Source organism: Limosilactobacillus urinaemulieris (assembly GCF_932750685.1).
GTDB classification, from domain to species: domain Bacteria; phylum Bacillota; class Bacilli; order Lactobacillales; family Lactobacillaceae; genus Limosilactobacillus; species Limosilactobacillus urinaemulieris.
On record NZ_CAKOBX010000006.1, the window covers coordinates 1 to 57,671 of the forward strand.

Sequence of the window (57,671 nt, forward strand, 5' to 3'; positions counted from 1 at the left end):
ACTATGCGGAAAAGGTAACAATCAATGATATTGCGACTGCGGTTAATGTTAGTCCCAAAGAATGTATTCGGTCATTTTCGTAATCTTCTTTCACAAGCCTTGTTGACACTGATCGCTGAAATTAAGCTTCAAGAACAACATCAGCAATTGACGGTTAGCCCACGTGAACGCAGCAAAAATATTTTAGCGTATTTACACAAACACTATGCGGAAAAGGTAACAATCAATGATATTGCGACTGCGGTTAATGTTAGTCCCAAAGAATGTATTCGGTCATTTAAGAAAAACATTCATCAAACGCCAATTGAATATTTATTAAATTACCGGGTTGAGCAGGCAAAGAAATTATTGCGTCAGTCGGAACCTTCGATTACAGATGTTGCTTTGCAGGCGGGATTCAGTACGAGTGCCTATTTTAGTAAAGTATTTAAGGAACGAGTAGGACAGACGCCACGAGAATATCGGCAACAGCAGGATAAGACTATCAATAGTTAGTTTGCTTGACTAGTGATTAAGTAGTAATTAAGGATATAAAGCTAAGGTTTTAATGAAGAGATTAGTGCTGAAGGTTAAAATAATATTATTGACATATCGAAAAATGACGATATAATGAAATCATGAAATTAAATGAAAAACTATTTAAAGCGTTAGCAAATAAAACGCGTCTTGAGATCCTACAGTGGTTGAAAGATCCTGAGAATGAGATTTGTGTACCAACCTGTCTGCCAATCAGAGAAGAAATCAAGAACTATGGTGGTGTTTGTGTTGGTGACCTAGTTAATCAGTCTGGGTTAGCTCAATCGACAATTTCATCTTACCTGACTATGCTGGAGGAGGCGGAACTTGTTATTTCTGAGCGTCATGGTAAGTGGACATACTATCGTCGAAATGAGCAAGCAATCCAGAAACTTAGCGATTTGATAAAGGAAGAATTATAGTGGTTCTTCTTTTATTTTTAGAATAATATATCGTTAAATAGCGATATGTGAATCAGAAGAGGAATATTGGAGGAAGAAAAAATGTTAATCAATCAATTAATTGCAATTGGTGTACTATCACTAATTATTTTTACCCTTGCTGGTGGGAGTACTCCAAAGAGAAAATAATTTAAGATAGTTTCTTTGCATAGTCAATTATTCAATTTAAGTCTTTTATTTTTTCTTGGCAACTAATTACAATGAAAATAGAAAAGGAGCGATTCAAATGAAGAAGATTGTCGTTTTAACCGGTAGTCCCCACCATCCTGGAACATCAGAAAGATTAGCAGATGCATTTGTTAAAGGAGCAACCGAAGCGGGTAATGAGGTATACCGTTTCGATGCTGGTCGCCGGATTAATGAGTTTTCGATGATTCAATTGGAAGATAATCATCCAGGGCAAGAAATCGAAGTAGAACCGGACGACATCATTAAGCAAGAAGTGATGCCCAAGTTATTAGATGCCGATATTGTGGTCCTTGTGAGTTCACTTTATTATTACGGTGTTAATGCTGCTCTTAAAGCAGTAATCGATCGCTTTTATAATTACAATCACGAATTGTATGGCGATAAGAAGGCAATTACGCTGGTTTCTGGTTATGGTCAAGAAGATGCTTTTGCTTCACTAAAGCTATACTTTAAGCAATTACTTAATTACATGCGTTGGGAGCAGGTTGGAAGTGTCCTGGCTGCGGATTCTTGGAATGAAAAGAAGTTAGCAAAGCACGTTCAAGAAGCATACGAATTAGGTGAAGCAATCAAATAATTGTGAATCAGCTGAAGAGGGGTGCCTTAAATGAAGTACAGTCATATTCCGGGAACAGATATTAAGATTTCAAAGTTAGCAATTGGTGGGATGAGTTTTGGGATTCCAGCGGTTAAAACTTATCGGTGGATTTTAGATGAAGACCAGACCGATAAGATGGTACAACATGCCCTCGATTTAGGGATCAACTTTTTTGATACAGCAAATGTCTATGGTGCAGGGACTAGTGAAGAATTTATTGGAAAATCACTAAAGAAGCACCAAATCCCGCGGGAGCAAGTAGCAATTGCCAGCAAGGTGTATTTTAATGATGGACGATTGTCAAAGAAGCAATCAATCGTGAAATTGATGGAACTTTGAAGCGTTTAGGCACTGACTACCTTGACCTATATATCATTCACCGATTTGATTATGATCACCCAATTGAAGAAACAATGGCAGCACTTAATAAGCTTATTGAAGAAGGAAAAGTTCGTGCGATTGGGGCGTCCGCAATGTATGGCTACCAGTTCCAGAACATGCAGCACATTGCGGAGAAAAACGGCTGGCACCAATTTGTGGCAATGGAGAACCACTATAACTTACTTTACCGCGAAGATAAACGTGAGCTAATTCCGATTTGTAAACAAGATGGGGTAATGTTAATGCCATATAGTCCACTGGCTGGTGGTCACCTTGCCCGACCAACTTGAGATAGTTCATCAAAACGGAGTCAAGTGGACACTTCTGCCCGTTCTAAATACGATCATGCTAAGCAACAGGATTTACCGATTATCAGACGGGTGGCAGAATTAGCGGAAAAGTATAACGCCAAGATGTCACAAATCGCCCTTGCCTGGCAATGGGCAAAGGGTGTTACCGCACCTATTATTGGTGCAACTAAGGAGCAGAACCTTGACGATGCTGCCCAGGCAGTTAACATCGAATTAACGCCAGAAGAAGTAGCATATTTGGAAGAGCCATACACGGCTCATGAAATCGTCGGTGCTCTTGATCAAAATCCAGCTGGTCTGTTGCCAAAGGATGTAAAGTAAAGTCTCGCATATAATTATGCTATAATTATATGTGAGGTGAATGTAATGAAATATAAAACTGTTAAGGCACGAAGGCAGGGGACTTCACTAACTTTAACTGTTCCCGCTCAGTTTAAGGTATGTGAAAATGCATTATTTGAACCACAACTATTAGACGATGGGACAATTCAGTATAGTCCTGTTGCAAGTTCGGCTGATATAGAACATGATCGAAAAATGATTGAACGATCATTTGAGTCTGATAAGCTACTTACTGAAGAAGATATGAAGCAGCGCTTTGGAAAATATGGTTGGGGAAAAGATGAAGATTAAATATACCAGTCACTTTGCAGCTTCATTAGATCAAATTATTTCATACTGGCAAACCCAGCTAAAATTATCACCAGAAAAGATCGATCAATTTACGTTTCATATTGATAAAAAGATTAGATTGTTGAAAAATTTTCCAAAACTTGGTCAAGATGTTACTAATTTGTATGGCTTTACTGAACAGACATATCGCCTTTTAATTGGCAGCAGTTATGGAATCTTTTATCGAATTAATTCAAAGAAAAATATAATTATCGTTGGTGCTATTTTTGGCACATCAGAAATGAAAGTCAAATTTTAATTATTTTCTATATCGAGCAAATAAGGTTCGTAGCAGTTAATGCTACGAACCCTATTTTGTTAGCTTGTTAATAATTTGCTGTTGAACTATCTCAAGATCATTATCAACTGCAAGGATATTAAAGAGCTTTGTCTGGAAAATATAAGCTATCACAGGACCAACAATCGACCTCAGTAGCTGGACCGGAGTATTTATATTGTTATTCTAGTCTAATGATGCCAATAAATGTTGGGTAAATAACTTAGCCACTTTAGACTGGGTGACATTCTTTTTCCAAATAATGTTTGTTGATTCAGAAATAGATGGTGAAAGCGGCCGGAAGGTGAGTTCGCTGTTGTTTGAAGTGTTGAGGAGGTTATCGAAAGTAAGAATGTAGGCACTCCCTTGTTTAACCATTAACTCCGCATTAAAAACTAACGTGTAAGTACCGATAATGTTAATTTCTTTTCCTACGTTACCCCACCAATCCTGGAAGCGGTGTTCATCAAGAGCTTGCTCGGATACCAGAAGCGGAAGACCAATAAGATCAGCGGGTCCAATAACATTTTTTTGAGCAAGGGGATCGTCTTTTTGCATGGCTAATCCCCACCGATCAGTTTCCGGTAATTGAAGATGATGGTAGCTGTCAAGACTACGGTGAGCCATTAAGACCGCAAAATCAATGGTACCGTGTTTTAATGCAGTTTCCATTTCATCAGCATTTCCGCTAACTAGCCGAATTTTAACATCAGGATAGTCCTGAATAATCCCGCTTAGTACTTCCATGATTCGCTGCATTCCAATACTTTCGCCAGCACCAATTGAGAGCGTCCCAGTAACAACTTGTTCCTTTTGGATATTAGTGGCTGTTTGATCCGCAAGTTGAATAATTTCTTTTGCACGAGCTTGGAGATACTCGCCTTCGTCTGTTAAAGTAATTTGCCGATGCCCACGGATAAATAATTTGACACCAAGTTCACTTTCTAAATCTGCTAGTTGCTTTGATAATGTCGGTTGAGATACTAGTAGTTCTCGAGCAGCTTTGGTGATATTTCGTTGTTGGGCAACAGCGAGAAAGTAACGTAAAACCCGAAGTTCCATATGATCCTCTCCCATAACTAAAAGCTATTTTTAATCATATTATATAAGCATTTCACATCATAGCAAAGGGAAAATATAATAAAGACAGTTAATTAAAAGAGGTGAGTGATAATTACAAAGCAGTTAAAAGTGGATCAACGATTATTAGAGCAGAATCAACGGCTGTTACGTCATCTGAATACCTCTTGCTTGAATGACCGCCAAATCAAGTAGTTATTAAATGAGATTTTTGGTTATCAGATAGAAGATAGTAATCAGTTTTTATTACCGTTTTACAGTGACTATGGTCGAAATATTAAGCTTGGCAAAAATATTTCAGTCAGTTGCAATGTCACGATAGCAGATAAGGCCGGAATTAGGATTGGTGATAACGTTGAGATTGGCTCTTCGACCTCATTATTAACCGTTGATGGTAATCAAAGCGGACCGATTGTCATCGATTCAGGTGTGAAAATTGGTGGAAACGTAATTATTTTGCCGAATGTTCATATTGGAACTGATGCAGTAATTAGTGCTGGGTCAATTATTACTCACGATATTCCAGCAAGAGAAAATATTTCATACGTATACGAGGAGAGATAACAATGCAAGAATTACATTTAACTCAAGAATGGGATAAGGTATTTCCTAAAAGCGATAAAGTTGATCACAAAAAAGTAACTTTTACTAACCACTTTGGTATTACTTTAGCAGCAGACCAATACACACCGAAGAACTACGAAGGCAAGTTACCGGCATTGGCAGTGGCTGGACCTTTCGGGGCAGTGAAGGAACAGTCTAGTGGCTTGTATGCTCAAACGATGGCGGAACGGGGCTACTTGACAATTGCCTTTGATCCATCCTTTACTGGCGAAAGTGGTGGCGATGTCCGCGATGTTTTTTCATTGGATATTAATACTGAAGATTACCAAGCTGCAGTGGACTATTTAAGTAACCTAGATAATGTTGAGCCAGAGGAAATCGGCATTATCGGTATCTGTGGTTGGGGCGGAATTTCTCTCAATGCTGCCGCAATTGATCCGCGGATTAAGGCCACCGCTGCTGTAACAATGTACGATATGCCACGGATTGGTGTGAATGGCTATTTTGATCAAGGAACCGCTGATGACCGTTATGAAAGTAAAAAACAAATTGCTGAGCAGCGAACTAAAGAATATGGTCAAAAGAATTTAGCTAAAGCTGGTGGCTGCTACGATTACCCCGCTCCTGATGATCAACCAGACTTTGTCAAGCAGTACAGTGCTTATTACAAGACCAAGCGTGGTTACCACAAGCGTTCAGTTAACTCCAATGAAGGTTGGGTATTGCAGAGTCAGCCAGCTTGGATGAACGCTAAGATTTTGGTTCACCCCGAAGACCTTAAGAATGCAGTTTTGATTGTTCATGGTGAGAAGGCCCACTCACGTTATATGGGTGAAGATACCTTTAAGAAATTAAAGGGTGATAATAAGGAATTAGTAATTGTCCCTGGTGCAACGCATACTGACTTATACGATGGTGGCGACCATGATTATATTCCGTTTGACAAGATTGATAGTTTCTTTAAGAAGAACCTGTAGTAATAATTAGCAAAAACCGAAGCATCCTAGAATTGCGAATATTTCTAGGGTACTTCGGTTAATTTAAAATGATCAAAATTATTAATACGTTGAAGTAAGTAACTTACTAATCGTTTCTTCCATTTTGGTTGGCTGGATTACTTGCTCAGCTCGGATTGACTGATTGAATAAGGCTTGAACATTATTACTGAAAGGCTGCTGGATAATATTTTGCAAATCTTGAACGGCTGCTAAGCCTGAACTTGATACTGATTTTCCGGTAATAGCCTTGTAAACTGTTTCAGGGAACTTATACGGACTAGCCGTTGATACAATAACCGTTGGTGTCTTGTCATTATGGCTGGCTTGGTATTGCTTAGTAACAAATGAAGCAACAGCCGTATGGGGATCAATCAGGTAACCATCTGCTTCATAAATCCGCTGGATCTCTTGGATGACCTGATCCTGAGTAGCAAATCCGGCAGCAAACTGATGATCTAACTGTTCTTTAATGGCAGAATTGATTTGGTAATGACCCTCTTGTGCTAATTGGTTCATATACCTACTAATTAGTTCAGCATTATTACCAGCTAAATCAAATAATAGTCGCTCTAAATTGCTGGATACTAAGATATCCATTGCGGGAGAATTAGTTAAGTAAAACTGACGCTGACGGTTGTATTCTCCGGTTTTGAAAAAGTCAGTCAGAACATTATTTTCATCAGAAGCACAAATCAATTTATTAACTGGCAATCCTAACTTCTTAGCGTAATAGCCAGCTAGGATATCACCAAAATTACCAGTAGGGACGGCAAAGTTCAGGGCATCGCCAACCTTAATTTTACCCTTATCTACCAGTTGACCATAGGCACTAAAGTAGTAAGCAATCTGTGGAATTAAGCGCCCGATATTCATTGAATTAGCTGAGGAGAATTGATAGCCGTTTTGTTGGAGTTGATGATTAAATGTGGTATCGTTAAAAATTCGTTTGACTTCAGTCTGGGCATCGTCAAAGTTACCTTCGATTGCAATAGCAGTAAGGTTATTCCCCCGTTGGCCCAACATTTGTTTCAATTGAACGGGACTAACTCCTCCATGGGGATAAAAGACAATTACTTGTGTACCGGACTGATTACTAAATCCCCGCATAGCAGCTGTTCCCGTATCGCCGGAAGTAGCAGTTAAAATAATAATTTTATTACTGATTTGTTCAATAGTAACTGCTGAGGTCATTAGATAGGGAAGAATTTGCAGTGCAACATCTTTAAAAGCTAAAGTCGGTCCATGAAAAAGTTCTAGGTAGTAATTATTTGAATGACTATTAGAAATAGGGGTAATTTGTTGACTATCCCATTGGTCGCCATAAGCCTGCTCGATACTTTTTTGTAGCTGATCAGGGGTAAAATCGTCGAAAAACAGGGTTAGGATCAGGTGTACAATTTGCTGATAAGTCATCTTAGGTAAGTTTTCGATCGGTAAAGATAAAGAAGGAAATTTGGTGGGGACTAGCAAACCACCGTCATCTGCTAGCCCCTTAATAATGGCTTGGGGTGCGTTTAAGTTTTTATCTAGTGGACCGCGTGTACTACGGTATTGCATATCATTACCTCCAATTATGACTAAAATCGTAACTCTTTGTTTGATATTGTACCTGTCTTAACGGTATGTTACAATCGGAAAATGAAAAAATAATGAGAAAATGAGGTGGCATTATGGAAACCGTTCAGATAGGAATGCTAGGTCTTGGAACAGTTGGATCTGGCGTACTACAAATGATTCAGAATAATGAAGATAAGGTGGCTAATGTCACCGGACGACAACTTAATGTTAAAAAAGTATTAGTAAAACATCCCGAGCGTCATCAGAAAGTCCAGGGAGGAATCGAGTTAACGACTGATATTCAGGAAATTATCAATGATCAAGAAATTCAAATTGTGGTAGAGCTGATTGGTGGAATCCACCCTGCAAAAGAATATATTGAAATGGCATTACGCTCCCGAAAAAACGTTGTGACGGCAAATAAGGACTTGATTGCAACATATGGACCAGAATTAAGCCGACTAGCCCATGATAATGATTGCGATCTAATGTATGAAGCAAGTGTCGCTGGGGGAATTCCAATTTTACGGACAATTAATAATAGTTTCTCTGCTGACAAAATAACGGAGGTCAAGGGAATTGTTAACGGAACCACTAACTACATTTTGACACAGATGAGTCAGCAAGGGTGGTCGTACGAAAAAGCATTACGCGAAGCACAAAAATTAGGTTTTGCTGAGGCAGATCCAACGAATGACGTTACTGGAAAAGATGCTGCATTTAAAATGGTAATCCTTAGTCAGTTTGCATTCGGTATTCAATTAACGATTAATGATTTTAACGTAACTGGAATTGACCGATTGAGTGCCTTCGATGTTCAACAAGCGGGGAAATTTGGTTATGTAATTAAACTAGTAGGGATTTCGCGGGTAATTAATGATGGCGTCTTTGTCGAAGTAGCTCCGGTTTTGGTCCCAGTAGATCATCCGTTAGCTACCATCAATAATGAATACAATGCAGTAATGGTCACTGGTCAAGCAGTAGGAGACACCCTGTTTTATGGGCGTGGTGCAGGTGGATTGCCAACCGCAAATAGTGTTTTAAGTGATATCACTTCAGTTACTAAGAATCTTGTGTTAAAAACTAACGGTAACTTCTTTAATAATTATCAGCAGCGTTATATCCCAGCTACTACTGATCAAGTTGCATATCCATACTTTTTATCCATTACGATGCCGGATATAACTGGTCAAATGCTTAAGTTAACGCAAATTATGACAGAGATTAATGCCAGTTTTAGCCAAATTACCCAAACAGAAGCAAATGGAATAGCTCGGATAGTAATTATTACTCATGCAATGAGCGGGTCGCAGTTACATGAATTTAAGGCACAGATTGCTAGTGAGCCAACCATTAATCTTGATGCTGCTTATAAGGTTTTAAAATAATGGGGGATGAGTAAATGAAAATTAAGGTTCCTGCTTCCAGTGCCAATCTTGGCCCGGGTTTTGATTCAATTGGACTTGCGGTTTCACTATATTTAAATGTAACGGTTAAGGGATCCGCTAAAAAATGGCAAGTTGATCACCAGTTAGGAGATTTACCGCATGATGAGGATAATATGATCGTTCAAACCGCTCTCCAAGTTGCGCCTCAACTCTCGCCCCAACATCTTGAAGTCAGCAGTGATATTCCGGTTACTCATGGGTTAGGAAGCAGTTCTAGCGCAATTGTTGCTGGGATTGAATTAGCAAACCAACTAGCAAATCTCAAATTAACCAAGGCAGCCAAGGTAGAAATTGCCAGTCAAATAGAGGGCCATCCTGATAATGTTGCTCCAGCGATCCTTGGTGGCTTAGTGGTGGGGACTAACGTTGCTCAACATTTCGATGCAGTGGAAGCTCCTCTACCACCATATGATTTTGTGGCTTATATTCCGACATATTGCTTAGCAACCAAGAAGGCTCGTGCAGTTCTACCACGTCAGTTAGACTATCATGCTGCTACCCATGCCAGTGCGGTTGCTAACACATTAGTAGCAGCATTATTTAAACAGAATTACTCATTAGTAAAAGAGCTTATGGAGGCTGATGACTTTCATGAACAATATCGGGCACAACTGGTACCAGAATTAATGACTATTCGACAATTAGGTCATATTTATGATGCAGCAACCTATTTAAGCGGCGCCGGTCCCACGATTATGACAATGATTACCCCAGAAAAAACGGCAGCATTTATTGAGGCACTTCGTAAAAATGGATTATCTGATCGCATTGAAGTTTTACATCCAGATCGGAATGGTGTGGTCGTCGATGATCAGTAAATTGTGGATTTTAAAGCCGTAAAGTGAATGATAAGTGATAAAAAAAGAGCGGACAGTAATTTACCTCAAGGGTATACACCATGAGCTAATTGTTACTGTCTGCTCTCTTTTATTATTTTTCATAAACTGATCGTTTTAACACACCAACATAGGGAAGGTTACGATAGAGTCCATTATAATCAAGACCATAGCCAACGATAAATTCATTAGGTACTGTAAAACCAAGATAATCAATTTTTACGGGTGTTTCGCGACGTTCCGGTTTATCCAAAAGTGAACAAATTTCAACGCTTTTTGCACCGCGACTAGCAAATAATTTATTCAAAAATTCTAAAGTATGCCCCGTATCAATAATATCTTCAATCATTAAAACGGGTCTACCACTAACGTCATGGGAAAGGTCACGTAATAAACGGACTTTACCTGATGATTTAGAACTATCTTCATAGCTGGAAACATCGACATAATCAATGTTTAATTTGAAGTCAAGCCTCTTCATTAATTCGGATGCAAACATCATTGCTCCTGTCATCACTGGGACAACAACTGGAAGTTCATCATGATATTTTGCGGAAAGAATAGTCGCTAGTTCATCGGCTCGTTGACTAATTTGTTCCTGAGTGTATAAAACCTTTTCAATGTCGTTATTCATTTTCATTCTCCCTCATAATGTTCGATATTTACGAACAATATAACTGGTTAGTATTTATTAACGTTAGAATTCTATCATAAGTTGTGATGATTTAAAGACTTTTTAAAAGAAAATTATGATAATCTAACCGGGAAACATTTAAATTTCATGATTAGCTCTTGATCGCTTAAATTATTAACTAAAATCTTTTATAATGGCTAAATGAAAACTTACCAAATTATAAAAGGAGGGGAGCGTTTTGCAAAAAATTATCGCTAAACGGGTTTCAATGTTGGAACTATTTTATGACCTGATTTTTGTCTATGCAATTTCTAAAATCACCGCAATGATTCATCATCCCGTTGCCGGTGGGATTCCGCTATTTAATTACATTGAATTTGTTTTTGTTGTTATTATGGTAATGCAGATATGGCTTTATCAGGCATTATATATTAATCGCTTCGGTAAAAGTCGCATCATTGATACAATTGGTTTGCTAATCAGTATGTATGCAATGACGTATCTTGCTAATAACATCAACACTGAATGGTCGGTCACATTTAGAACTTTTAATTCGGCAGTGGTACTAATAGTTGCTGGTTTAATTTGGCAGTACCTCTGTGGTTCAGGAAAACACCCGATGCGCGATCATGATGTCCGGGCCTTTGTAGTAACTTTAATATTAGAATTAATTGCTGTATTAAGCGGCTTACTAATCGGGTATCACTATGGCATTTTCCTGTGTGTATTAGGTGGTTTAATTGGCTTTTTAATGCCATTAGCTGTATATCAACAATTTGTTCCAAAGAACGTGAACTTTCCGCATTTATTGGAACGACTCGGCTTGATTATTATCATTACTTTTGGTGAATCGTTAGTTAATATTACGCGTTACTTCAATGGTTCGATAATTCAGCCGTTTCCTGCATTAATTTTTATACTACTGGTGACAATGTTTGGTGCATATATTATCCAAGACGAACTGCTTATTAATCACCACCAGCGTTCACGCGGATTTGTCTTAATGTATTCGCACGTATTTATGGTAATTGCCCTTCTTTCGATGACGGCAGGGCTTGATTATCTTGCTGAATCAGGGGTATCACGGATGAATTTATGGCTATTATTGTCGATCAGCATTTTGGGATACTATCTATGTCTTGTGGCAAATGGCGTTTATAACCATCGTGATGTTAAATTACAGTTAAAAGATTATTGTGTGATGTTGATGATCTTCCTAATTGGTACGGGAATTTCATTTTATGGGATGCAAAGTAACTTTGGCTTAATTACCGGTTTTGCTCTTTGTGGCATTAGTGAATTTCTATGGTTATTAAAGATAAGCTGAGTAAGGAAATAGTTAAAGATTGAAGAACGGGATAGAGAATTTGGTAGAAGCGAATTCTCTATCCCGTTTTCGGTAAAAAAGATCTACTTATTTCAAGACATAAATATGAAATTGAAATAACTACTTTTTAGCTAATTGTTTTAATTATTTCTTGATATACCTGCTTGTCTGTATCGCCTTCGGTATTAATGACTAGTACTCGCGCTTTGGCGTCTAATCCTATTTTTTTACGGAGGTGTTGATCCTGGAGAACGGCATTAACATAGGCAAAGGCTGCAACTCCAGATTCACCGGAAATAATTTTTGAATCAGTTCCAACGGGGGTTGATAGGGTGCGCATTCCAATTCGTGCAATGTTATCTGTCAGTGTTCCATAAAAACTGGCAGTATCACGAATTACTGGAAATGAAATTAAACTTGGTGTCTGACAATTTAGCCCAGCCATAATCGTGCGAGGTGATCCAGGAACGGTGTGCAAGTTATTATCCGCTACCTGTGCGGATAGATAGTAACAGGCAACAGTTGCTGGTTCAACAATTGTAATTACTGGCATTTATCTTTTTGCAATAAACTATATAAGACATCGATAATTTCAGATGATAATTGACCAACTCCTGCTTGTAAGAAGATATGTGTAGGATAATTGTCGGTGTCTATTTGTCTAAGAATTTCGGTGACGATAATAGAATATCCTGCAGAAATCGCTTGTGGAATTTCTGTATAGCCTTCCCAAGCCATATCTTGAATTAAAATCCCGTTTGGATCTTTGTCAGCAAGCTGTTTAACAAGCTGAACAGTATCGTCGTAGTTTTTATCTGTTATTTCTACATTCACATTATTAAACGCAGCAATATGTTCTGCACGTATCTTAGTTGAACCTGCAGGCATCTTAACTATTGCGTGAGTACTTAATTTTTCGGCCGCCCAAGCCACACCGCGACCATGATTACCATCAGTAGCAGTATAAAAAGTGATTTGGTCAGCGACTTTTCTTATCAACGGTGTCATTAATTGAGAATATTTCAAATTCTTTGTTGATAATCCGGCTTGTTTAGCAATACAATATGCCATTGCGTATAAACCACCGGTAGCTTTAAAGGCTTTTAGGGCTTTGCTGAATCGTTGAGATTCATCTTTTACATAAAGACTACCGATATTATTCTTTTTAGCATACTGCTTCAAATTAATTAATGGTGTTGGTTGATAAAATGGTACTGATTGATAAAAGTTTGCAACTTGTTTCACAATTTTAGCATCGTTAAAAGGATGATTGCCAATTTTAAATGGTGATTTAATAAGTTGGATTTCTGTCATAATTAGTTTCTTCCTTAATATTCAAGCTAACAAAGTCTGATGATCTATGTCAAATACGCTTAAGATACGTAATTGCGTAGTAGCTAAACAAGTGGAATATAATTTCAATATTATGGTTAATTAGTTGCTTGAAGAAAAAATATGCTTACTTAGAAAGTAGTAGCACTACTAATCTTGCTTTTTTACCGAAAGGAATCAAAAAGTAGCTAGTCTAGTTAGACTATCAGCTTTAAATAACAAAGAATAAGGTTCCGTCTACACAAACAGTGTAAATGGAACCTTATTTTTAGCGATCACAATAGTTTAATATCATATTTGACTTAATGAGCACTCAATGAAATATTAAAAATATATTAGAAAAATATTGACATTTTATAATTAATCATGTAAAGTATTTAGCAAATAAACGGTATGAATAACCACTGAGAATAGGAAATTAGCTTTTCTTTAACTAGTCAGCGAACCCAAATTAGTGAGAGTGGGAATAGTAAAGGATAGTGAAAGTAGCCTAGGAGTGGCTCAGGTGAGAGCAATCGTAGCCTTAGCCGGGTGCGCCCGTTATAGCGTCAACGTATCTAGTTTCTTTACTATGTACGGGGTAAGGGAGTAGTAGTGATATTACTCTGAAGATAAGGTGGTAACACGCGTGATAGCGTCCTTGTAAGCAGTTAGCTTATGAGGACGTTTTTTTATACCAGTTTAATTAATTTTTACTGAGAGGGATGTTTAAAATGAAAACAACCAAAGCGAGTATTAGACAGTCGATAATTATTGCATCATTGATTTTTGGAATGTTATTTGGAGCAGGGAATCTAATTTTCCCAGTCCACTTGGGCCAGTTAGCTGGTAGTCACTGGTTAATAGCGAGTAGTGGCTTTCTTATTTCTGGAGTATTAATTCCCTTGATGGCGTTGTTAGCAATTAGCATTACCAAGTCAAACGGAATTTATGACCTTGCACTGCCGAACGGTCGGACTTATGCACTAATCTTTTTAATTCTCGTTCATGCAACACTGGGACCATTATTTGCAACGCCCCGGACGGCCACCGTTCCTTATGAAATCGGGATTGCTCCTTATTTATCTAAGGCAGCTAATTCTTGGGGGTTATTAATCTACTCAGCAATTTTCTTTGGTTTGGTTTACCTTTTTTCAAATCATGAGGGAAAGATCACTACTTTAATCGGGAAGATCCTAAACCCCTTATTCCTAGGATTACTATTTCTGATTTTCTTACTAGCATTCATTAATCCCTTAGGCGCTGGAAGTACTGCTAATATAACCGCAGCCTATACAAATCATGCTTTTTCTAACGGCTTTTTGCAAGGATATAATACTATGGATGGGTTAGCCGCATTAGCCTTTGGAATTACAATTATTACTGCAATTAAAGAATTAGGAATTAAAAAATCGCGACAAATTTCGCTTGCAACGGCTAAAAGTGGCTTCTTGGGAATCAGTGGAGTTGCAATTATCTACTTAGCTTTAATTTGGTTAGGAGCAACTAGTTTACACCAATTTAAACCTGCACTAAATGGTGGGATTACGCTTGCCCAAATTTCTCATTATTACCTAGGAACGGCTGGAGATGCGATCTTAGCAACATTAGCTACCGTTACCTGCATGACTTCTGCAATGGGGCTCGTAATTGCCTTCTCACAAGACTTCCACCGTCGCTTTCCGCAAATTTCATACCGAACATTTTTACGGTTTAACTGTGGGTTGTCATTCTTATTCGCTAATCTAGGTCTTAATCAAATTATCGCATGGTCAACACCAATCCTAATGTTCCTTTACCCGTTAGCAATTACTTTAATTATTTTAGGTTTGCTTTCGCCACTCTTTAAAAAGGATCCGTTAGTTTACCGAATTACAACTGGATTAACTCTGATTCCAGCATTCTTTGATATGTTAAATGCGTTACCTGCTAATTTGCATGAAAGTCAATTATTACAAACCCTACTTGGATTTGCTCAACGATTCTTCCCATTCTTCGGTTTGGGCTTTGGCTGGCTGAGTTTTGGAATTGTGGGACTAATTTTAGGCCTTGCTAGTTATGCATTAAAAGAAAGGAAGAAAACAGCATTAGCAAATGATTAATTGTTAATTTTAGGTCACAAAAAGGTGAAGGCGTAAATTAGTTGACGCTTTCACCTTACTTTATGATTAATTTTTGTTTGCTCCTGGCCGACCACCGTTGACAATCGTTTTTATTGCTTCAGGATCGTGAGGATCAAAGAACTCACTGTGATTTTGATTAAGTTGCTGAATCATGGTCATTCCTAAGTCTGTTCACCAGAACCAGATGGCTGAAAATATTGATGTCTTTGACTTTGAACTTTCTGATGATGATATGAAGAAGATGGCTAACCTTGATAAGAACGAAAGTCAATTCTTTGATCGCCGTGATCCAGTGACGATTGAACAAATTTTTGGTTCCAGTTTGAAGCAAGTGCAAGATAGTGAAAAATAAGGAGGAGCTTAATTATGGCTAATATTCCAACATTTAAACTCAATGACGGTAATGAAATCCCTTCATTCGGTTTCGGAACTTTTCAAATCCCTGCTGATGGCACAACCTACCAAGCAGTTAAGAATGCTTTAGCTGCTGGCTACCGGCATATTGATACTGCGACAGCCTACTTTAACGAACAGGAAGTCGGTAAGGCGATTAAGGATAGTGGCATTCCTCGTAATCAAATCTGGGTAACTTCTAAGCTGTGGCTCCAAGATTACGCTTACGAAGATGCTAAGAAGGCTATTGATCTTTCATTGCAGAAGCTTGGCTTGGACCACATGGATATGTACTTGATTCACCAACCATACGGCAAGGTCGATGAAGCTTGGAAAGCACTGGAAGAAGCACAAAAGGCTGGTAAGATTCGTTCAATTGGTGTTTCTAACATGACACCAAAATTATGGAAGAAGTTTGTTCCAAACTTTGATGTAATGCCTGCAGTTAACCAAGTTGAATTTAACCCATACTTCCAACAAAAAGAATTACGGCAAATCATGGCTAAAAATGGGGTTGCTCTTGAAGCTTGGGCACCACTAGGTCAAGGTAACGCTGACCTCTTTAAGGAACCAGTCATTACTAAAATGGCGGAAAAGTATGGTAAGGACGCCGGTCAAATTATCCTCCGCTTTGAACACCAAGAAGGGGTAACCGTCTTTCCAAAGTCCGTTCATGAAGCACGAATCAAGAGCAACATGGAGATCTTTGACTTTGAATTGAACTCCGCTGAAATGGATCAAATGCGGGCTTTAGATAAAGGTAAAGGGATGCACGATCCAGATGCACCGGGCGTTGAAGAAATGCTCAGTCAATATGATGTGCATGCTAATGATTAATAGCTAAGAGTAGGCTGTGATGCCTGCTTTTTTATTTAAGAATATCAATTATGGTACGTAACACCGCTTGCTCATCATTAGTTCCAATCGTATGAGTAGCTGCTTCCTTAACATTTGTCGGTGCGTTTCCCATGGCATAGCTCGTACCGGCAAGGTCAAACATCTCAAGATCATTTTCACCATCACCAAAAGCTACTAAGTCGGTTGGTGAAATTTGCCAACGATTGAGTAACTTTTTTAGCCCGTATGATTTGTCCATTTCTGGAATGATTAAGTCAATTGCGCCATTACCACTAGCAGTTGCACGGATAATTCCTGCAAATCTAGTGTTAATATTATGTGCGATTGTCCGCATGTTTGCTGGCGGGACGACTAGGGCAAATTTAAAAATCTTATCATTGAGGTTCGTAAAATCTTTAACAACTTTGGTGCGCGTATAGAAACGGTGAAGGCCCTGCTTGAATTTTACAGGCATAGTATCTTTAACATAGGCAAATTGGCGACCGCAAACAACGTAGTAAGTATCAGAAATCGCATCAACATAGGCAATAATGTCTTCAACATCATTCATTTTTAACTGACCACAGGCAATTTCTTCTCCTTGATCAACCGTTAAAACACCATTTTCAGCGACAAAGGCAATCTGATTAGCAATGTCTGGGAAAAGTGACCGGAGAAAGTAATATTGGTCACCGCTAGCAACAATAAACTTAACGTTTCGTTGCTGCATTAGCTGAAAGGCAGTATTGAATAGCTGGTGGTCATACGTCCGGTTAGTTGTCAGAAATGTGCCGTCAATATCGGTAGCGATTGCACGAATCATAAAGTATCCTCCATATAAGTATTTTGAGTTTATTTTAAAATTAGCCCTGTAAAAAAAGCAAGGCGGTAAATAGTTGAAACCCGGAATTAGCGCGATAAAAAATCAAAGTTAATTAAGGTGTCATATTTATGATCTTGCCATTCTTTTTGATTATAGTTAGTTATAAAATATAAGTATTTAACATTCTTACCGCAAGTAGTTATGATGAATATAACAAATCAATAAGGTAAGGGATGTTAATGCAACGCGCAAATCTTAAAGAGATAAAGGAAATTACTAAAACCGCTTTAAAAGACCAAGACCTTCTTCAACAATTGAATAGCAGAGCGGCAAGTCAAAGAGAAATTCGCTAAGTGATCGGTGATATTACTGGTCAACAAATTGATGATTCGGTTGAAATCCGATTACCAATCCGAAGTGACTATGGTGCTAATTTAAGAATTAGGCGTCTTTATCAATAGCGGTGTAATGTTTACTGATCTTGGCGGGATTACATTAGCTGATAATGTTTTAGTTGGCCCGAATGCAACGATTATTTCAGTAAATCACCCGCTAGATCCGCAGAGAAGGCATGAGGTTGAGATGAAGCCGGTGCTGATTGATGAAAATGCCTGGTTAGGTGCTAATTCAACGATCTTACCTGATGTAACAGTTGGCAAGAATGCTGTTGTCGCAGCAGGTGCGGTTGTGACGAAAGATGTTCCAGCTAATACAGTTGTGGCTGGCGTACCAGCAAAAATAATTAAGGAAATTGGAGAGAAATAAATGCAAAAAAGTTTGAAATTAGTTTTTACTTTAGTAGTAGCACTGTTAGGGGTAGGAGGATTCACCGCTAGTGTCCATGCAGTCACCCACTATGTTCAATCATCAACCCCAACAATCTTTGTCCATGGCTGGGGTAGTAGTTCCCACGCGGAAGAAAAGATGGCGAATGCTGCTCGTGACGCAGGAGTTACTAAAACAATTGTTCGAGCAAATGTTGATAAGAAAGGGAATGTTACCTTTAATCGCCAAATTCCAGCTAATGCAGTCAACCCGATTGTCGAAGTGAATTTAGAAGACAATAAATTGGCTGGTTACCAGGATGATTATACTCAAGGGTATCGTCACGGTGCGACTTATGTAAAAAATGTAGTAGTTGCTTTGCAAAAACAACATCATTATAAGCAGATTAACCTAGTTGGTCATTCAATGGGAAACTTAGAGATTATTAACTACATTAATGATAATGTGAATAATAAAAAGTTGCCTAAAGTCGCTCACTTGGTCGCAATTGCCGGTCATTATAATGGATTAGTTGGGGAGCGTGAAGCTGAGGCTAAAGTAGATGCGCAAACCGGTGAACCGGAGCAACAGGATTCCGCATATCGTGGATTATTAGGATTGCGCCAAACTTTTCCGAAGAATACTGCAATTCTAAATATTTATGGTGATGTTGGTGATGGCAGTCATTCTGATGAAGATGTGCCAGTCAATTCTGCTAAATCATTGAAATACCTTGTTGCTGGCCGGGCTAAATCTTATCAGGAGATTGAAATCCATGGTAAGAATGCTCAACATAGCAAGCTTCATAATAATAGTCAAGTTAATCGTTTATTAATTAATTTTCTCTGGGAAAAATAATATTTTTGATTATCAATTAGATTGTCCCGTAGTTAAATACTAGCGGGACAATTTTTTAATTATTGAGAAGTGAAAAATATTTAGTTTACATAATTATCATTCAGTGTTAACGGATCATTTTCTTGTCGCTCTTTGAAACTAAGCATATAATTAAAACGAGAAATAATTGGAGGAGGGGTGCCTAATGAATAAAATCTTCATGAATGGTTATTACCAAGGCGTTATTGAAGTTGCTCCAGCGTCACTTTCAGCAGCCAAGGTAGAAGAACTAGCAATTGCGATGACTATTCAGCATCTTCGTCATGCAGGGATTAAAGTTTCAACAATTCATGATTTCCTAATATTTGATATTCAAGCTAATGAGCGACTTGTTAATAATTACATTAATGATGGTGCGGCCGAACTTGAAGAGGTTCAAGCCAAAATTTTAAGCTTAGCATTTACAAAGAAAGGTAGTATTGACTAATGAAGAAAAGTACAATTGGTACTACAATTGCAATTCTTATCGTTTTAGCGGCAATTATTGGTGGTGCAGTATACCATACCCAGAAGAATAATCGATTTGTTCATTCAACAACGGCAACGCTCTTTTTCCATGGTGGTGGGAGTAGTTATCGTGCAGAAACAGGGATGGTTAATGCCGCGAAAAAAGCTGGAGTAACTAATACAGTTATTAGGGCCGATGTTACCAATAACGGAAAAGTCACCCTCCATGGCAATATGCATCGTGGTGCAATTAATCCAATTGTTGAAGTTAACTACGAAAACAATCGCCAGCTTGATTTTAATAAACACGGTGAATATGCGACTAATGTAGTTAAGATGCTCAAGAAGCGATATGGAATTAATAAAATCAATATGGTTGGTCACTCTCTTGGGAATATTTCGATTATCTACTACATGCTTCGTAACGGCCAAAACAAAGATATGCCAAAATTAGAGAAGCAGGTAGATATTGCAGGGCATTTCGGTGGTTTAACGTTTGATGGTATTCCAGATGACCTTAAGCAACCCGCTGGTATGAAACTAGATTCTAACGGGAAGCCTAATTACATGAACGCCACTTATAAGCAAATGACGGCAGCGCGTAAGGCTTATCCTAAGGGTCAGGTAGCCGTCTTAAATATTTATGGTGATATTGGTAACCATACTGACGGACGGGTCGATAACATTTCATCACGTTCACTTCAGTATTTAGTTGCATCGCGGGCAAAATCTTATACTGAATTAAAGGTAACCGGAAAGAATGCTCAACACTCAAAACTTCATGATAATAAACAAGTTGATCAAGCATTAATTAAGTTTCTCTGGCAAAGAAAAAAGTAAATAAGACAAAAAACTCCTCAGCTAGGTTAATATTCCTAGCGAGGAGTTTTCTTGATCTTATTTATCTTCTTGTTTAGGTTTATTTTTCTTTGGTTTAATGTAGATTACCTTAAACTTATTTACGTAAGCATTCTGTAAATCGAGTGGGATAAATGAGAAGCTGTCGACTCTAATTGGCTGGCCTACCTTTAAGTCATATTGCCGTTCAAGGAAGAATCCTGTAAGAGTTGTTACTTCAGAGTTTTCGAACTGGTCAATCTTAGTATTAAAGTACCGTTCAAAATCATCGAGCGGCATTTTACCAGAAACTTCATAAGTAGGATTACCCTTGCTATCCGGTTCCTTCTTTTCAATCATATCAGATGTTGCGTGATCAATTTCCTCACCGACAGTTCCAAAGAGTTCTTCGTAAATATCCTTATCGGTAATAATCCCTGATGTTCCACCATATTCGTCTTGAACAACAACAATTGGGACCTGCTTCTTAATCATTTCTTGGAGAACCTTAGTAATTGGCTCATTTTCATAAACGATTGGAATCTTTCGCATAATTGTCCGAATTGATTGTTGAGGATTAATTTGGTTTTGCCGCATAATATCGTAGGCAAAGATATAACCAAGGATATGATCCTTATCGTTATTAGCAACAACCGGGAATCGGGTAAACTTCTTCTCAAAGTATAACTGTGCTGCATCAGCAATTGAGGCAGTAATATCGATTACCGCTAACTGGGTCCGGTCAATCATGATATCTTCAGCGACTTTATCGTTCATTTCGAATGCGCGTTGCATAAAGATAACGTCTTCTTTATCCATTTCACCAGCTTTTTCAGACTGTTGGGAAAGGGTCATAATTTCATTTTGCGAGTAAGTATCTTCTTCAGGTTGGACATTATAACCCAGAAGCTTAGTTACCCATGCAGCAACGACAGCGAATAACCATACAAATGGGTAGAAGATTGTATGGAAGAACTGAATCGGGTGGACAATTGCCAGAAGGATTGGAACTGGTTTATCGATTGCCATATTCTTTGGTACTAAATCAGTAAAGACAGCGTGAAAGAACGTGAAGATTAGAACACCACAGATAGGGGAAATAACTTCTCGCACGTCAGCTGGAACAACCGTGATCTTTAACAGTAAGTTGGTAATAAATTGATCACCAATCCACCCTAAAATCAAGGAAGTCATCGTAACCCCGACCTGTGCTGTCGATAGGTACTCATTAAGGTTATTAACCATGTGTTCGGCACGTTGAACTTTCTTGGTTTGACGCAATTCCTTTAACTCACTTGGTCGAACCTTAACAACAGAATATTCAAGCAAAGTAAACAGTGCTGCTAGCAGCAAAATCAAAATGATAACAATCAGTTGAAACCAATATGAATCCATTAATCCATTCATCTTTTAAATCTCACCTAAGCCTTTAGTTTATTATATTCAAATTCTATTTTAACAGTCTTTTCAAGGAGCGCCAATAACTTCATTCTTTTTCTGGATGATTACTGATCTCATCAAGCGCCTCACGCTGTTTTCGCTGATCAACGTGAGTATAGAGATCGGTTGCGGAAGTTCCTTTCTGGCCTAACTGCTGGGCAACTAACACCTGATCTTTGGTAATGTTATACATTTCAGAAGCAAGGGTGTGACGAAGCTTGTGTGGGGTAAGCGGATGACCAAAGGCAGTTGAATATTTTTTAACCATTTTTTCAATTGCATTAGCTGTCATTCGCCTGGTTTCACCATGATAGACGGTAAGGAATAGGGCAGTATCCTTTTTTAAGGCGTGATATCGTTTAGCGCGAATTTCCAAATATGCTTTGATGTACTGCATCGCCCATGGTGCAATTGGCACAGAATCCTTCTGCCCACCTTTCCGTACGACATCAAGTAAGTTCTGCTTCAAATTTAGGTCAGCCAAGTTAACGTTAGCAGCTTCTGAGACACGAACTCCAGTACCAAGGATCAGCGTGATAATTGCAATATCGCGTTCTTTATTAATTTTATATGCCGGTAACGCGCGCTTATCACACATTTGCGGATACTGGTTACTGATAAAATCAATAAAGTCGAATTTCATTTCGCCACGATACATGTGAGACGCTAGAGTATGTGCACGGTAGTTCAATGTTTTTGTATCATTTAATGAATCGATCTTGAGCATCACATTTCGGTAAAAATACGGCTCGCCATCATTAACATCAGCTGTCACCGTTAAATACTTAAATAGTGAACGTAAGGCATTAATTGAGCGATTGATAGAAGTAGGAGAGTTTAAATGTCCCTGTGCATTAGTGGTATGACCAAGATGATCAATGTACAGCATAATGTCATTTCGCCGTAGTTTAGCAAGTTCATCAGTTTGGATTTCGGTATTGCTCTTTGCACCAGATATGCCACTGATTCGAAGCCAATCAAAGAAGCGCCGGATCTCCGTTAAATACTGGTAAGTAGTGGTAACTGCATGATTAGTTCCCAGATAGTATTCATTTACATAATCAGGAAGCCGTGTAAGTTCCTGTTGAATTAAACTTAGGTATTTATCTGATTCCATTATTTTACATTCCACCTGATATATAATTTTATCTACTATTATAATAAAAAAAGCCATCCCAGAGAGGAATGACTCTTAGATTAATCGGGAAAACAGGATTCGAACCTGCGACCCCCTGGTCCCAAACCAGGTGCTCTACCAAGCTGAGCTATTTCCCGTTGACGGGTTGTGTCGCACAACATGAATTATATTACCAGAAGCATAACTATTTGGCAAGAAAATTAAGAAAGAAAATCAAGAATAAAGATGATAACCTATACTTAAAGACTAGTAGGGAGGGACCAAACTATGCTAACGGTATATGATCTTAAAAATCAACGAATGCTAACTCAGCCGAATTTTTGGAAATTAGTATCAGGCTATGAACAATTTTCTGGAGTTACGTTTGTCGGGAGTTTTCAGATCATTGAAAAGCATCTTCTTCCACAATTTAAGCAGGTTAATTTAATCTTGGGGATGGAAGATCAGCGAACAGGGCAAAATTTGAATTAGTTTTTTGATCTTACGCGTCGGGTAAGAGAAATTACATCGGCTAATGAACAATTCATTTCCCGAGTTGCTGACGAAAGCTTAAAATTACGGTTCACTAAGGAGCAGCTTTTTCATAGCAAGTATTATATTGTTGAAAATGATAATCAATTTAAGATTTTAACGGATCGATGAATTTAACTCAAAAAGCACTAACCAACAATTTTGAAATGCTGTGGATGTATGCAGGATCAAAGGATAATCCAGCTGATCTAGCTTTTTATCAGACACATCAACAACTTTTCAAGAAGAACTTTACTGAGGATAGTACTAACTATCTTGATCGGAAAGTAATCGATCAGATTAAAGACAAATCGGCAAAAGAAATTACCGAAATTCTAACAAGCCAAACGGTCGAACAAATCAATGATAATACTGTTCTCTTTCCAGTAGAAGATATTACAAAAATAACTAATTCGCAAAAAGATCAGCGATATGCACTGGTTCCAAAGGATGTTAAACAGGTAATTAACTCGATTTATACCCCTAAAGGAAATAAACGACGGAAAACTGAAGAAATTAAGAATCAGGTTAAAGAGATTGTCTATAATAACCTGGAAGAACCGGCTAATAATGTCGTGGAAGCTAATACACTCTACCCGCAGCCTCTATGGTCATATGCTGACGATAATGTATTAGTTCAGCAACCCAACTCTCATGAATTCATTCCCCTAGAAGATCATGTTAAAAATGTTACTCGGGACGATGTCGAAAACTTTGTTAAAGTAATCAAAAGTTTTAAATATAACAAGGTTCGTGATGAAAGTCAGCAGGCATTATCTGCATTTATGTATCTTATGACGGCTCCACTAATCTGGAAGATCCGGCAAATCTATCGTAAGTCCAATTATGCTAAAAGTGCTGATCAAGTACCACTATCAATGGTCCTAATTGGTAGGGGGACTACAGGGAAGACCCTTTTAGTTCGGGATTACTTTAAACCGTTTATTGGTGATCGGGGGATGAACCTTCAATATTCAGAAATTAATCGGGGAACTGGTGCTCATACAAATAAAGCAGTTAATTTCCTTGGTAATTACCTTAATTCAAAGCGGTTCATTTCACCAATGATCGTGGACAAATTAAACGAGAATTTTCTTCATAGTAAGGTCGCCACGAACGCAATTAAACAATGGTCCAATACCATTACGGATATTCATAACGTTAATATTTTTGCGATGAACCATAATATTGGTGGTCGTGATATTAATAATTTGGAAGAAATTACTAAGCGGGTTTATTATTTATCATTTGAAGCCGGATGGTTACCACCAGAAAAGCAAAAATGTAATTACGGTATCCTCCAAAATAATATTAACGATCATATCTATAAAGCAGTTGTTTATGAATTAAATCAACGATTGGTTAACCTGTCAGGATTAGATGAACAGGACTTAGTTGATGATTACTTAAGTCTCACCCGAAAAATCGTCAAAGAATTACTTGCTAAGTTTGGCCTTCAAGACGAATTAAAGGGAATTATTGACCATAACTATGATTATAAGGTTGATCGAAACCGTCTTACCTGGAAAATGTTAATTAAAGACGATGACTTTAAGCATGTGTCATTTAACAGTGAGGATAAGCAACATTTTACGGTATCAAAAGCAATTTTCAATAATCTTAAGGGGAGTACCTACGAGAATATTAACCAGACTTTGGATAACTATTTCAATATGTTTCCTCGTGAATTGGGAGTTGCAATTGAGCAATACAATAATGGGATGATTCTTGATATTGATAAATTTGACGAGTTCATCGGAGAGCTGTTAATTAGGCAGCATTATAATAGCCTTCATCAAAAAGATAAGCAAACTGATGCAATGCAAGAATATTTAAAAGCTCAGAAGCAACGCGATGAGCAGCAAAACAAGATGATGACAGAAATGATGAAGACGATTGCTAAGCAGCAGGAACAAAACCAACAGTCTAAACCAGGGCTATTGTCACGGTTATTTAAACGGAAATAATTAGTATTTTCCCGAATATTTGTTCGAAAAATGCAGTGATATTTGATAAAATATTGTTATCGAACTAATGTTCAAGGAGGGGAAGCTAATGACTTACGAATTAGTATACCGTTCGAGTAAGGGAAATAATAACTATTGGTCAGTTAATGAACGATTCACCAGGAAAGAAACGGGGCATTTTCAATGGAACTCAGCTATTGAGATCAACCAAATTTTCCCACAATTGAAGGCCAAATATCCGACATTATTTGCAAAAAAGAAGACAGAACGTTTTTATTATTTAGATGTTAAGTCGAGTAAATTAATTAAACTGTCACCTGATCAAGAAGAGATTAAGGCTGCTTTGACTCCTGATGGAATTCCCCAAGACAACTATACTTGTCCGCTAAAAATAACCGATAATAAGTACTACGCAATCGCAATTGATGCACCAGATGGACAATATTACTTTAATACGAGTAAGGGAGTCTTTCTTAAAACCGTTAATAGTGAGGTTCGACGGTGGCGTGAATTCGATAAGGCCGCTGCTACTGCAAATACGATCCGAGTTAATAAGAAAATTTGGAATAAGTATCCAGATTGGAACCCATTGAGTAATTATGTAATTAATCTTAAAACCGGTGCGATTGTGTGGCCTAATAAAGAGTTGAATAGTTCTTTTCCTGCCTCATTTGAAAGTAACTATGGAACCACAAATTCAGCATTTCTTTTAATGATGTTAGAACAATTAGACACCCAACTGCAGGAACATTTCAGTTCAATTAACCAACAACCCATAAATACAATTGAGGATCCAATTGAAATTCCCCAAATTGACTTTGAAAGATATAATGCTAAAGAAACGTTTATAGCACTTAGTTATATAGTAAGAGTGATGGCGCAAAAGCCTCTGATTGACAAAGCATTAAAATGCTACGATAAGGAATTACTTCAAGATTATTTGCATACAATAGAACTAGCAGATCTTAGTCGGTTAAATGCAAATGAATTTGCCAATCAGCTTCAGCAAATGCGATTGAAGCGACGAAAAGTCAAGAATTTAGCTTTGTTCTTAAATATTATTGCCGAAAATATGAATATAGAAAAAATTCTTAAACAATTATGGCAAGAACCGTCACTACGTAATTGCTACCACTATCGTCATCCTGAAACCGGCCAACGAATGTTAGACATCATGAACGATAATCAATCAGGTGAGGGGAGAGCAGGGGAGAATTATTAGTTTAACTTAATTTAAGAGAACCGCTAATTAGTATGGCCTTTTTATGATCTAAGAGGATTTCCAACATAAACATCTGCTAGAATTTCTCTCCTCTGACCCAAATTTTAGGAATAAAAGTGAAGATAAGAGTCTTTAGAAAGTACAAATAGAGCTCCAGATTGCTGGTAAAGCAACTCTGGAGTTCGTTTATTCGTGTACTGTGAAAGTAATCGGATTTATGTCACAATTTCAGTTAAAGAATTAGTTTTTTTAACTGAAAACCATTAATTCCATCAAAGGTCACATTAAGCATCTGGTTGGCAGAAATATCCAGAACTAATCATCAAATCCTTGTATTTACTGGAATTGTCAAAAATTATTTAACGTTTAATTGGAATTAAGCGACTCAGACCAGTTAAAACTAAGTTAAATAAGAACATGGGTAAAAAGTGGACAGATTAAGACTAGTTAATTTAAAGAGGGTTAAAGCATTTTGCTTTAGAAACCTGTCATTAAAATTATAGTTTTAATGCTAGAGATACTTAAAAAGTACCCCCAGCACTCATTTCTTGCTTAATTAGCTTTCTATATATAGACTCAACTTTAGTAATTAAATAATTGGTAAATTCGTTTTTAATAACTTGACTCCTCACTATCGACTAACTAAAATACAAATACTTTGAATTACTAAGGAGAAACTTCTTTTGCGGCTAATTAAAGCAATTAAAATTGGCTTATTATTTATCATTGGATTTGGCATTGGGATTGGCGTTTCATATGGCTATCCATATTATCAGGAACTCCAATCACGACACCATTTTCAACAAAATTACGATCACCGATCATCAAATACTGTTGGCGGAATCACTAGTCAGCAAAAACAGATATTGGCACAATTAAATTATCATTCTGGTCAATATCCTATTATCTATTTAAACAACGGCAAATCGACATTGAACCCTAAGTCATGGAAAACAAACCATGTTAACTATCAACAACTTGATGCTCAGCAACGAACATCGGCTAGTAATACCGCATTCCTTCAACAACGGAATCATGCTAATACTAGTTTACGAGTTCAGCAAACCGTTGAACCTGCTGGTTGGCATCCTAATCGTAATGGTCTGTTGATTTATAATCGTGGTCACTTAATCGCTTATTCATTAACAGCCGGTCTTAATAAAATAACTGGTAAGTATCAACCAAGTGCCGTTGGTGATCAAGACAATCTACGAAACGGAAGTTCGTCATGCAATTGAACATGGTAAACATGTTATTTTCCAAGCAACACCAATTTTTCGTAATAATGAAACAATTGCTCGCGGAATTAATCTTCAAGCGCTTTCAACAGATGGAACACTTAATTTCAATGTTTATCTATTTAATGTTGAGCCCGGAATAAGGATTAACTATCAGGACGGGACAACAACGGTTGATAATTCACAAAAAATTCCAGTTCCATTTGCTGCTGACGATGATTATGAGATCGACAAAAGCAATGAAGCAGATGGTCCAATTAAAGCAACTGGCAAATATTCACGACCGATCGCTGATCGACCACGACAATATTATCGTTCGTATTGATAATAGAATATTGAAAAACGGTTCTCGTTGGTTTTTGCTAACGAGAACCGCTATTTTTTAATAGATAAAATATTATGTAAACTAACCAAAATCAATTTTATTTAGCATTTGCTCTCGACTGGTTTGATCAAGGCCTAGATACTTTAGTGTCATGGCTTCACTGGAATGGTTTAGCAGACTCATCACCAAACCAATATTATAGTTACTCTGAACGTAAACTCGGTAAGCCCCCGTTTTACGCATCGTATGTGTTCCAAGATAATTAATATCTAACAACTCGCCAACTTCGTGCATGACATTGTAAAATTGGCGTTCATCAATATGTTTAGTAGGTCGCGTGATTGAAGGAAATAACCATTCGGTAGTTCCCTCAAAATGCATCTTTTTAAGCCATTGCTGATACATTAATAGATCTTGGTTAACCGGTCGTAAATACAAGGTATTTTGTTTACCGGTTTTCTTATCTTTAATAAAGGCATGTTCACGCAATAAGCCATTTTCTTCAAAGACATCTGATTGCTTTAAGCGTAAAACATCACTCACTCGCAATAATGTCGCTTTACCAACTTGAAAGATGGTGTAGTTTCGTCGCCCAGCCTTAAAATTATGAAGGAGTGTGTCTTGAACTTCGGAAAGAATGTTTGAATCCTTAATTGGTAGTACTAATTGTTTCATTTTCCCCACCTAATACTGGTAATGTTATTATTTTGCTATTCACAATAATAACACATCTATTATTTTATTTAAAACGTGATCCTATTATATCAAGATTTATGAAGTGTTATTATATACAAATAACACTTCGTTACTGAAAATAATATCAATCCAGGTCAAAATTTAGGGATAATTTCGTTTAAAAGCAAAATTGGCTCTCAGACGCAATGAAAATCAATTAGACATGTAGTTGCCCATTTGATTTATTCTGAGAGCTAATTTTATTTCAATAATTATTTTTGATCATTCTTAAGCTGGTTAAGGAGTGCTTGGTCCCGTTGTTCAACAATTTTCTTACCGGCATCCCCTTGCCAATCAAAGAAGCCCTTTCCCGTCTTTAATCCTAATTCATTTTGGGAAACTTTTTTAGCGAGTGCTGGATCGGTTCCGGTTTCGTTAGCTAAATCTGCATATAAGTATGAACTAATATTCTTAAAAACATCTAGTCCACCAAGATCTGCACTAGCAACTGGCCCAACTAAATTCCACCGCCGGCCTAGACTATATTTAACAATATCATCAACTGCCTCTGGACTAGCGATACCTTGATCGATAATGTGGAAGGCTTCACGTAAGACCGCTAACTGAATTCGGTTGCCGACAAAACCAAGTGCCTCCTTCTTAAGCGGTACTGCGTGTTTACCAATTTTATTCATGAGTTTAACGGTAACATCAACCGTTTCTTGATCAGTCTGTTTACCAGGAACAACCTCAACTAATGGCATCAATTGTGCAGGATTCCAAAAGTGGGCAACAACAAATCGTTCCGGATGGTGGAGGACGCTTTGAAGAGCAGTTGGGCTTAATCCTGAGGTGTTAGTTGCCAAGATTGCTGATTCTTTAACAATTTTCTCAATCTCTGTCCAAACAGACTTCTTAATTTCCTCATTCTCAACAATTGATTCAATTACAAAATCTGCATTTTGACAAGCAGCAGTAAGGTCAGTTGTATAAGTTAGCCGACTTAAAATTTTCTCCGGCTTTTCTGCGACCATTCCAGCGTCAACAAATGTTTTCAGATCATGACGAATTAGTTCTTCGCCACGCTGAAGTCCCGTTTGCTGGCGATCATAAACTTTAACATTATAACCATTCATTGCAAATTGCAGAGCGATTGCGTGACCCATTGTTCCAGCACCAATATTAGCAATCTCTTTAATCCCACTTAATTCCATCGTCATCACACTCCTTGATATTACTATTATAAATTATAATAGATTTTATTTGAAAAGTGATTGATATTCACCATATCCTTGAGCAACTAATTGGTCAACCGGGATAAACCGTAATGCAGCAGAATTGATGCAATACCGTAAACCACCACGCTCTTGTGGACCATCAGTAAAAACATGTCCCAAATGAGAATCGCTATCTTTACTGCGGACTTCAGTTCTTTCCATGCCCAAAGATTGATCACGTTTTTCTTTAACTGCTCGACGCTTAATCGGCTGGGTAAAAGATGGCCAGCCACATCCAGCGTCATATTTATCTAAAGAAGAAAACAAAGGTTCACCGCTGACAACATCTACATAAATTCCGGGCTGATCAAAATGATCATACTTTCCCGTAAAAGGTCGCTCCGTTGCTGCTTCTTGTGTAACCGCGTATTGTGTTGGCGTTAATTTAGCTAATGCTTCTTTTTTCTGCTCTTGATTCATGAGATTTCGTCTCCTTAAAGTCATAACTGCTTTATACTTATAAGTAACCATACTTAATAGATTAATGTCGAGAAAAGTGCTTATAATAAAAAAACACCTGACTGAAAGTCAAGTGTAGATTACCGTAATTAAAAATGCGCCCCCCGAGAGTCGAACTCGGATCATGAGGACCGAAATCTCATGTGCTATCCATTACACTAAGGGCGCCTTACGTAATTTATTTTAATCCTTTTCTAGTAAAATAGTAAGTAGTAATTAGTAAATTAGAGAATTTTATTTCTAATAAAAGGGAGAACACTATGCTACCACGAAAATTTATTGCGATTGATATTGATGGAACATTATACGATGACAATGATTATTTTGATCGTCAACGCTTCAATCATGACTATCAGGAGCTCCTCAATAAGGGAATCCTTTTAATCGTTGCAACCGGGAATAGTTATGATGCTGTTCAATCAATTTTCCGCGGATGCCCAGTAGATACATTTGTTGCCGAAAATGGTGGCCGGATAGTCATTAATAAACAAGATGTAATTAGTCATGTTCATTCACGACCACTATTAAAAGATTTAATTGAGTTTCTTATTCAACAAGATTATCACCCAGATCTTTTTTCGCTTTCAGGAGCTTCAAATACCTTTATTGGCAAAAGATTCAAGGATGTTCCCGTCCTATTCTACCCTCATCACCAATACTTTTCGTCACTTAAACAGGTTAATGAACCAGTATATAACGTCAACTTGAATTGGTTTAAGCGTCGTCCACAATTGCCATTAATTGAAAAGGTGATCCAATCCATTAATAACGCTTTCCCTAAAAAGGTACAAGCTACTTATAGTGGTGCTTACGGAATCGACATTTTACCATATGGGGTGAACAAGGCAGCCGGGCTAAAAGAACTAATTCGTCATTTCCCTAATAGAAGTCTTGATGATGTGATTGCATTTGGTGATACTAGTAATGATCTAGAAATGATCCAAGAAAGTGGCATCGGCTTTGCAATGAAAAATGCTACCCCTGATTTAAAACGGGTTGCTGACCAGATTACTCAGCGAGATAACAATCATGATGGTTTACTTTATGAAATTGAGAATCAATTTTTGAATTAACAATTGAAAATATATTATGTAAACTTACAGATCAAAAAAACAGTACCTCACTAATTTTATATAGCGGTACTGCTTTTTTGTCCTTGTTCATTAAATTAGTAGACAGCCCCATCGTAGAAGTTAAAGGCCGGTTTATTAAAATCAAAAGACGCTAATTCAGATATTCTGATAAATTGATCAGCGATTCCCCAACTCATCAAGTTAATTGGTTTCCCCCAATCCTCATCCGGAATAACAACCAGAATGTGCTTACCAAGTGCGGAGGCCATCCCTAGTTCGACGCCCATTCCGACATCTTCTTCCTTAGGGATATAAACAGCTAATAATAAGTCACTAGTTGAAACACCAACTCGGTCACCATTATAAGTGGCTGTTGCCCATTCACGATCTTCTAGCAGCTCGGGGTGTTCATCAACCCGAAGTCCTTTATATTGGTGTTCTAGTGGAACATATGAATTTTCTACATCAACCGTTGGATTTTCCTTAATTGCTGCCATTGCATCCTTATAAGCCTTATTTTGATTATCTGTAAACCAACCGGCACAGAAGTAAACAGTCTTTGTCTTTTGACCCACGAAATTTCCTCCTCTAATTAAAACAGTCAGATCATATTTTAGCATACGAATGAAAAAAGTGCTTACGAAAAAATTTTAAATCTGGTAGACTAATCAATCGTTGAGTAAAGGAGTGAAGAAATATAATGAATAATACTCAAAACAATACTGCTCGAAAGCATCTTCCGCATCCTAAACTAGCAATGGTAGCGATGTTATTAGGGGCTTTTGTAGGAATGCTAAGTGAGACCTCGCTTAATATCGCACTCCCCAGGCTAATGTTGTCCTTACATGTAAATATGGCAATGATTCAATGGTTAGTTACCGGATATATGCTTGTTATTGGAATTATTCTTCCCCTATCAAGCATAATTTCAAAATGGTTTACTACTCGTCAGGTCATTATTTTTGGCTTAACGAGCTTTATTGTCGGGGCAGTCATTTCTGCTTGTGCAGGTAGTTTCCCAGGTGTGTTAATTGGTCGAATGGTACAAGGAATTGGAACCGGGTTAATCCTCCCGCTAATGTTCGCCGTAGCAATGCAAATCTTTCCACCCCAAAAGCTTGGTGCCGTATTAGGAATCTGTGCACTAGTGATTATGTTCGCCCCGGCAATTGGACCAACACTTACCGGACTAATTCTTGCAAAGCTTTCCTGGCGCTGGATTTTCTGGTTATTTATCCCGTTCTTAGCCCTAGCACTAATTTTTGCGATCACCTCATTGGATAATGTTAATAACATTACTAAGCCGCGGGTCGACTGGCTTTCAATTATTGAATCTGCAGTTGGTTTTTCTGGATTAGTCATTGGTGCTAGTCTCTCTAGCCGTGATGGTTGGTTATCAGTTCCCGTCCTCTTGGCATTAGTAGTTGGGGTAATTGTTTTAGGATTTTATGTTCACCGCCAACTTCACTTAACAGAACCAATCCTTAATTTAAGGTTATTTAAGATTCCTGCCTTTAGAACGGGAGCTCTATTAGTGATGCTTGATTTTGGGATCATCCTTTCCGCAATGTACTTATTACCAAACTACCTGCAAAATGGTTTGTTAATTCCAGTTGCTCTTACTGGTATAATTATGCTTCCCGGAGGAGTAATCAATGCCATTACATCTGCACTAGCGGGACGCCTTTACGATAATATTGGTGCTAAGAGACCAGTAATGATTGGCTTGGTTATTGCGCTAATCGGAATCATTATGTTTGCATGTACTTCAGAACATTCATCAGTTGGCTATATCATTGCGGCTCATGTGATCTTAATGATCGGTTGTCCGTTAGCAATGGCTCCTGCACAGACTAGTTCGCTAAACTCCCTTAATGGTCTTGAATCTGCAGACGGAAGTACAATTCTCAATACTCTTCAGCAAATTGTTGGTGCATTAGCAACTGCATTTGCGACTAGTTTCCTCGAACTTGGTCAAAAGAACATTAATGGTACTGCAGCTATTAAATTTACTAATGGGTTCCACTATGGGATTTACTTTACGCTTGTCTTGGTCGTGATTGCCTTAATCCTTTCTTTCAGACTCCAAAGCCGCGCTAAAAAAACACAAGATATTAATTAGCGATCGGTTGCAATTTTTTAGCAAAATGCTGATAATAAGACCAACTACCTATTAACTGTAAGGAGTTGGTCTTATTGTTACCTTCATTACCTGTTGGTATCGGTGAAGTCCATGCAATGCATGAACTATTTAAATTAAACCCGCGTTTAGCAATTATTGTCTTATTGCTATTAATATGCTTAGCATTTTACCTAAAAAATAAGTAAAAATAAAAACGGAGCATTGTCATTCTGCCCTTTGATTAAGAGGGAGGAAATAACAATGCCCTGTTTTTATTTTGTCATGACGTCTTTAAGACCGATCCTTACTAATTCTTTAGCTGCTGCAGAAACGGTCACCGATCGTTTTTCCGCATATTGCTTAACTAACTGATAAACTGTCAAATCCTCTGGACCACGCCAGATAATACCAGTTACTTGACCATGTTCTTTTTTCATTAAGCCACTTCCTTAAATCTAGTTCTTATCCCATAGAATATGGGCAACTCGCTGGATAATTGTTATTCGATCATGAAGCTGAAAATGATTAGTTTTTGGAACTACTACTTGTCGGTATTGAATTTCTGGATGAATTCTAACAAGTGTTTGAAGCATTTCTGACTGAACCCGTGGAACTGATTCGTCCTTGCCTCCCATGATATTAAAGAACTTAATTGGAGAAGAGTTAGGGTGCCAACTTCTCATTTGCTGTTCTAACTGGCGAAAATTACGATCCTTTGATTTACGGTTTAAATTAGGAACAAATTTTACCTTAACACCAAAACTTTCTTCAACCGGGACACCCAGGAAAACTACTTTATGAAGTTGAATGGTTCTTTGGAGCTTTTTAGAACTCATGTAAGCATGAATAAACTCGGTCCCACCATAAGAATGGGCAATTACATTTATTCGTTTAATGTGGTAACGATCATGAAGTAATTGCAGCGCCTTGGTTAATTGGTGAACCTGGGGGTGGTAAGAGGCATTATAGTTCCAATTATAAAGTATTTGAATAAGAGCATTCTTCTGTCGATGATAGTTTCCACTAGTTTTAACCGTTCCTGTTGGTGACACCCATACGGTCATTACCTTTTGCGCATAATGATGACTTTCAAAATAATGGGTCATTCGACGATAGGTAGTTGTGTTACCGCCCCAACCAGGGATCATTACTGTTGGTGTTTGATCGTAATGAATACTTGAACGGTAGTCGCTAGGTTTTAACGAATGGTTAGGTAGTGGCAATAGGATAATAAATTGAATGATTAGCATCAGGATTAATAGAATACTAATAGCGGCGGTAAAACCTTTTAATAATCGTTTCATTACTTATCATCTCGGTTCGTCTTAACCAAATAGCCGGGCCCAGAAGCCTTTCTTCTTTGGCTTTTCTTCTTCAACTGGAGAAATTGACTGTTCATCATTATTCGGAACTGCATTCTTTTCTTCATAGGGATTATGCTCACCAATCCACCGGAAGAATTCTGGCGCCTTGATTTCAACAAACTTCCCCCGTTTACCGTTAATTCCATCCACACAAAGCTCAATTGGCAAAGCGTTCCGGTATTTTTCGATACTATCTGCTGTAAAGCCGTTAAAGGTGTTCAGCTTTGAAATATCGAATAGTAAACTGTCATCCCCCTGACGATACTGAAAATCATCTTGTTGAGTTAGGTAAAGCTTCGCCCACCGGTTTCGCGAGCTTTCCTTAAAGTCATCACAGATTGTCTCGGAGAAATAATCGGGTGATGGAAGATTAGCCATTTCATAATAGTTCTTAAATAGCTGCCGAGTCATTGCAAGAAAATCGAGTCGCCCTGTAGCAGAATTGAAGTCCCGCCATGGTGTTTCGTCATCTTCAAGAAGGTTAGCCATCCGCATTACAAAATCCTTAAAAAGAGTATTATTCAACGTCTTTCGCACATTAAAGATATATTGGTTAGCTGCCCCTTTCTGTGATTCATCAATGACCTTATCAATTTGCAGGTAGTAAGTACGCCGAGCAGTTTCCCGAAGCATCGTAAAACCTGAATCATAGTTAGTTGTCCCGATTAATGGAGCAATTGGGTGGGGATGGTTTACCAACTCATTCATAATATCAACGATCAGGTGGCGACTATATTGATCTTGTTGGAAGAAGTACGGTTCAATTTCATCTAACAAAACCGGATATGAACTACCGAGTTTCATATAATGTTCCATCGCCTCAACAGTTTTGGCCTTCTTTTGCGGAGTTTGGGACGGATAAATCGTACCAAAGTCAATCAACGAGCGATCAGTATTCCACGTGAGCTGATTAATAATCCGGAGAAGGGTTGACTTTCCTGAACCAGCCGTTGCTCCTAAGATCAGAAAATTAGGAACGTCATTCCCGTCTTCGGGGTTCAGGCTAGTCTTAGAACGAATTTCCCACAAAAATGGTGCAGTAAAGCTATACAAAATTGCTTCAAAGAACCGTTTTCCGTAATCAGCATCATAATCAACGACAAACTGCTGGTAACCTTTCATAACAGCGTCAATACTCTTTAAGCCGTCACGAATTTCAGAAATAGTCGCGATTTTACCAAATGGAATTGGGTGGGTTCCCGTATCATTGGGAACATAAAGGCCGCTATTATTATTTGCAATATTTCGTTCCATTGGTCGATCATACAGAAAAGTTGTGTACTTTTTCTCGGCATCCCGTTGTTGTGGTGACATTCCACTGACCAGGGCATCCTGAACTTGCTTGGTAATCTTTTCCCGCGTTTTTAATTTTGGCTTAGCCGCCCGGGGAGAGACCGCTTCTTTTTGCAAAGTATAGATCGTATCATGTTGCTTGACCTGCTTGGCAATTTTCTCCTTTGTTTGGGAACGATCCATGGTAATATCACGCATTGACTTTGTGATCATTTCAGGAACAAGATTATGGTCAATATCATGCTGAAGATCATGCTTCAATAGATCCACCATATCTGTTTCAGCGATCTTATCCGTCGTCTCATTATCAAGGATCACCGGTCCCTTGCCTGACTGCTCACCGCTATTCTGATCTTTTTTTCCTTCCTCAACCTGCTTTTGAGCTGCTTTTACTAAATTCGTAGTAAAGAAAGGTTTCAATACTGGTTTAAAATCCTTCTTGAAGTGATCAGCAAGGTTTTGATATAAGCGAACATCATTGTCAAATACCAACACTTCTTCAAATTGGTTTCGGTGAGCATCAAATGAAGCCTCGTCTAAATCTACACTTCCAAGAATCACCCGGGTGTCGTGAGTAGTTGAATTGCTTAATAAGTAAAACTTAGAATGAATAACTTGAGTTGGTGCAATTGATACGCGAAAAAGATTATTCAAGACATTCGTTTGGTTGTCACTAGTTAACGCTGAGAAGAGTTTAGCAGCTTCTTTATTGGCTGAACTAAGGAGAGCGTTAGTAAGTGCAACCTTTGTTACCATCTCATCAGCACTTAGTTCACTAGTTGACCGAGAGCTTAATGCCACATCAATACTGATAAAATTACTAAGGTACTTATTAATAAAGTCAGCAGTAATCTTCCCGGTTACCGCAATTAATTGATCATATTTTTGTGAATCAAATAATTGGTGGATCTTCAGCGGTGGCGTATCCTGACCATCAAAAACAATATGAATTTTTCTTATATCAGCAGTTTCTGTCATGACCATAATCCTTTACTATCAATAAATATATTAGTTTTATTTTCGACTATTTAATGGCTTTTTGCAAGTAGTTCTCCAACGAGGAAGAATAAGTTATAACTTGGAAATAAAAAGAGATTAAAAAAAACATCCCCAACCAGCTAGTAGACTGATTGGGGACGGTTGTCTTTATAGTAAGTGCTGTTGTTCCATTAATTCACCAATCCACGTTCCTTGAAGTTTCTTTAATAGCGGCTTTTCGACAATCTTTGGAATTGGCAAATCCATGTCCTTTAACGGTTTCTTATCGTTCATGTAATACATTGCCCGCATTAACTCCCGAAGATCATAAATGGAGTTAAAGACTTCTGGGACACCTCGGTCAACATCTAATAGGGTGTAGACGGCTTCCATTGCGGTCCGTACTGAATATTCCGTGGTAAATACGGTATCACGACTTGGGGATTCAGCAAAGTTACCAATAAATGCCAAGTTAGCAGATCCCTCTGGCACAACGTCTGGACGATCACCCTTAACCCGTGGCATAAAGTAGCTAGTGATAAATGGCATATATACCGGAACAGTATTAATTGAACTTTCCTTAGCCAAATCATCAATTAATGCCTCTGGAACCCCTAGGTGATATAGCCATTCCTTAGTAATCTCCTCACCGGTACAATCAACGATCCGCTTCTTAATGTAGTTTCCCTTTGTATTAGAATACAGACCGTAAATCCAAACAATGGTTTCGTTTTCCTTTTGCTTCTTGAAGTGTGGTTGCCGGTGAATTGTCCAGGAAAGCATCCAATTAGAGTCTGTAACCGTAATAATCCCACCGGTATTAACTTTGCCATCGTGAAGATCTCGTTTAGTTAACCGTTCAATATATGGTTCAACTTGCGGATTCTTAACAGTTGCAGTAGCGGAAATGAACCAGCTTCTCCCCGGAAGATTCTTGCAAAAGACATCAGGATGACCAAAATCAGCTGACTGCCGAGCTAAATTTTCCCATAGTTTCCAACTACCACCAAGAGCTTGCGTTGGTCGAGCTGCCTGATGGTGACTACCGTAAGTAGAACTTTCTGTAATTGAACCGTTTGTGACAAAGACAAGGTCATTATCCGTTAATTCAATAACCTTATCTTTGCCGGCTTGAGTTAATAAGATCCGCTTAGCATGCTTTTGGTGACCTTGAGTATCGACAATAACATTCTTTACCTGAGTATCATACTCAATCTTGACATGATGATCTTTTAGGTAGGCTAATAGCGGCTTCGTCATTGATTCATATTGGTTATACTTATTAAATTTTAGTGCGGTGAAATCTGGTAAGCCATCAATATGATGAATAAACCGCATCATGTAACGACGCATTTCAGCTAGGGAGTGCCACCGCTCAAACGCGAACATTGTTGACCAATAAATCCAGAAATTGCTTTCAAAGAAGTCATCGGAGAAGTATTCTCCAATAGTCTCCCTTCCCAGTTTTTCCTCAGGGGTCATAATTAGCTTAGTCAACTCTTTGATTGCCTTTTTACTTAAACCATATTTACCGTCCGATGGCACTTCATTTCCTCGATTATAGGTTAAACGGCAATTAGAACTGTTGGGGTCTTCCTTATCTAACCAGTAGTATTCATCAAGGTAGGAAGCACCCGAAATTTCAAGTGATGGAATTGAACGATACATGTCCCACATGCACTCGAAGTGGTTTTCCATTTCCCGTCCCCCACGAGTAACAAAACCAATTCCAGGACGATCTTCACCGTCAAGCGAACCACCGGCAACTCGTAATTCCTCTAAAATATGGATATTCTCACCCGGCATTTGGGCATCACGAATTAAAAATACAGCCGTCGATAAACCAGCTAAGCCACCACCGACAATGTACGCATTTTTCTTGTCAACGCCAGCAGGCTTCTTTGGTCGAGCAAAAGCCTCATAATTCCCGTTTGAATAATACATTTTGACGACTCCCTTCTCAGTAAACAAGTGTATCATAACTACCTCAATTTTAATGAAAGCGGTTGAAAGTGTCAATTTTATTAACCACAATGAACCGCTAAATTAATTCTAAATAATTATTCCAAACGTATGTTCAAACTAGTAAAATAGAATTTGAAATTATAGGAAATGGAGTAAATTTATGAAATTTAGAAAACGACTCTATCATCTTTTATTTGTTTTTGCTGGCTTATTAGTAGTTACTGGAGCTATCCAGCAGCCTACGCTAACAAACGCTTCATTAAACCATATTAGTAAAATTGCTTATTGGAAGAAAACCAGCCACAACGATCAAAAAACATTACCACCAACTCAGGAACAGGCTAGTTCAGTTTTAACTCCGGTTGTTCGCCAACAGCTTGGCTCGTCAATTACCTGGAACAAGGCTGGTGCATTTATTATCAATAATAACCAAACAAATCTTAATACTAAGATTGCAAGTGCTCCCTATGCTGTAAATCATCTTGATCGTCAAGGAAGGGCCTGGCAGGGTGATGCCTGGTTAAACAGAACAACTCGTCAATATAAAAATCGAACGGTTACTGGGAACGGTGCTACGGATTGGCGACCAGCTGGCTTCCTGCAGGCTCATAATCTTAAGGGTGGTTACAATCATGCATACGATCGCGGCCACCTTCTTGCCTATGCACTAGTCGGTGGCATTCATGGATTTGATGCATCTGAGTCAAATCCATCTAATATTGCCACGCAAACGGCCTGGGCAAATGAAGCACGAAGTAAGAACTCAACAGGACAAAATTACTACGAAGGTCTGGTGAGGAAAGCACTAGATCAGAATAAACAAGTTCGTTACCGGGTTACAAATATTTATGACGGTAATAATATTGTTCCAGCAGGTGCTCACATCGAAGCTAAATCTAGTGATGGCTCTTTAGAATATAATGTCTTCGTGCCAAATGTCCAAAGAAACATTACCATTAATTATTCAACTGGCGCAGTGAAACAAAATTAAAAAGCAGCTTTGTAAGTTCTTTCAAACAGGACTTACAAAGCTGCTTTAGTTATATGTTTACTTTTCTTTTCCTTCATGAACACGAATACGGTAAATAATACTCATGATGACCAGGAAAATAACACCAACTGATACTGAAACCCGGGTATCTGGGTTGAAGAACATGAAGAGTAAGATCACAGTCAAGGCAATCAAACTAAAGTAGTTATATGCTGGATAGAGTGGCATCTTGAATGGGTGATCTTTAAGCTGTTCAGGGTGTTCTTTTCTGAAATGAAGTTCTGACAAGAGAATGATAAACCATGGTACCATCCCTGGAAGAACACTAGAACTATATACAATAACGAAAATGTTTTGAGCAGCAGAACTAAAGATCGACATTAATTCATTAATTACAAAGCCAAGGAAAATCCAGAAAGAAATCGTGAGGATTGCGACATTAGGAACAACCCGCTTAGAAAGCTTACTAAAGAACTTTGGTACTTCTCCATCAACAGAAAGCTTGAACAGCATCCGACTAGCACTGTAAATCCCGGAGTTAGCTCCAGAAAGAGCTGCCGTCAACACAACAAAGTTAATGATTCCGGCTGCCCCAGTAATTCCAACCTTCGTGAAGGTTTCAACGAATGGCGAACCAACTGACTTTAATTCATTCCATGGGTAAATAGAAACAATTACGAAAATAGCACCGATATAGAAGATTAAGATCCGCCAGATAACTGACTTAACCGATTTTACAATCGCATGACGTGGTGATTCAGCTTCACCAGCAGTGATCCCCAATAACTCAATTCCCTGGTAAGAACCAGCAATCACGGATAGCGAGAACATGAAGCCCATAAAGCCACCCGTAAAGAACCCGCCATGAGACCACAGATTAGAAATCCCAACTGGGTGCCAGTTGTTACCTAACCCCAGAACAATAACCAATAATCCAAGAATAATCATCGCAATAATCGTGACAACCTTAATCATTGCAAACCAGAACTCCAGTCGGCCATATGCTTTTGCTGATGCTAAGTTTGCTAAGGTCAAGATAATAATCATTATTAATCCAGAAATCCAGTCTGGGAGGTTCGGCCACCAATAATTTAGATATTGACTCATTGCGATAATATCGGAAATCCCAACGATGATAAATTGGAAGACGTTACTCCACTTCGTTAAATACCCAGCAACTGGATGAATATATTTCGAACCATAATCCGCAAAGGAACCAGTTCCCGGACTAATATAAATTAATTCTCCAAGAGCTCGCATAACACCATAGAGAACTAAGCCGACAAAGGCATATGCTAGCAGAACAGAAGGACCAGTCCACTTAATAGTGGAAGTAGCCCCCATAAAAAGACCACTACCGATTGTTCCACCAATCGCAATCATTTCCATCTGTCCAGGCGTCATCGTCCGATTTAGTTTTGCTTTATTTTCACTCATGTCTAACTCCTCATTTCCTTCAACTAAAAAAGCTACCCAAAAAGTCCCCCTCAACCAGGTTCAAATCATTTGATAGGCGGTTGAGTAACTTCTGGATAGCTGTTAACTTACAGAATTTATTAAATATTAAAGGTACTCAACCACGATAGTTGTTGTTGTGGTTGAGGTGGAGGTTAGACGTTGAATAATTGCTTTTCGACTTGACATGATTAATTCCTCCAATTCATTTCTTTCAATGTCATTAGAATACTATTAGAAAATTAAAAATGCAAGTCTTTTTTTATATTTTCTTATTCTTTCTTTCGTTGCTTCCAGAAAAGCATTGTAATAATGGTAACTAGTCCAGTGATTACTAAGCCAACAAACGTTGTTCGATTATCTGTCTGATTCCCAGTTTGTGGCAGTTTTGTGCTATTCCGATTATCCTTATTCTTGCTACTACTTAGTTCTTTTAAGGAAGCTGAATCTCGATCAAGAATTTTTTGAATATCCGGATCTTCTATTGATGTTTCTTCATTGTTAGAGCGCTGATCTTGAACTACCTGAGAATCATTTTGCGTTGATCCTACTACTTGCTGGTTATCATTCTTCGTTTTAGTTTTTACCGTTTGCACCGCTCGCTCTTTTGAGGATGTTAGAGCTGCTTCTGTCTGGTTTACTTTAGATATTTTATTAGCACTATTTTTGCTTGCCTGTTGAGCAGGGTTCGCTGAAGATCTATCTCCCATCAAAGCATCATGTGACACTGGAGCAGCAGGTTCCTTAATTCCGTTTTGGTTTGGTTGTTCCTCTTCCAATAAATCTGTCTGAGTAGCATGGTCACTCTTTTGTGATTCATCAGTTTGACTTCCTTGCTGTTCAACGTTGACATCCTCAGTTTGAGTATCATTGGTACTAGTTTCATGGTTATCAGTTTGGGTTTCAGCATTCCGTTCAGCTTGTTTGCTTTGAATCTCTTCATCCTTACTACTTGGAGGAGTTGTTTGTTGTTCCTGATCTTGTCGTTGAATTACAGTTGTTTGCGTTTCATCATCGTTACTAGGCACTAATTCTGTTTGACTTCCAGCGGTTACCAACGTTTTTTCTTCCGGGTGGTTAATTAGTTGCTCTTTGTTTGACGATTCTTGATCATCTTTCTTTCCTACCGGTTGCTCGTTAGGCTTTTGCAACGGCCGAATTAACATTACGAATGGATCCTGTCTGCTCTGGTATAACTTAAGTCTTTTTGGTAATGATTCTGGACAACAATATTCAAATCCTTTTGGTGCAGGAGGAACAGCATACCATTGACCAACTTTAAGTGTCCTACTATTCAACGCCTTCCCCGTAAAATTAAGATTTTCATCATAGCAATAAAATGACGGTCGAACTTCAACTAACCGTTCCCGATCTGCGATCTTACATTGATGGTAGGTTATTGAAATGGTTTGATCAGAATCACTGGCTGACACCAGTTGTGCTCGCACCTGCAAGACATTCGGTTCAAAGTCATCATAGTTTGGCGTAAAGAATGATGGCCAAATACTAAGTGTTTGCGGTTGCCAGCTATTAGCAATCTTTTTAAAAGTGACCGTCTGCTTAACTGTCTGCATCCCCTTGTATGGATCATTAATTTTTATCGTCCGTGTAATTTGACGAACCTCATCCCGGTTGTCTAATTGCTGGCTACTAGTTACCTGCCCCGGCTTCTGACTTGCACTGTGACCAGTATTAACCGAAACGGCCATTGTCATTAGAACAGTTGCGGAAGTGATCCCAACACATTGTTTAATAATTGATTTCTTATTACTCATAAAAAATTCCTCCCAAATTGGCTTACATAATACCAATACGGAAGGAATCTCTTTTTTCACGAAAAAATTTAATTTTAAAGGGCGTGAATAACCTCTTCAATGTCATCAACAATCTGTTCCGGTTTTAAGTGATACCACTCATAAAGGACTTCTAGCGGAACATTATCGGCAAATTCACGAGGAGCACCGAAATTCAAAACTTTCATTGCTTTTGGTCCATAATAACGGGAAATGGTTTCACCAAAGCCCCCGCTAACGTTGCCATCTTCCAAAGTAACAACAACATCATGGTTTTCTGAAAGATGGTGCAGGTAGTTTTGGTCAATTCCAGTTAAGGACTTTGGATTAATTAACGTTGCGTTAATATTTAACTTCTTTTGTAGTTGATCACAGACATCAAGCCCTAATTGCCAAAAATCACCAACAGCCATAATAGCGACTTCACTACCTTCATGGGCAACGTCATAATGAATAACGCTGTAATCATCTTGACTAACTTTTCCGTGAAGCAGCTTCTTTTCAGGTTCCCGAATTATCACTGGTTGTTCAGTTTGGCTAAGAGCCCATTTCAACATTGAGAGTAGTTCTTCAACATTTGTTGGGGCAAGATATTCAATGTTTGGTAAGTTAGAGATCATTGAAATATCAAACGTTCCTTGGTGAGTAGCAGAATTAGTGGCAATCGTTCCACCCCTAACAATCATTACTACCGGTGCATCGTTAAGGGCCATATCATGGATCAATTGATCATATGCCCGTTGAAGGAACGTACTATTTTGAAAGACAACCGGACGTGCACCAGCAGTTGCCATAGCGACTGCGGTAGTAATGGAGTCTTGTTCAGCAATTCCCACATCAAAATAGTGATCAGGATACTTAGCCTGGAACTTTTTGAGGTCAAAGACACCGGGAATAGCTGCATTTAAGGCAGCTACCGGTACCCCAGCATCAATTTGGTGCCCTAACTCAGTTAAGATTGCATCACTATAGCTTTCGGTATTTTCGTGTTTCTTAACCTCACCAGTCTTAATATCAAATGGTGGCTGCCAGTGCCAAGCCATTTTATCCTCAACGGCTGGCTGATATCCCTTCCCCTTTAAGGTATTAACATGAAGGACAATCGGGTGATCAATATCTTTAACTTCTTTAAAAGCATCGATCATTGTTTGAAGATCATTACCGTCAGCCACATACTTATAGTCTAAGCCCATGAATTTAAAAATGTTATTCTCTGCCTTACCATTAGTATCACGCAGTTCCTTCAATCCTTGGTAAAGGCCGCCCTGATCCTTATCAATTGCCATTTGGTTATCATTAACAACAATAATCAAATTAGAATGAAGCTTAGCAGCATTGTTCAATCCTTCAAAGGCTAAACCACCGCTTAGTGAACCATCACCAATTACGGCAACAATATTATCAGTGGAATCAGGATGCATTAAGTCACATGCTTGTGCTAGACCAACTGCCAACGAAACGGATGTTGAAGTATGGCCAATTTCAAAAAAGTCATGAACACTTTCTTCAGGGGAAGTATAGCCAGAAATATCCTCATAATGATCCGGATCCAGAAACCCAATCTTTCTACCGGTTAACATTTTATGCGGATAACATTGGTGGGAAACATCCCAAACAACCTTGTCATGAGGAGAATTAAAAACGTAATGGTATGCAATCGTTGTTTCCATAATTCCAAGGTTTGGACCAACATGTCCCCCAATTGCTGCATCCCGTTCAAGAACTAGCTGACGCATTTCGGTTGCTAATTGCTTTAGTTGTTCAAGAGACATTGATTTAATATCAGCCGGTTCATTAACCCGGTTTAGAAGATAATCTGGATGTCGATTCATCTGTGCCACCCTTTCTAATTATTTATTGCTTATTTAGATACTTTATATTTTATTGTAAAGATAATTTAAAACATTTATTTTATTTTAACACTTTTTAAAGTTCACTACAGAAATTCATCGTTACTAAAATTGACGAATACCGCTTCCTCATTTAAAATTAGGCATGATTATTAAAAGAGGGATGAGTGTGTTGAATCAGCTTACCAATAAAGCTACCGAAAAATTATCGCCATTTAAAACCTTAACGACCGAACAGGAAAACTTGGTTGATTCCATTACTGAATTTGCAGCAAAGCATTTAAAAAACAACTTTCCTGCGATCTATACAGTTTATGGTGACGCTGGAACGGGAAAAAGTGTTGTTTTGTCAAACCTCTTCGAACGATTTCAGCAATCAGCTCGTCAGGATCCGGCATCACCATTTTTTAAAACTAAAAACTATTTCCTGGTTAACCATCCAGAAATCCTAAAAGTTTATCGTGAGATTGCCGGTTCAATTAAGGGGCTTTATAAAAAAGATTTCACTCGTCCTACTTCACTAATTAACCAGTTAGATAAGAACCAGCAAAATATTGATATTGCCGTAATTGATGAGGCCCACCTTTTATTATCGAAAGCCGATCACTATAATAATTTTTACCACGATAATCAGTTAGTTGAGATTATAAAACGGGCGAAAGTCGTTGTTCTAGTTTTCGATCAATATCAGGTTCTAAGGATGAAGAGCTTGTGGACTCCTGAACGGCTAGAAAAGATCACCCACCAATACCCCCATAAGGAGTACCATCTCCGTCACCAATTCAGGATGACCGCTAGTGATCAATTAATCGACTGGTTTAATCACTTTACAGATCAATATGAACTTGCGGCAATTCCCCAAGATAGTCGTCAGAACTATGATTTTCGAATTTATGACGATGCGGAAAAAATGCGCCAAGCAATTGTTAAGCGAAATGATGAAGTTGGTCTTTCACGAATTTTATCGACTTCTGGATACCCCTCGACTCTTGATGGTGGTAAGCACTACATTAAAGAAGGACAATTCAGGTTACCCTGGGATCAATATAACTATACGGTTACTCCTTGGGCTGAACTCCCCCAAACAATCAATGAAGTTGGCTCAATTTATACCTGTCAGGGATTTGACTTGAACTATACAGGAATTATCATCGGCCCACCAATTAGTCAAATTCCTGGAACTAAAAAGCTGCAAATTAATCTCGACAAATATACGGATTCAGAAGCATTTAAGAAACGTGATGATCTAACAGATCCACAAGAAATTAAAGCTCTTGAGGAACGGATGATTATGAATTCTCTTAACGTCCTTTTTAAGCGGGGCGTGTATGGTACATACATTTACGCTCATGACCCGCTTTTGCGTAATTCACTCGTCCAGCTCTTTAAAGATGCTGGTCTTAATTATTAAGAAAGTAGAGTAGATAATGAAAAAAAAGACTCTTAACAAAAAATTGCTAATCGCCCTAGGGGTTTTCTTAGCAATTATTATTGTTATTTTTGTTTATCAGAACTATAAACCTGAAATTGATCTTCTGATCCATCCCGTACCACACGAAAAAGAAATTCTCCTTCACATGATTAGGGCCCACGGAATTGCTAATTCTCTACTTCTCCTTGGCTTAATCGCGATCTTAAACTCTATTCCCGGCCTTTCAAACTCAGTTATTTGTATCCTCTCGGGACTTTGCTACGGTCCTTTCTTTGGCTTTATTATTAACTGGATGGGAAATGTTCTTGGAAACTGTATTGTAATGAGCTTGATCAGAAAAATTAAGTTTTCAAAAAAGGTTAAGCAGCACAAACTAATTAAGTCATTAATGCACCAAAAGCATCCCCTTATCGGCCTGACGATCGGCTTTATGATCCCGGTTATTCCCAGCATCCTTGTTAATTACGCCGGTGCTCAGTTAAACGTCAACCGGCGACAATACATGGCAATGGTTCTGGTAGGAATGGCGCCAACATCCTTCCTCTATGCCTTTGGTGGGGATGCGATCTTCCGCGGCAATCTCAAACGAATCATTAGCGTTGTTATCTGTATTCTAGTTCTTATTGGGATCTACCTTGTTGTGAAAAAAATTGATGAAGTACATAAGAAACGATTAGAAACCGACTAATTAAAGGGCTGTAACATAAGTTATATTACCTAGATAAAATATAATTGACGCAATACACAAATGGGGTTCAGTGCTCGGAAAATCCAAACACTGAATCCCTATTTGTGCTTTCTAAAGACTAGCTACGCGTCGACGGGGGTTCAAAAACGAACTAGCGAGCTAGTTCTGTTTCACTCCCTTTAATCATGAAAGCGACTAATAAATTCTGCAAGGTACTGAGTCGTTAAACTCCGTGGAGCATGGATCAGATCAGCCGGGTGACCTTGGGCAACAATTTGTCCACCATTTTTACCCCCACGAGGTCCTAAATCAATTAGGTAATCAGCATTTACCATTAAATTGACATCATGGGTAATGATAATAATCGTTGCTCCCCGATCAATTAGGCGTTGCATCACCTGAAGCAAAACCTGAACATCAAGGGGATGTAAACCAACCGATGGCTCATCGAAGACAAACAGGGTTGTTTGTTGCTGACGATTCAAATGCTTAACAAGCTTTAACCGCTGAGCTTCTCCACCGGAAAGTGTTGGCGTACTTTCACCAAGATGAAGATAACCAAGGCCGACTTCGTCAAGAAGCTTTAATTCACGTTGAATTTTCGGCACATCCTTAAATATTGGAATTGCATGGCGAACATCAAGATTTAATAAATCAACAATTGAATAATCGTGCCACTTAATTTGTTGAATTTCCTTATTATACCGGTCACCATTACAAACGGGACAAACCTGTTGCATATCTGGTAAGTACTGTATATCAAGAGTTACGATCCCTGTTCCACCGCAGTTCGGACAAGCACCTTGCTTATTATTGTAAGAGAAATAACTCGCAGTCCAGTGTTTCTCCTTTGCTGCCGGTTGAGCCGCAAAAAGTCGCCGGAGATTATCCATGATACTCGTATACGTTGCAACTGTAGAGCGGGTACTCTTCCCCACCGGAACAGCATCAACACTGACAACACTTTTAATTGGGGTACTTAATTTATCGACCTGTTTTGGAAGTGACCCCCCCTTCTCTTGAGCTTTTAAGGCTGGTACTAGACTATCAAGGATCAGACTAGTTTTTCCCGCACCCGAAAATCCGGTAACTGCGGTAATCTGGTTCGTTGGGATCGTGGCTGTAACGTTTTTAAGGTTAAAGTAGTCACTGACTGTAAAATTAGTTTCAGAAGTAGCCTTCTTACTTGTCGTTTTACGAACCTTGATCTGTGCCTTTCCGTTCAAGAATGGTCCAATTAAGGAATCGGCTTCCTTCCTTAATTCTGCAGGAGTTCCCTGGTCAATCACCTTTCCTCCCTCGGCACCAGAGCCAGGACCAATCTCAATCACCCAATCTGCAGCACCGATAATATCAATATTATGATCAACTACCACTAGTGAATTGCCTTGTTTAATCAGTTCGTGGAATACATGAAGAAGACCATTGATATTATCAGGGTGGAGACCAATTGACGGTTCATCCAGAACATACAAAACTCCTGTTGTTTGCGTCCGTAATGTCCGTGATAATTGAATTCGCTGTAATTCGCCAGTTGATAAGGTATTACCGTTCCGTGAAAGAGCAAGGTAGTCTAAACCAAGTTCCAACAATGGGCGGAGGTTGTCATCAAACTGCTTAAAAATCGCAGTTGCCATTTTATCCATGTTCGCTGGTAATTCACTTAAAACATTTTGTTTCCATAGATCAAGTTCACCAAGCGTTAAATCAGTGACTTCCGCAATATTTTTACCACCAGCTAGTTGGGTTAAGAGTTCCGGCCGCAACCGAGTCCCATGACAAACAGGACAAACGGATGAATGAAAGAATTCGTTAATTCGTTGCTGTGCCCGAGCACTCTTACTTGTCTTTGCCGATTCAAGAACAGCCTCGTGAGCATTCTCATACAAGGCATTAAAGTCATGGAAAACTCGGCCCGTCCCTGAGACGAAATCCATCTTATACTTCTTGCTTGGTCCGTTTAATACGAAATCCTTTTCCTTAGGTGAGAGATCCTTATAGGGAACGTTAATCCGTACACCAGCCTGCTCCGCAACTTGAGGCATGAAATTTCGACCAGGAAGGTGCCATGACGCAACTGCCCCTTCATCCAACGTTAAATTCTCATCGTCGATTAACTTTTCCTCGTCTAGCTCACGAACTCGACCAGTCCCCTGGCATCGTTTGCAGGCACCATCAGAATTAAAGGCAAAGTCTTCAGCAGAAAAAGCATTGAACTTTACGCCACATTCTGGACAGGTTAAAACTCCCATTTCATCTCCAGACTTGCTCATTGCCTGGGCAATCTTAAGGTTTGGCTTTAACCGGTGACCGTTTGGGCAGACAGGTGAACCTAAGCGAGAAAAAATTAACCGAATTACGTTAAAAATCTCACTCATTGTCCCGACGGTTGCTCGTTCGGACGGCACTGCTGGTCGTTGGTGAAGTGCTAACGCTGATGGAATGTGTTTTACGCTATCAACCTGTGCTTGGGCACCCAGCTTGATCCGTCGTCGCGTGTAAGTTGATAAAGCCTCTAAGTACCGCCGGGAACCTTCCTCATACAGGATTCCCATTGCTAGCGAGCTTTTTCCAGAACCAGATAAACCAGAAATTGCGACAAATTTATGTAGCGGAATATTAACGTTAATATTTTTCAAATTATGAACACGACCACCCCGTACTTCAATTTCTGCAGGAATCGTTGATTGTACTGCCTTATTCAAAAGACCTTTCCCCTTTCTTTAAAGTTTCAAAGCTGCATTCCAAGCCAAGCAAGACCAAGTCCACCAAGATAGGATAAAGTACCATAGATTACTAGATTAAGCCACTGATGATCATTATACATTGCAATTAATTCAGTATTTAAGGTTGAGAAAGTTGTATACCCACCTAAGAATCCTGTTTCCCAAAAAAGGATTGTAAACTGACTAGCAGGAAAGTGGTGAATTAATATTCCTAAACAAAACGCACCAGTAAGGTTAATCAATAACGTTGCTCCTGGCCAATCAACTCGCAATCGCTTCCACAAATAAGTGAATAGGTAACGGAGGAGGGCACCGCATGACGCACCAAAGCCAACTAAAATCATTTATTTTCCTCCATTCTCACCAACAATTGCGCCAAAATAAAACCAATAAGGGCCGCAAAAAAGCCACCTAAAAGACTAACAAGAAAGTAACCACTGCCAACCCAAAAATTGCTTTTACTAAGGTTGAGGACACTAGTAGTAAATGATGAAAAAGTTGTAAAGGCCCCTATCAGTCCCGTTCCTAATCCTAAGTTTAACCAACCAGCTAAAAGATCTCGTTCAATTACATAATAGGTAAGAAATGATAACAGAAAGCAACCAACCAGGTTAGCGATCATGATCCCCCATTCACCTAAATTAAAGCTGAACAGATAGCGAAAAATACCGCCAAAGAAAGCAAAGACAACAACCGCAACTAAATTTTTTATTTTCATTTTTATCCTCCATTTCCATCAACCGATTTTACGCTTCGAATTCCTGTTTGCCAATCTAAAACGGAACATCGTATAATAATAGCCGAGAAAAGAGGAATCAATTATGAAAATGCGAAGAATCGATCATATTGTATTGACCGTTAGTAATCTTGAAGAGTCCATGCGCTTTTACCATGAAGTCTTTGATATGCCAGTAATTGATCAGCAAAGTGATGATGATGTAATTACCCTCCGGTGTGGTCACCAGCTTATTCGGCTGCAAAAAACTGACCGACCGTCTAAATTGGTAGCTAGCCACCCAACCATTGGAGCAGCTGATCTTTGCTTAGTTGCTGGAGATAAGGTCGACGATATTCTTCACCACTTTAACAGTTATTACGTTGACGTTGTCGAAGGACCAGTCGAAAAACAAGGTTCTGAAGGCGCAATGACTTCAATCTACGTCCATGATCCCGATAAGAACCTGATTGAAGTTTCAGTTTATGCAAATAAATAAAAATAAACTTAATTTAGTCAATTAGACAGAATAAATTCGGAAACGTTAACAAATAAGTAGAGACCTGGAAAACTTTGTCTTTCCAGGTCTCTTACTATTTATCTTTCAAGCAACTCAACAATAACCAGGAGAACAAACAGGATGGCTAACCAACTACGATAATGATCACGAATAATTCCTAGGTAGTCCCGAATCACAGTTAAAGGCTGCAATTTCCATGGGGTATTACTAGAAACAATCGACCAGTATAACTTCAACTTGCGTAAATAATTATAAGCCCTGAAAACGTGGAATGAACTAGTTACAACGATAATTTTTTGCCTAGGTTCAGCTTGCTTCTGCAATAATTTTTGGCATTTTTGTAAATTATCCCAGGTATTCATCGCTTGCTCTTCTAAGACAATCCGATCTTGAGGAATTCCGTGAGTAGTCAGGTATTTTGCCATTGCTTTAGCCTCAGATAGCTTTTCGCCACGTAAAATACCACCAGTAACAATAATTGTAGCGTTACGGTTTGAATTCCAACAGGCAACGGCTTGTTGAAGACGTGCTGCTAAAACAGGCGGTACTTTACCATGACGTAAACCAGCACCGAGGACAATTAAATAATCAGCCTTAACGGGTCTTGAAAGGAGTTGGATTGTAATAACTGCTCCCCAGAAGATTACTAATCCAAGAGTGGTGATTCCATCAACTATTAGTGCGGTCAAAATCACCTGGTGGTTAAACCAGGGAAAATCTCCTTGATGCTTAAATAATAGTGGTAAGCAGATAAAGAGGTTTAAAAGCATTAAAACAAATGTCTTCTGATTATACTTAAGCAACTGCGCGTCTGTCGAGAAGTGTCGAACCAGAATTGCCCTAATTGATTCCAACCAGATTAACAGGCTTGCAACCCCTAAACTAAATGCAGTAAACACTTTCGGATAACCAATCTGTCCGCCAATCAAAATTAACAGCAAGCCAGTCCAGCACAACGCCCACTCATTCTTTTTGGGTAAAGGCCACCATAAAAGAATGATTAGTAAAGAAAGGATTAGAATAATCATTTCTGCCTGTACTCCCTTTTTTGCCGACGATACTTCCGGTAACGACGGATCAATTCACTAACCGCCATTGTGACAATGATAATAATTGCTAATGAATAACCAAAGACACCAAGGCGGTAAATGTGGGGATGACCAGTACTACCCTCCACTAATAGCGATGAACCAACAATAATCGCCGCTAAAATAATTGCAATAATTATCCGGTTAACAATTCGGCTAAGCCACTTCATTAGCTTTTCCTGGTCAGCATAATGAAAATTGATTTGAGCATTTCCATCACTAATTGCATCAAAAAAGGTATTTAGCTTTCCTGGCATTTGAGTAATATTCTTCACAGCACGATAGCTTCTCCATAAACTATTATCTAATTGAGTACGCAAATCAAAATGCTGCTTCAAGTACTGCTTGCCGAATGGTCGAGCAACTTCCAGCATTGAAAGTGAAGGGTCAAGCTTAGCAATGATTGCCTCTAAGATTCCAAATGCCCGTACTAGCATTGTTACTTGGGAATGAATCTGAAGGTTATTATTTTGACATAGCTGAACAATCTGATAAAGCATTTTAGTGAAATTAATTTCAGCAAGACCTGCATTCAAGTACGGTCGAAGGAATTTACCAAGTTCCCGATAAAACTTCTGCTCATCAAGCGGGCCCACTTGTTCACACATTGGAATAATTGATTGACCGATTTCATGAATATCCTGTGAATTAACAGCTAATACAATCTTGGCAATTCCATCCGCAGTTACTGGCGAAATTCTTCCCATCATTCCAAAGTCAATCCAGATAACCCGGTATGGGGGAAGGGTCTTCCCTTGTTGATAACCGATTTTAGTAGATCCGATCTGCTTTTCTAATTTCTTTTCTAACTCAACCTGATCCATTTGGGCTTCATCCTGGTTTAAGTGACGAATTAGGATATTACCGGGGTGCGGATCAGCCTGAAAAAAGTGATCGACAAAGACTTGCTTAAGGAAGTTTTTAACTAATACTTGAGCAATCTCATGCCGAATCCGGCGTTGAGCTCTTGCTTGTTCGGGCTCCTCACTTAATGGAGTGTTAGCCAGGTACTTAATACTCTTCCCGGGCATATATTCATTAACCAAGATTTTAGGCGCACAGTATTTGAAGTAAACCTTAGGAACACGGATAATCGACTGGTCATTATTAAGACGGTAAAACTCGATCCCATTCTTCGCCTCTTGAATTGTATCAATTTCATTCCTTAGTGAATCACTTAAAGCGTTGAAAATTTTTACAGGATCGACAACGGTAATTCCAGTTGGAACGTATTTTAATAGTTCAACTGCTCGTTTTAAGAGCGCTAAATCCGTATCTACTAATTTGGTAACATCCGGATGCTGAATTTTAACAACTACTGGCGTTCCATTTTTCAATTCAGCATGGTGAACCTGACCGATCGAGGCTGAAGCAAACGGTTCTTGATCAAATGTTTTAAAAACCTCACTGATCTTTTTCCCGGTCTCGGTCTCAAAAGTCTTCCTGACACTTGTAAAACTATCAGCCGGAACATTGTCCTGAAGCTTTCGTAAAGCCCTTATATATTCTGGGCTTACCAAGTCCGCACGAGTAGAAAGAATTTGCCCCATTTTAATAAAGGTTGGGCCGAGTTCTTCTAACGCCTGACAAACCTCTTCTGGATTTTTTTGATGGTAAAAATTACTTAGAAAGTGATACTGACGCATTACCTGCATAATCCGCCGAAGACGTTTTCTTGGGGACGGTACTGTCTCTTCAGCCATTAATAAGCTCCTCCTTACTCACAATCCATTGCCATCCCCGGAACACAATTACATTCAACTTTCTCCGGAGCGGTTTTCTTCTTTTCGACTAATAAATTTTGGAGTTGTTCAATATCCTTTCGACTAAGAACGGCACCATCTATTACGTGGCTAAGCGTAGCACCCACATGCATCTCACAAATGCTGTTAAATAACTGATCTGCAGCTTCATTCATGGTAATCTGCTCCTTAATTAATGGGGAGTAGATAAAGCCACGACCTTGACGGGTTGTCTTTAGTGCTCCTTTTTCCACCAGACGCCGGAGCAATGTCTTAATTGTCGCTGGTTTCCAATCAACCTTTTGTTGAAGGATTTCAATTACTTGGGTACTAGTTGCTTTACTGAGGGTCCAGATGATCCGCATTACTTGCCATTCTGCTGGAGTAATATCTGTTTTTTCTTCCATGTCCTCACCTCAATTTAAAATCTACACCTGTCGATAAAAAGCGTCAAACAATTTCTGGTTTAATCCAAATACTTATTGTGACCTAGATCAAGATCTGCTAAACTACTGCATTAGTTATGCTAATTTTCACAAAAAGGAGTCGATGTTCTTGAGCGACCAGCGAATTAGGCGTGCCCTAATTATAATGGTTTTTGGAACTTTCTTCGGAATCCTTTGTTCAACCCTAATGAATATTGCATTGCCAACATTTATGGACGTTTTCCATATTAGTGAAGCTCATGTTCAATGGGTAACGAATGGCTATATGTTAGTCAATGCGTTAATGATTCCGGTTAGTTCCTACCTGATTAAACGATTTTCATTTAAATGGCTATTTATCTTCTTTACGGGAATTTTCCTTTGCGGAACCGTAATTGGCGGGTTAGCAAATTCCTTTAACCTTCTAGTAATTGCACGAATGATCCAAGCAATCGGTGCTGGAATGATGATGCCTCTTGTTAACGTCCTTGCAATCCGCTATGCTCTTCCCGGGAAGAAGGGACGGATAATGGGAATCATTGGTCTTGCATTTAACTGTGCACCAATCCTTGGCCCTGCAGTATCAGGTTTTATGCTTGACTACCTCTCATGGCGATACCTATTTATTTTGATTATCCCCTTTGCAGTAATTACACTACTTTTGTCTCTTTGGATGCTTCCTTATATTCCCCACAATGAGTTCCCTCAATTTAACAGTTTAGGTTTTACGGTAATTACTCTTGGCTTATGGTCATTATTAATGGGACTTTCAAACGTCTCTAATTATCCGTTATTATCGTTTAATGTTGGTGGGATGGCAATTATTGGGCTGGTATTCATTATTATCTTTTATCTTAATCAACGAAGAAGTACTCACCCATTGATTAACCTTAGCGTTTTTGAACACCGCCAATTTTTCTTGGCAACCATCATTAATATGCTAATTACCGCGACAATGTACGGCAATGCTATCTTGATCCCATTACTGGTTCAGATTGTTCTTGGAGAAAGCACCGTGATCTCTGCAATTGCTGTTCTTCCTGGAGCAATTCTTACAGGACTATTATCAACAACTAGCGGTCGCTTCTATGATCGCTACCCTATTCAATGGCTCGTTGGTGCTGGTCTCCTAATTGATATTATTGGAACAACCGGACAGGCAATGATTGGTGCCCGAAGCTCAGTGGTTATTATCACGGTGTTCCAAACAGTGCGCCAATTTGGACTAGTAACCATGTTGATCCCGCTTCAGACACAGGCACTTTCCCTTTTACCCAACGAAATCGTTCCTGATGCGGTGGCTTGTTTTAACACCTTGCGACAGATTGCAGCAGCATTTGGGACTGCACTGATTGTCTCTGTTGTCGGAATTGTAAACCATCTTGTTCATAGTTCAACCTCCCATTTAGGAATTCAATCAGGATTTGCTTTTTGCCTGGCCCTCCTCTTGATTTCTCTTATTCTCAGCAGGAAACTTTATCACCAAATAAAAAGTTAGAATATCAAAATAACGCCAGACAATGAAGCTGGGAATTAACTTTCTCAGAGGGACGGTTGACTAACCTAGAACGATGAATGATGATGAAATCATCAAAGTCGTTCGTAGTTAGGCTCGAGTCCCTCAGTTAATTCCCGCGATTAGATTCTCTAAGTTCGGAGATCACTAAGTATATATAGAGGGCGGAAAAAACTTAACGTTTTTTCCGCCCTCTTTTATTTTAAAGGTAATACTGCAACAACGCAGTATCTGGCGTTTTAACTAGATTAAGAAAGCCGTTGATTGACTCATCATCTTGACTAAATTTACCTACAAGATCATCGAAAACAACAATATTCGTTGACCTCCAAATTTTAGCTTGGGACTACGAGAATAACAAATTAGAAAACAAAATTTACTAGAATAATGTAACTAACTGTTCCCACTAATAATGATAAACACATGCTTCGCTTTCGTAAGTGAACGAGGATTGTAATGATACTGGCAATAATTTCCGGTAAGCCAAAATTCCCACTAAGGAAGTGAACATTTCTAAAACAATAGACCACCAGCATTCCCATAATTGCTGGCGGAAGAAAATTCCCGAGACCTTCAATAAAGGGACTCAATTCTTCTTTGCCGTTTCGTTGTCGGCCAAAAACAAGAAATGGTACGACACGGGTAAAGAAGTTAGCAATTGCTGCAATTGCTATTGAAATTACCTGCTGAACAACTGTCATTCCTTAATCATCCCCCTTTGCTCGTCGCTTTGTTAAATAGTAGTATTCTGCAACCAGTAAGAGCAAGGTCACCACTAAAAAGTACGTCTTACCAACAGCTAATAAACTAATGATGGTAATTAAGATCCCACTAATTGAGCTAACGTGACTCTTTTCTTGTAGGAACTGATCCAATGCCAGAACGATGAATAAAGCTGTCATCACGAAATCAAGCCCCTTTACCTGAAGTTGTAAGGCACTCCCCAAAAAGCCACCTAAGAAAGCACCGAGAACCCAGTAGCCCCAATCCAAGATCGTGATCCAGGTATTAACCTTTACTTGACTCATTTCTTGAGGAACCTTGGTATAGTGATTAATAACAAAGGTTTCATCAGTCAAGCCAAAAATTAGCAGCACCTTTCGCCAACCAGCATGGCGATACTGTTTAAGCATTGATAAAGCATAGAACGATTGGCGAAAGCCCATCACCAAGGTAATTAGAAGGACATTTAAAGGGTTGAAATGTTGAACTAGCATATTGGCAATCACAAATTCAACTGATCCCCCATAAATTGTTAATGCCATCAATGTCGGATACCAAAAAGAAAAACCCAGGTTGTGCATATAAAGGCCATATCCCAAACCAAGGGTTACATAACCAAACAGGACAGGCATTGATTTTTCTAGTGCAAAGCGGAATTCACCATCCAACTTTCTCATTA

54 protein-coding genes, 2 tRNA genes and 3 pseudogenes are annotated in these 57,671 nt (G+C 38.7%); 30 read left to right on the plus strand and 29 right to left on the minus strand.

Annotation, left to right across the window (positions count from 1 at the left end):
• The first annotated feature begins 45 nt into the window (after positions 1-45).
• The 6 genes and pseudogenes from MR181_RS05290 to MR181_RS05315 all read left to right on the plus strand — a co-directional run bounded on the left by MR181_RS05290 (position 46) and on the right by MR181_RS05315 (position 3,387).
• Complete coding sequence (locus MR181_RS05290; RefSeq protein WP_242335747.1) at positions 46-495, plus strand: helix-turn-helix domain-containing protein; 450 nt, start codon at positions 46-48, stop codon at positions 493-495.
• Between the two features lie 122 nt (positions 496-617).
• Positions 618-938, plus strand: coding sequence for an ArsR/SmtB family transcription factor (locus MR181_RS05295; RefSeq protein WP_191910544.1), 321 nt, complete (start codon positions 618-620; stop codon positions 936-938).
• A gap of 265 nt (positions 939-1,203) precedes the next feature.
• A complete protein-coding gene (locus tag MR181_RS05300; RefSeq protein ID WP_242335749.1) occupies positions 1,204-1,743 on the plus strand; it encodes a flavodoxin family protein in 540 nt (179 codons plus the stop codon).
• Positions 1,744-1,773: 30 nt separating this feature from the next.
• Positions 1,774-2,777 (plus strand): annotated as a pseudogene (locus MR181_RS05305) (aldo/keto reductase).
• 45 nt (positions 2,778-2,822) lie between these two features.
• Positions 2,823-3,089 (plus strand): toxin-antitoxin system, encoded by a 267-nt coding sequence (locus tag MR181_RS05310; protein ID WP_191910546.1) that lies wholly within the window; start codon positions 2,823-2,825, stop codon positions 3,087-3,089.
• Positions 3,079-3,387 carry a type II toxin-antitoxin system RelE/ParE family toxin gene (locus MR181_RS05315; protein WP_191910547.1) on the plus strand — a complete coding sequence of 103 codons (309 nt, stop codon included), beginning with the start codon at positions 3,079-3,081 and terminating at the stop codon, positions 3,385-3,387. The genes MR181_RS05310 and MR181_RS05315 overlap by 11 nt, the downstream gene beginning before the upstream one ends.
• A gap of 204 nt (positions 3,388-3,591) precedes the next feature.
• On the opposite strand, the gene MR181_RS05320 is transcribed toward MR181_RS05315, so the two are convergent.
• Positions 3,592-4,467: a LysR family transcriptional regulator gene (locus MR181_RS05320; RefSeq protein WP_242335752.1), complete on the minus strand. Its 876-nt coding sequence runs from the start codon at positions 4,465-4,467 to the stop codon at positions 3,592-3,594.
• 435 nt (positions 4,468-4,902) lie between these two features.
• On the opposite strand from MR181_RS05320, the gene MR181_RS08865 reads away from it, so the two are divergent.
• Positions 4,903-5,049, plus strand: a complete 147-nt coding sequence (locus MR181_RS08865; RefSeq protein WP_283584597.1) for a hypothetical protein — start codon at positions 4,903-4,905, stop codon at positions 5,047-5,049.
• Positions 5,050-5,051: 2 nt separating this feature from the next.
• Positions 5,052-6,026 (plus strand): alpha/beta hydrolase, encoded by a 975-nt coding sequence (locus MR181_RS05325; protein WP_242335754.1) that lies wholly within the window; start codon positions 5,052-5,054, stop codon positions 6,024-6,026.
• 81 nt (positions 6,027-6,107) lie between these two features.
• Here the strand turns inward: MR181_RS05325 and thrC are convergent, their stop codons facing one another.
• The gene (thrC, locus tag MR181_RS05330) at positions 6,108-7,604 is read right to left on the minus strand and encodes a threonine synthase (RefSeq protein WP_242335756.1); all 1,497 of its coding nucleotides are present in this window, start codon (positions 7,602-7,604) and stop codon (positions 6,108-6,110) included.
• A 113-nt stretch (positions 7,605-7,717) separates the two neighbouring features.
• Here thrC and MR181_RS05335 point away from each other — a divergent pair, with 113 nt between their 5' ends.
• Together MR181_RS05335 and thrB are read left to right on the plus strand one after the other, a co-directional pair.
• Positions 7,718-8,992, plus strand: coding sequence for a homoserine dehydrogenase (locus MR181_RS05335; protein WP_191910552.1), 1,275 nt, complete (start codon positions 7,718-7,720; stop codon positions 8,990-8,992).
• A 14-nt stretch (positions 8,993-9,006) separates the two neighbouring features.
• Positions 9,007-9,870: a homoserine kinase gene (gene thrB, locus MR181_RS05340; protein ID WP_242335759.1), complete on the plus strand. Its 864-nt coding sequence runs from the start codon at positions 9,007-9,009 to the stop codon at positions 9,868-9,870.
• Positions 9,871-9,982: 112 nt separating this feature from the next.
• Here thrB and hpt read toward each other — a convergent pair whose 3' ends face one another.
• Positions 9,983-10,522 carry a hypoxanthine phosphoribosyltransferase gene (gene hpt, locus MR181_RS05345; protein ID WP_242335762.1) on the minus strand — a complete coding sequence of 180 codons (540 nt, stop codon included), beginning with the start codon at positions 10,520-10,522 and terminating at the stop codon, positions 9,983-9,985.
• A gap of 238 nt (positions 10,523-10,760) precedes the next feature.
• On the opposite strand from hpt, the gene MR181_RS05350 reads away from it, so the two are divergent.
• Positions 10,761-11,849 carry a low temperature requirement protein A gene (locus MR181_RS05350; RefSeq protein ID WP_242335765.1) on the plus strand — a complete coding sequence of 363 codons (1,089 nt, stop codon included), beginning with the start codon at positions 10,761-10,763 and terminating at the stop codon, positions 11,847-11,849.
• 127 nt (positions 11,850-11,976) lie between these two features.
• On the opposite strand, the gene MR181_RS08780 is transcribed toward MR181_RS05350, so the two are convergent.
• Positions 11,977-12,402, minus strand: a complete 426-nt coding sequence (locus MR181_RS08780; protein WP_277956497.1) for a PALP domain-containing protein — start codon at positions 12,400-12,402, stop codon at positions 11,977-11,979.
• Positions 12,393-13,163, minus strand: a complete 771-nt coding sequence (locus MR181_RS08785) for a pyridoxal-phosphate dependent enzyme (RefSeq protein WP_277956498.1) — start codon at positions 13,161-13,163, stop codon at positions 12,393-12,395. Before MR181_RS08785 ends, MR181_RS08780 begins: the two co-directional genes overlap by 10 nt.
• Positions 13,164-13,894: 731 nt before the next feature.
• Here MR181_RS08785 and brnQ point away from each other — a divergent pair.
• From brnQ to MR181_RS05370, 3 genes and pseudogenes are all read left to right on the plus strand, one after another.
• Positions 13,895-15,262 (plus strand): branched-chain amino acid transport system II carrier protein, encoded by a 1,368-nt coding sequence (brnQ, locus tag MR181_RS05360; protein WP_191910556.1) that lies wholly within the window; start codon positions 13,895-13,897, stop codon positions 15,260-15,262.
• Positions 15,263-15,431: 169 nt separating this feature from the next.
• A pseudogene (locus MR181_RS05365) lies at positions 15,432-15,635 on the plus strand (aldo/keto reductase); the annotation flags it as partial.
• 14 nt (positions 15,636-15,649) lie between these two features.
• The gene (locus MR181_RS05370) at positions 15,650-16,513 is read left to right on the plus strand and encodes an aldo/keto reductase (protein ID WP_242335768.1); all 864 of its coding nucleotides are present in this window, start codon (positions 15,650-15,652) and stop codon (positions 16,511-16,513) included.
• Between the two features lie 31 nt (positions 16,514-16,544).
• Here MR181_RS05370 and MR181_RS05375 read toward each other — a convergent pair whose 3' ends face one another.
• Positions 16,545-17,336, minus strand: a complete 792-nt coding sequence (locus MR181_RS05375) for a Cof-type HAD-IIB family hydrolase (RefSeq protein WP_242335771.1) — start codon at positions 17,334-17,336, stop codon at positions 16,545-16,547.
• A gap of 353 nt (positions 17,337-17,689) precedes the next feature.
• On the opposite strand from MR181_RS05375, the pseudogene MR181_RS08790 reads away from it, so the two are divergent.
• The 4 genes and pseudogenes from MR181_RS08790 to MR181_RS05395 all read left to right on the plus strand — a co-directional run bounded on the left by MR181_RS08790 (position 17,690) and on the right by MR181_RS05395 (position 20,285).
• Positions 17,690-18,101: pseudogene (locus tag MR181_RS08790) on the plus strand (DapH/DapD/GlmU-related protein).
• Positions 18,102-18,959 carry an alpha/beta hydrolase gene (locus tag MR181_RS05385; protein WP_242335774.1) on the plus strand — a complete coding sequence of 286 codons (858 nt, stop codon included), beginning with the start codon at positions 18,102-18,104 and terminating at the stop codon, positions 18,957-18,959.
• Between the two features lie 184 nt (positions 18,960-19,143).
• Entirely contained in the window at positions 19,144-19,425 is a 282-nt protein-coding gene (locus MR181_RS05390) for a hypothetical protein (RefSeq protein ID WP_242335777.1), read from the plus strand.
• The gene (locus MR181_RS05395) at positions 19,425-20,285 is read left to right on the plus strand and encodes an alpha/beta hydrolase (RefSeq protein ID WP_242335780.1); all 861 of its coding nucleotides are present in this window, start codon (positions 19,425-19,427) and stop codon (positions 20,283-20,285) included. The genes MR181_RS05390 and MR181_RS05395 overlap by 1 nt, the downstream gene beginning before the upstream one ends.
• A gap of 57 nt (positions 20,286-20,342) precedes the next feature.
• Here the strand turns inward: MR181_RS05395 and MR181_RS05400 are convergent, their stop codons facing one another.
• The 3 genes from MR181_RS05400 to MR181_RS05410 form a co-directional block, all read right to left on the minus strand.
• On the minus strand, positions 20,343-21,689 hold the full coding sequence (locus tag MR181_RS05400) for a hemolysin family protein (RefSeq protein WP_242335784.1): 1,347 nt from the start codon (positions 21,687-21,689) through the stop codon (positions 20,343-20,345).
• Positions 21,690-21,768: 79 nt separating this feature from the next.
• Positions 21,769-22,839: a tyrosine recombinase XerS gene (gene xerS, locus MR181_RS05405; protein WP_242335786.1), complete on the minus strand. Its 1,071-nt coding sequence runs from the start codon at positions 22,837-22,839 to the stop codon at positions 21,769-21,771.
• An 84-nt stretch (positions 22,840-22,923) separates the two neighbouring features.
• Positions 22,924-22,997, minus strand: a tRNA-Pro gene (locus MR181_RS05410).
• Between the two features lie 130 nt (positions 22,998-23,127).
• Here MR181_RS05410 and MR181_RS05415 point away from each other — a divergent pair.
• From MR181_RS05415 to MR181_RS05435, 5 genes are all read left to right on the plus strand, one after another.
• Positions 23,128-23,331 carry a hypothetical protein gene (locus tag MR181_RS05415; RefSeq protein ID WP_242335789.1) on the plus strand — a complete coding sequence of 68 codons (204 nt, stop codon included), beginning with the start codon at positions 23,128-23,130 and terminating at the stop codon, positions 23,329-23,331.
• 167 nt (positions 23,332-23,498) lie between these two features.
• Positions 23,499-25,337, plus strand: coding sequence for a hypothetical protein (locus MR181_RS05420; RefSeq protein ID WP_242335792.1), 1,839 nt, complete (start codon positions 23,499-23,501; stop codon positions 25,335-25,337).
• 88 nt (positions 25,338-25,425) lie between these two features.
• Positions 25,426-26,559 (plus strand): hypothetical protein, encoded by a 1,134-nt coding sequence (locus MR181_RS05425; protein ID WP_242335795.1) that lies wholly within the window; start codon positions 25,426-25,428, stop codon positions 26,557-26,559.
• A 683-nt stretch (positions 26,560-27,242) separates the two neighbouring features.
• Positions 27,243-27,797: a hypothetical protein gene (locus tag MR181_RS05430; RefSeq protein ID WP_242335798.1), complete on the plus strand. Its 555-nt coding sequence runs from the start codon at positions 27,243-27,245 to the stop codon at positions 27,795-27,797.
• Positions 27,754-28,122, plus strand: coding sequence for a DNA/RNA non-specific endonuclease (locus tag MR181_RS05435; protein ID WP_242335801.1), 369 nt, complete (start codon positions 27,754-27,756; stop codon positions 28,120-28,122). Before MR181_RS05430 ends, MR181_RS05435 begins: the two co-directional genes overlap by 44 nt.
• Before the next feature lie 81 nt (positions 28,123-28,203).
• Here MR181_RS05435 and MR181_RS05440 read toward each other — a convergent pair whose 3' ends face one another.
• The 4 genes from MR181_RS05440 to MR181_RS05455 all read right to left on the minus strand — a co-directional run bounded on the left by MR181_RS05440 (position 28,204) and on the right by MR181_RS05455 (position 30,701).
• Positions 28,204-28,797: a site-specific integrase gene (locus tag MR181_RS05440; RefSeq protein ID WP_148444626.1), complete on the minus strand. Its 594-nt coding sequence runs from the start codon at positions 28,795-28,797 to the stop codon at positions 28,204-28,206.
• Between the two features lie 272 nt (positions 28,798-29,069).
• The gene (locus MR181_RS05445; protein ID WP_242335802.1) at positions 29,070-30,011 is read right to left on the minus strand and encodes a 3-hydroxyacyl-CoA dehydrogenase family protein; all 942 of its coding nucleotides are present in this window, start codon (positions 30,009-30,011) and stop codon (positions 29,070-29,072) included.
• Between the two features lie 45 nt (positions 30,012-30,056).
• On the minus strand, positions 30,057-30,494 hold the full coding sequence (gene msrB, locus MR181_RS05450; RefSeq protein ID WP_242335805.1) for a peptide-methionine (R)-S-oxide reductase MsrB: 438 nt from the start codon (positions 30,492-30,494) through the stop codon (positions 30,057-30,059).
• Positions 30,495-30,629: 135 nt separating this feature from the next.
• A tRNA-Arg gene (locus tag MR181_RS05455) sits at positions 30,630-30,701 on the minus strand.
• Between the two features lie 92 nt (positions 30,702-30,793).
• Between MR181_RS05455 and MR181_RS05460 the strand changes: the two genes are divergently transcribed.
• Positions 30,794-31,606: an HAD family hydrolase gene (locus MR181_RS05460; protein ID WP_242335808.1), complete on the plus strand. Its 813-nt coding sequence runs from the start codon at positions 30,794-30,796 to the stop codon at positions 31,604-31,606.
• A 95-nt stretch (positions 31,607-31,701) separates the two neighbouring features.
• Here MR181_RS05460 and MR181_RS05465 read toward each other — a convergent pair whose 3' ends face one another.
• Positions 31,702-32,226, minus strand: coding sequence for a nucleoside 2-deoxyribosyltransferase (locus tag MR181_RS05465; RefSeq protein WP_242335812.1), 525 nt, complete (start codon positions 32,224-32,226; stop codon positions 31,702-31,704).
• A gap of 80 nt (positions 32,227-32,306) precedes the next feature.
• On the opposite strand from MR181_RS05465, the gene MR181_RS05470 reads away from it, so the two are divergent.
• Positions 32,307-33,728 carry a DHA2 family efflux MFS transporter permease subunit gene (locus MR181_RS05470; protein WP_242335815.1) on the plus strand — a complete coding sequence of 474 codons (1,422 nt, stop codon included), beginning with the start codon at positions 32,307-32,309 and terminating at the stop codon, positions 33,726-33,728.
• Positions 33,729-34,000: 272 nt separating this feature from the next.
• Here the strand turns inward: MR181_RS05470 and MR181_RS05475 are convergent, their stop codons facing one another.
• The 4 genes from MR181_RS05475 to MR181_RS05490 form a co-directional block, all read right to left on the minus strand.
• On the minus strand, positions 34,001-34,165 hold the full coding sequence (locus tag MR181_RS05475; RefSeq protein ID WP_242335818.1) for a hypothetical protein: 165 nt from the start codon (positions 34,163-34,165) through the stop codon (positions 34,001-34,003).
• Positions 34,166-34,183: 18 nt separating this feature from the next.
• Entirely contained in the window at positions 34,184-35,032 is an 849-nt protein-coding gene (locus MR181_RS05480) for an alpha/beta hydrolase (RefSeq protein ID WP_242335820.1), read from the minus strand.
• A gap of 21 nt (positions 35,033-35,053) precedes the next feature.
• The gene (locus MR181_RS05485; protein WP_369807488.1) at positions 35,054-37,369 is read right to left on the minus strand and encodes an ATP-binding protein; all 2,316 of its coding nucleotides are present in this window, start codon (positions 37,367-37,369) and stop codon (positions 35,054-35,056) included.
• Between the two features lie 162 nt (positions 37,370-37,531).
• On the minus strand, positions 37,532-39,307 hold the full coding sequence (locus MR181_RS05490) for an oleate hydratase (protein WP_242335827.1): 1,776 nt from the start codon (positions 39,305-39,307) through the stop codon (positions 37,532-37,534).
• Between the two features lie 181 nt (positions 39,308-39,488).
• Between MR181_RS05490 and MR181_RS05495 the strand changes: the two genes are divergently transcribed.
• Complete coding sequence (locus tag MR181_RS05495; protein ID WP_242335831.1) at positions 39,489-40,319, plus strand: DNA/RNA non-specific endonuclease; 831 nt, start codon at positions 39,489-39,491, stop codon at positions 40,317-40,319.
• A 57-nt stretch (positions 40,320-40,376) separates the two neighbouring features.
• On the opposite strand, the gene MR181_RS05500 is transcribed toward MR181_RS05495, so the two are convergent.
• The 3 genes from MR181_RS05500 to MR181_RS05510 form a co-directional block, all read right to left on the minus strand.
• Entirely contained in the window at positions 40,377-41,756 is a 1,380-nt protein-coding gene (locus tag MR181_RS05500; RefSeq protein WP_242335834.1) for an amino acid permease, read from the minus strand.
• A gap of 290 nt (positions 41,757-42,046) precedes the next feature.
• Positions 42,047-43,549, minus strand: coding sequence for an LPXTG cell wall anchor domain-containing protein (locus MR181_RS05505; RefSeq protein ID WP_242335837.1), 1,503 nt, complete (start codon positions 43,547-43,549; stop codon positions 42,047-42,049).
• 74 nt (positions 43,550-43,623) lie between these two features.
• Positions 43,624-45,399 (minus strand): 1-deoxy-D-xylulose-5-phosphate synthase, encoded by a 1,776-nt coding sequence (locus MR181_RS05510; RefSeq protein ID WP_242335840.1) that lies wholly within the window; start codon positions 45,397-45,399, stop codon positions 43,624-43,626.
• A gap of 181 nt (positions 45,400-45,580) precedes the next feature.
• Here MR181_RS05510 and MR181_RS05515 point away from each other — a divergent pair, with 181 nt between their 5' ends.
• Positions 45,581-46,828 carry a DUF2075 domain-containing protein gene (locus tag MR181_RS05515; protein WP_369807487.1) on the plus strand — a complete coding sequence of 416 codons (1,248 nt, stop codon included), beginning with the start codon at positions 45,581-45,583 and terminating at the stop codon, positions 46,826-46,828.
• Between the two features lie 16 nt (positions 46,829-46,844).
• A complete protein-coding gene (locus tag MR181_RS05520; RefSeq protein ID WP_242335843.1) occupies positions 46,845-47,537 on the plus strand; it encodes a TVP38/TMEM64 family protein in 693 nt (230 codons plus the stop codon).
• A gap of 179 nt (positions 47,538-47,716) precedes the next feature.
• Here the strand turns inward: MR181_RS05520 and MR181_RS05525 are convergent, their stop codons facing one another.
• From MR181_RS05525 to MR181_RS05535, 3 genes are read right to left on the minus strand one after another with little or no spacing between them, the layout of a single operon-like run.
• Positions 47,717-50,242, minus strand: coding sequence for an excinuclease ABC subunit UvrA (locus MR181_RS05525; protein ID WP_242335845.1), 2,526 nt, complete (start codon positions 50,240-50,242; stop codon positions 47,717-47,719).
• A 26-nt stretch (positions 50,243-50,268) separates the two neighbouring features.
• Positions 50,269-50,607 carry a FluC/FEX family fluoride channel gene (locus MR181_RS05530; protein ID WP_242335848.1) on the minus strand — a complete coding sequence of 113 codons (339 nt, stop codon included), beginning with the start codon at positions 50,605-50,607 and terminating at the stop codon, positions 50,269-50,271.
• Complete coding sequence (locus MR181_RS05535) at positions 50,604-50,981, minus strand: fluoride efflux transporter FluC (protein ID WP_242335851.1); 378 nt, start codon at positions 50,979-50,981, stop codon at positions 50,604-50,606. Before MR181_RS05535 ends, MR181_RS05530 begins: the two co-directional genes overlap by 4 nt.
• 103 nt (positions 50,982-51,084) lie before the next feature.
• Here MR181_RS05535 and MR181_RS05540 point away from each other — a divergent pair, with 103 nt between their 5' ends.
• Positions 51,085-51,477 carry a VOC family protein gene (locus MR181_RS05540; RefSeq protein WP_242335853.1) on the plus strand — a complete coding sequence of 131 codons (393 nt, stop codon included), beginning with the start codon at positions 51,085-51,087 and terminating at the stop codon, positions 51,475-51,477.
• Positions 51,478-51,575: 98 nt separating this feature from the next.
• On the opposite strand, the gene MR181_RS05545 is transcribed toward MR181_RS05540, so the two are convergent.
• The 3 genes from MR181_RS05545 to MR181_RS05555 are packed head-to-tail and all read right to left on the minus strand — an operon-like array spanning position 51,576 to position 54,735.
• Positions 51,576-52,526: a YdcF family protein gene (locus MR181_RS05545; RefSeq protein WP_242335857.1), complete on the minus strand. Its 951-nt coding sequence runs from the start codon at positions 52,524-52,526 to the stop codon at positions 51,576-51,578.
• A complete protein-coding gene (locus tag MR181_RS05550; RefSeq protein ID WP_242335860.1) occupies positions 52,523-54,289 on the minus strand; it encodes an ABC1 kinase family protein in 1,767 nt (588 codons plus the stop codon). Before MR181_RS05550 ends, MR181_RS05545 begins: the two co-directional genes overlap by 4 nt.
• A 14-nt stretch (positions 54,290-54,303) precedes the next feature.
• Positions 54,304-54,735 (minus strand): CopY/TcrY family copper transport repressor, encoded by a 432-nt coding sequence (locus tag MR181_RS05555; protein WP_242335863.1) that lies wholly within the window; start codon positions 54,733-54,735, stop codon positions 54,304-54,306.
• Positions 54,736-54,883: 148 nt separating this feature from the next.
• On the opposite strand from MR181_RS05555, the gene MR181_RS05560 reads away from it, so the two are divergent.
• Positions 54,884-56,251 (plus strand): DHA2 family efflux MFS transporter permease subunit, encoded by a 1,368-nt coding sequence (locus MR181_RS05560; RefSeq protein ID WP_242335866.1) that lies wholly within the window; start codon positions 54,884-54,886, stop codon positions 56,249-56,251.
• A 380-nt stretch (positions 56,252-56,631) separates the two neighbouring features.
• Here MR181_RS05560 and MR181_RS05565 read toward each other — a convergent pair whose 3' ends face one another.
• Together MR181_RS05565 and MR181_RS05570 are read right to left on the minus strand one after the other, a co-directional pair.
• Positions 56,632-56,970: a branched-chain amino acid transporter permease gene (locus tag MR181_RS05565; protein WP_242335869.1), complete on the minus strand. Its 339-nt coding sequence runs from the start codon at positions 56,968-56,970 to the stop codon at positions 56,632-56,634.
• A 3-nt stretch (positions 56,971-56,973) separates the two neighbouring features.
• Entirely contained in the window at positions 56,974-57,669 is a 696-nt protein-coding gene (locus MR181_RS05570) for an AzlC family ABC transporter permease (protein ID WP_242335872.1), read from the minus strand.
• Positions 57,670-57,671 lie beyond the last annotated feature (2 nt).

What these genes read in the sequence shown, in the direction of transcription:
- MR181_RS05505 (WP_242335837.1), bottom strand. Translation starts at nt 43,549, where the DNA reads ATGAGTAATAAGAAATCAATTATTAAACAATGTGTTGGGATCACTTCC.
- MR181_RS05325 (WP_242335754.1), top strand. Translation starts at nt 5,052, where the DNA reads ATGCAAGAATTACATTTAACTCAAGAATGGGATAAGGTATTTCCTAAA.
- MR181_RS05530 (WP_242335848.1), bottom strand. Translation starts at nt 50,607, where the DNA reads ATGATTTTAGTTGGCTTTGGTGCGTCATGCGGTGCCCTCCTCCGTTAC.
- MR181_RS05570 (WP_242335872.1), bottom strand. Translation starts at nt 57,669, where the DNA reads ATGAGAAAGTTGGATGGTGAATTCCGCTTTGCACTAGAAAAATCAATG.
- MR181_RS05540 (WP_242335853.1), top strand. Translation starts at nt 51,085, where the DNA reads ATGAAAATGCGAAGAATCGATCATATTGTATTGACCGTTAGTAATCTT.
- MR181_RS05515 (WP_369807487.1), top strand. Translation starts at nt 45,581, where the DNA reads ATGAGTGTGTTGAATCAGCTTACCAATAAAGCTACCGAAAAATTATCG.
- MR181_RS05485 (WP_369807488.1), bottom strand. Translation starts at nt 37,369, where the DNA reads ATGGTCATGACAGAAACTGCTGATATAAGAAAAATTCATATTGTTTTT.
- MR181_RS05290 (WP_242335747.1), top strand. Translation starts at nt 46, where the DNA reads ATGTTAGTCCCAAAGAATGTATTCGGTCATTTTCGTAATCTTCTTTCA.
- MR181_RS05520 (WP_242335843.1), top strand. Translation starts at nt 46,845, where the DNA reads ATGAAAAAAAAGACTCTTAACAAAAAATTGCTAATCGCCCTAGGGGTT.
- MR181_RS05490 (WP_242335827.1), bottom strand. Translation starts at nt 39,307, where the DNA reads ATGTATTATTCAAACGGGAATTATGAGGCTTTTGCTCGACCAAAGAAG.
- MR181_RS05465 (WP_242335812.1), bottom strand. Translation starts at nt 32,226, where the DNA reads ATGCTAAAATATGATCTGACTGTTTTAATTAGAGGAGGAAATTTCGTG.
- brnQ (WP_191910556.1), top strand. Translation starts at nt 13,895, where the DNA reads ATGAAAACAACCAAAGCGAGTATTAGACAGTCGATAATTATTGCATCA.
- MR181_RS05565 (WP_242335869.1), bottom strand. Translation starts at nt 56,970, where the DNA reads ATGACAGTTGTTCAGCAGGTAATTTCAATAGCAATTGCAGCAATTGCT.
- MR181_RS05395 (WP_242335780.1), top strand. Translation starts at nt 19,425, where the DNA reads ATGAAGAAAAGTACAATTGGTACTACAATTGCAATTCTTATCGTTTTA.
- MR181_RS05310 (WP_191910546.1), top strand. Translation starts at nt 2,823, where the DNA reads ATGAAATATAAAACTGTTAAGGCACGAAGGCAGGGGACTTCACTAACT.
- MR181_RS05425 (WP_242335795.1), top strand. Translation starts at nt 25,426, where the DNA reads ATGACTTACGAATTAGTATACCGTTCGAGTAAGGGAAATAATAACTAT.
- MR181_RS05315 (WP_191910547.1), top strand. Translation starts at nt 3,079, where the DNA reads ATGAAGATTAAATATACCAGTCACTTTGCAGCTTCATTAGATCAAATT.
- MR181_RS05415 (WP_242335789.1), top strand. Translation starts at nt 23,128, where the DNA reads ATGCTAACGGTATATGATCTTAAAAATCAACGAATGCTAACTCAGCCG.
- thrB (WP_242335759.1), top strand. Translation starts at nt 9,007, where the DNA reads ATGAAAATTAAGGTTCCTGCTTCCAGTGCCAATCTTGGCCCGGGTTTT.
- MR181_RS05495 (WP_242335831.1), top strand. Translation starts at nt 39,489, where the DNA reads ATGAAATTTAGAAAACGACTCTATCATCTTTTATTTGTTTTTGCTGGC.
- MR181_RS05545 (WP_242335857.1), bottom strand. Translation starts at nt 52,526, where the DNA reads ATGATTATTCTAATCCTTTCTTTACTAATCATTCTTTTATGGTGGCCT.
- MR181_RS05335 (WP_191910552.1), top strand. Translation starts at nt 7,718, where the DNA reads ATGGAAACCGTTCAGATAGGAATGCTAGGTCTTGGAACAGTTGGATCT.
- MR181_RS05320 (WP_242335752.1), bottom strand. Translation starts at nt 4,467, where the DNA reads ATGGAACTTCGGGTTTTACGTTACTTTCTCGCTGTTGCCCAACAACGA.
- MR181_RS05370 (WP_242335768.1), top strand. Translation starts at nt 15,650, where the DNA reads ATGGCTAATATTCCAACATTTAAACTCAATGACGGTAATGAAATCCCT.
- msrB (WP_242335805.1), bottom strand. Translation starts at nt 30,494, where the DNA reads ATGAATCAAGAGCAGAAAAAAGAAGCATTAGCTAAATTAACGCCAACA.
- MR181_RS05500 (WP_242335834.1), bottom strand. Translation starts at nt 41,756, where the DNA reads ATGAGTGAAAATAAAGCAAAACTAAATCGGACGATGACGCCTGGACAG.
- MR181_RS05470 (WP_242335815.1), top strand. Translation starts at nt 32,307, where the DNA reads ATGAATAATACTCAAAACAATACTGCTCGAAAGCATCTTCCGCATCCT.
- MR181_RS05390 (WP_242335777.1), top strand. Translation starts at nt 19,144, where the DNA reads ATGAATAAAATCTTCATGAATGGTTATTACCAAGGCGTTATTGAAGTT.
- MR181_RS05420 (WP_242335792.1), top strand. Translation starts at nt 23,499, where the DNA reads ATGAATTTAACTCAAAAAGCACTAACCAACAATTTTGAAATGCTGTGG.
- MR181_RS05550 (WP_242335860.1), bottom strand. Translation starts at nt 54,289, where the DNA reads ATGGCTGAAGAGACAGTACCGTCCCCAAGAAAACGTCTTCGGCGGATT.
- MR181_RS05300 (WP_242335749.1), top strand. Translation starts at nt 1,204, where the DNA reads ATGAAGAAGATTGTCGTTTTAACCGGTAGTCCCCACCATCCTGGAACA.
- MR181_RS08785 (WP_277956498.1), bottom strand. Translation starts at nt 13,163, where the DNA reads ATGACAGAAATCCAACTTATTAAATCACCATTTAAAATTGGCAATCAT.
- MR181_RS05445 (WP_242335802.1), bottom strand. Translation starts at nt 30,011, where the DNA reads ATGGAATTAAGTGGGATTAAAGAGATTGCTAATATTGGTGCTGGAACA.
- hpt (WP_242335762.1), bottom strand. Translation starts at nt 10,522, where the DNA reads ATGAATAACGACATTGAAAAGGTTTTATACACTCAGGAACAAATTAGT.
- MR181_RS05400 (WP_242335784.1), bottom strand. Translation starts at nt 21,689, where the DNA reads ATGAATGGATTAATGGATTCATATTGGTTTCAACTGATTGTTATCATT.
- MR181_RS05475 (WP_242335818.1), bottom strand. Translation starts at nt 34,165, where the DNA reads ATGAAAAAAGAACATGGTCAAGTAACTGGTATTATCTGGCGTGGTCCA.
- MR181_RS05510 (WP_242335840.1), bottom strand. Translation starts at nt 45,399, where the DNA reads ATGAATCGACATCCAGATTATCTTCTAAACCGGGTTAATGAACCGGCT.
- MR181_RS05460 (WP_242335808.1), top strand. Translation starts at nt 30,794, where the DNA reads ATGCTACCACGAAAATTTATTGCGATTGATATTGATGGAACATTATAC.
- MR181_RS05375 (WP_242335771.1), bottom strand. Translation starts at nt 17,336, where the DNA reads ATGATTCGTGCAATCGCTACCGATATTGACGGCACATTTCTGACAACT.
- MR181_RS05555 (WP_242335863.1), bottom strand. Translation starts at nt 54,735, where the DNA reads ATGGAAGAAAAAACAGATATTACTCCAGCAGAATGGCAAGTAATGCGG.
- xerS (WP_242335786.1), bottom strand. Translation starts at nt 22,839, where the DNA reads ATGGAATCAGATAAATACCTAAGTTTAATTCAACAGGAACTTACACGG.
- MR181_RS05295 (WP_191910544.1), top strand. Translation starts at nt 618, where the DNA reads ATGAAATTAAATGAAAAACTATTTAAAGCGTTAGCAAATAAAACGCGT.
- MR181_RS05440 (WP_148444626.1), bottom strand. Translation starts at nt 28,797, where the DNA reads ATGAAACAATTAGTACTACCAATTAAGGATTCAAACATTCTTTCCGAA.
- thrC (WP_242335756.1), bottom strand. Translation starts at nt 7,604, where the DNA reads ATGCAATACCGTAGTACACGCGGTCCACTAGATAAAAACTTAAACGCA.
- MR181_RS05535 (WP_242335851.1), bottom strand. Translation starts at nt 50,981, where the DNA reads ATGAAAATAAAAAATTTAGTTGCGGTTGTTGTCTTTGCTTTCTTTGGC.
- MR181_RS05480 (WP_242335820.1), bottom strand. Translation starts at nt 35,032, where the DNA reads ATGAAACGATTATTAAAAGGTTTTACCGCCGCTATTAGTATTCTATTA.
- MR181_RS05385 (WP_242335774.1), top strand. Translation starts at nt 18,102, where the DNA reads ATGCAAAAAAGTTTGAAATTAGTTTTTACTTTAGTAGTAGCACTGTTA.
- MR181_RS08780 (WP_277956497.1), bottom strand. Translation starts at nt 12,402, where the DNA reads ATGCCAGTAATTACAATTGTTGAACCAGCAACTGTTGCCTGTTACTAT.